Source organism: Candidatus Jettenia sp. AMX1 (genome assembly GCF_030263775.1).
GTDB classification, from domain to species: domain Bacteria; phylum Planctomycetota; class Brocadiia; order Brocadiales; family Brocadiaceae; genus Jettenia; species Jettenia caeni.
The window spans coordinates 57672-114506 of the sequence record NZ_SZPP01000014.1; the positions used below are offsets into that span (position 1 = coordinate 57672).

At 38.4% G+C, this 56835-nt stretch carries 45 protein-coding genes, 1 tRNA gene and 1 pseudogene (1 of these 47 cut by a window edge); 32 read left to right on the forward strand and 15 right to left on the reverse strand.

Annotated features, from left to right (window positions below):
* The 5 genes from FBQ94_RS05205 to FBQ94_RS05225 form a co-directional block, all read right to left on the reverse strand.
* Positions 1-4148 carry the 5' portion of an Eco57I restriction-modification methylase domain-containing protein gene (locus FBQ94_RS05205; protein ID WP_007220961.1) on the reverse strand. 439 nt of this gene lie to the left of the window's left edge, so the window shows 4148 of its 4587 coding nt (coding positions 1-4148); its start codon is at positions 4146-4148; its stop codon lies off the left edge, out of view.
* Positions 4149-4150: 2 nt separating this feature from the next.
* Complete coding sequence (locus tag FBQ94_RS05210; protein ID WP_007220960.1) at positions 4151-5281, reverse strand: PDDEXK nuclease domain-containing protein; 1131 nt, start codon at positions 5279-5281, stop codon at positions 4151-4153.
* Positions 5278-8673 (reverse strand): helicase-related protein, encoded by a 3396-nt coding sequence (locus tag FBQ94_RS05215; protein ID WP_007220959.1) that lies wholly within the window; start codon positions 8671-8673, stop codon positions 5278-5280. The genes FBQ94_RS05210 and FBQ94_RS05215 overlap by 4 nt, the downstream gene beginning before the upstream one ends.
* 363 nt (positions 8674-9036) lie before the next feature.
* A complete protein-coding gene (locus FBQ94_RS05220) occupies positions 9037-9429 on the reverse strand; it encodes a phospholipase D-like domain-containing protein (RefSeq protein WP_007220958.1) in 393 nt (130 codons plus the stop codon).
* 180 nt (positions 9430-9609) lie between these two features.
* On the reverse strand, positions 9610-12039 hold the full coding sequence (locus FBQ94_RS05225) for a hypothetical protein (RefSeq protein WP_007220957.1): 2430 nt from the start codon (positions 12037-12039) through the stop codon (positions 9610-9612).
* Between the two features lie 724 nt (positions 12040-12763).
* Between FBQ94_RS05225 and lexA the strand changes: the two genes are divergently transcribed.
* The 4 genes from lexA to FBQ94_RS05245 all read left to right on the forward strand — a co-directional run bounded on the left by lexA (position 12764) and on the right by FBQ94_RS05245 (position 16953).
* Complete coding sequence (gene lexA / locus FBQ94_RS05230; RefSeq protein ID WP_007220956.1) at positions 12764-13411, forward strand: transcriptional repressor LexA; 648 nt, start codon at positions 12764-12766, stop codon at positions 13409-13411.
* Positions 13412-13425: 14 nt separating this feature from the next.
* Positions 13426-13680, forward strand: a complete 255-nt coding sequence (locus FBQ94_RS05235) for a hypothetical protein (protein ID WP_007220955.1) — start codon at positions 13426-13428, stop codon at positions 13678-13680.
* 70 nt (positions 13681-13750) lie between these two features.
* On the forward strand, positions 13751-14812 hold the full coding sequence (locus FBQ94_RS05240) for a DNA polymerase Y family protein (RefSeq protein WP_285442033.1): 1062 nt from the start codon (positions 13751-13753) through the stop codon (positions 14810-14812).
* A gap of 1787 nt (positions 14813-16599) precedes the next feature.
* Positions 16600-16953, forward strand: a complete 354-nt coding sequence (locus FBQ94_RS05245; protein WP_007220953.1) for a DUF4277 domain-containing protein — start codon at positions 16600-16602, stop codon at positions 16951-16953.
* Here FBQ94_RS05245 and FBQ94_RS05250 read toward each other — a convergent pair.
* Both FBQ94_RS05250 and FBQ94_RS05255 read right to left on the reverse strand, forming a co-directional pair.
* The gene (locus FBQ94_RS05250; RefSeq protein ID WP_285442027.1) at positions 16943-17209 is read right to left on the reverse strand and encodes a PIN domain-containing protein; all 267 of its coding nucleotides are present in this window, start codon (positions 17207-17209) and stop codon (positions 16943-16945) included. The genes FBQ94_RS05245 and FBQ94_RS05250 overlap by 11 nt on opposite strands.
* Positions 17210-17243: 34 nt before the next feature.
* The gene (locus tag FBQ94_RS05255) at positions 17244-17687 is read right to left on the reverse strand and encodes a hypothetical protein (RefSeq protein WP_007220951.1); all 444 of its coding nucleotides are present in this window, start codon (positions 17685-17687) and stop codon (positions 17244-17246) included.
* Positions 17688-17854: 167 nt separating this feature from the next.
* Between FBQ94_RS05255 and FBQ94_RS05260 the strand changes: the two genes are divergently transcribed.
* On the forward strand, positions 17855-18094 hold the full coding sequence (locus tag FBQ94_RS05260; RefSeq protein WP_007220950.1) for a hypothetical protein: 240 nt from the start codon (positions 17855-17857) through the stop codon (positions 18092-18094).
* A gap of 165 nt (positions 18095-18259) precedes the next feature.
* On the opposite strand, the gene FBQ94_RS05265 is transcribed toward FBQ94_RS05260, so the two are convergent.
* Complete coding sequence (locus FBQ94_RS05265; RefSeq protein WP_007220949.1) at positions 18260-18589, reverse strand: hypothetical protein; 330 nt, start codon at positions 18587-18589, stop codon at positions 18260-18262.
* A 47-nt stretch (positions 18590-18636) separates the two neighbouring features.
* On the opposite strand from FBQ94_RS05265, the gene FBQ94_RS05270 reads away from it, so the two are divergent.
* The 12 genes from FBQ94_RS05270 (at position 18637) to FBQ94_RS05325 (ending at position 25110) form a co-directional block, all read left to right on the forward strand.
* On the forward strand, positions 18637-18966 hold the full coding sequence (locus tag FBQ94_RS05270) for a hypothetical protein (protein ID WP_285442028.1): 330 nt from the start codon (positions 18637-18639) through the stop codon (positions 18964-18966).
* 5 nt (positions 18967-18971) lie between these two features.
* Positions 18972-19232, forward strand: a complete 261-nt coding sequence (locus FBQ94_RS05275; protein WP_007220947.1) for a hypothetical protein — start codon at positions 18972-18974, stop codon at positions 19230-19232.
* 129 nt (positions 19233-19361) lie between these two features.
* Complete coding sequence (locus tag FBQ94_RS05280; RefSeq protein WP_007220946.1) at positions 19362-20678, forward strand: beta clamp domain-containing protein; 1317 nt, start codon at positions 19362-19364, stop codon at positions 20676-20678.
* Between the two features lie 123 nt (positions 20679-20801).
* Positions 20802-21041: a hypothetical protein gene (locus tag FBQ94_RS05285; RefSeq protein ID WP_007220945.1), complete on the forward strand. Its 240-nt coding sequence runs from the start codon at positions 20802-20804 to the stop codon at positions 21039-21041.
* 14 nt (positions 21042-21055) lie between these two features.
* Positions 21056-21202, forward strand: coding sequence for a hypothetical protein (locus FBQ94_RS05290; protein WP_285442029.1), 147 nt, complete (start codon positions 21056-21058; stop codon positions 21200-21202).
* A gap of 68 nt (positions 21203-21270) precedes the next feature.
* Positions 21271-22335: a DUF932 domain-containing protein gene (locus FBQ94_RS05295; RefSeq protein ID WP_007220944.1), complete on the forward strand. Its 1065-nt coding sequence runs from the start codon at positions 21271-21273 to the stop codon at positions 22333-22335.
* A complete protein-coding gene (locus tag FBQ94_RS05300; protein WP_285442030.1) occupies positions 22322-22549 on the forward strand; it encodes a hypothetical protein in 228 nt (75 codons plus the stop codon). Before FBQ94_RS05295 ends, FBQ94_RS05300 begins: the two co-directional genes overlap by 14 nt.
* A gap of 4 nt (positions 22550-22553) precedes the next feature.
* Positions 22554-23594 (forward strand): ATP-binding protein, encoded by a 1041-nt coding sequence (locus FBQ94_RS05305; RefSeq protein WP_007220942.1) that lies wholly within the window; start codon positions 22554-22556, stop codon positions 23592-23594.
* A gap of 110 nt (positions 23595-23704) precedes the next feature.
* Positions 23705-23989 (forward strand): DUF669 domain-containing protein, encoded by a 285-nt coding sequence (locus tag FBQ94_RS05310; protein ID WP_007220941.1) that lies wholly within the window; start codon positions 23705-23707, stop codon positions 23987-23989.
* Between the two features lie 8 nt (positions 23990-23997).
* A complete protein-coding gene (locus tag FBQ94_RS05315; RefSeq protein ID WP_285442031.1) occupies positions 23998-24195 on the forward strand; it encodes a hypothetical protein in 198 nt (65 codons plus the stop codon).
* 172 nt (positions 24196-24367) lie between these two features.
* Positions 24368-24616, forward strand: a complete 249-nt coding sequence (locus FBQ94_RS05320) for a hypothetical protein (RefSeq protein WP_007220939.1) — start codon at positions 24368-24370, stop codon at positions 24614-24616.
* Complete coding sequence (locus FBQ94_RS05325; RefSeq protein ID WP_007220938.1) at positions 24598-25110, forward strand: PIN domain-containing protein; 513 nt, start codon at positions 24598-24600, stop codon at positions 25108-25110. The genes FBQ94_RS05320 and FBQ94_RS05325 overlap by 19 nt, the downstream gene beginning before the upstream one ends.
* Before the next feature lie 533 nt (positions 25111-25643).
* On the opposite strand, the gene FBQ94_RS05330 is transcribed toward FBQ94_RS05325, so the two are convergent.
* Positions 25644-27323: a hypothetical protein gene (locus FBQ94_RS05330; protein WP_007220937.1), complete on the reverse strand. Its 1680-nt coding sequence runs from the start codon at positions 27321-27323 to the stop codon at positions 25644-25646.
* Complete coding sequence (locus tag FBQ94_RS05335; protein WP_007220936.1) at positions 27323-29098, reverse strand: hypothetical protein; 1776 nt, start codon at positions 29096-29098, stop codon at positions 27323-27325. Before FBQ94_RS05335 ends, FBQ94_RS05330 begins: the two co-directional genes overlap by 1 nt.
* A 503-nt stretch (positions 29099-29601) precedes the next feature.
* On the opposite strand from FBQ94_RS05335, the gene FBQ94_RS05340 reads away from it, so the two are divergent.
* From FBQ94_RS05340 to FBQ94_RS05370, 7 genes are all read left to right on the forward strand, one after another.
* Complete coding sequence (locus FBQ94_RS05340; RefSeq protein WP_007220935.1) at positions 29602-32229, forward strand: DUF499 family protein; 2628 nt, start codon at positions 29602-29604, stop codon at positions 32227-32229.
* The gene (locus tag FBQ94_RS05345) at positions 32230-33204 is read left to right on the forward strand and encodes a hypothetical protein (protein ID WP_007220934.1); all 975 of its coding nucleotides are present in this window, start codon (positions 32230-32232) and stop codon (positions 33202-33204) included.
* Between the two features lie 4 nt (positions 33205-33208).
* The gene (locus FBQ94_RS05350) at positions 33209-36163 is read left to right on the forward strand and encodes a DUF1156 domain-containing protein (protein WP_007220933.1); all 2955 of its coding nucleotides are present in this window, start codon (positions 33209-33211) and stop codon (positions 36161-36163) included.
* Positions 36164-36166: 3 nt separating this feature from the next.
* A complete protein-coding gene (locus tag FBQ94_RS05355) occupies positions 36167-36595 on the forward strand; it encodes a DUF8076 family protein (RefSeq protein ID WP_007220932.1) in 429 nt (142 codons plus the stop codon).
* A 7-nt stretch (positions 36596-36602) separates the two neighbouring features.
* Positions 36603-39404, forward strand: coding sequence for a DEAD/DEAH box helicase (locus tag FBQ94_RS05360; RefSeq protein WP_007220931.1), 2802 nt, complete (start codon positions 36603-36605; stop codon positions 39402-39404).
* 115 nt (positions 39405-39519) lie between these two features.
* Positions 39520-40455 carry a transposase gene (locus tag FBQ94_RS05365; RefSeq protein ID WP_007220930.1) on the forward strand — a complete coding sequence of 312 codons (936 nt, stop codon included), beginning with the start codon at positions 39520-39522 and terminating at the stop codon, positions 40453-40455.
* 105 nt (positions 40456-40560) lie between these two features.
* Positions 40561-40734 (forward strand): hypothetical protein, encoded by a 174-nt coding sequence (locus FBQ94_RS05370; protein WP_007220929.1) that lies wholly within the window; start codon positions 40561-40563, stop codon positions 40732-40734.
* Positions 40735-40819: 85 nt separating this feature from the next.
* Here the strand turns inward: FBQ94_RS05370 and FBQ94_RS05375 are convergent, their stop codons facing one another.
* The gene (locus FBQ94_RS05375; protein WP_007220928.1) at positions 40820-45958 is read right to left on the reverse strand and encodes a DUF4011 domain-containing protein; all 5139 of its coding nucleotides are present in this window, start codon (positions 45956-45958) and stop codon (positions 40820-40822) included.
* Between the two features lie 58 nt (positions 45959-46016).
* On the opposite strand from FBQ94_RS05375, the gene FBQ94_RS05380 reads away from it, so the two are divergent.
* Positions 46017-46337 carry a hypothetical protein gene (locus FBQ94_RS05380; protein WP_040543565.1) on the forward strand — a complete coding sequence of 107 codons (321 nt, stop codon included), beginning with the start codon at positions 46017-46019 and terminating at the stop codon, positions 46335-46337.
* A gap of 145 nt (positions 46338-46482) precedes the next feature.
* On the opposite strand, the pseudogene FBQ94_RS05385 reads toward FBQ94_RS05380, so the two are convergent.
* Positions 46483-46864 (reverse strand): annotated as a pseudogene (locus FBQ94_RS05385) (transposase); the annotation flags it as partial.
* A 220-nt stretch (positions 46865-47084) separates the two neighbouring features.
* Between FBQ94_RS05385 and FBQ94_RS05390 the strand changes: the two are divergent.
* From FBQ94_RS05390 to FBQ94_RS05415, 6 genes are all read left to right on the forward strand, one after another.
* Positions 47085-47948 (forward strand): hypothetical protein, encoded by an 864-nt coding sequence (locus tag FBQ94_RS05390; protein WP_007220926.1) that lies wholly within the window; start codon positions 47085-47087, stop codon positions 47946-47948.
* Between the two features lie 482 nt (positions 47949-48430).
* Positions 48431-49177 carry a phage replication protein O gene (locus FBQ94_RS05395; protein WP_007220924.1) on the forward strand — a complete coding sequence of 249 codons (747 nt, stop codon included), beginning with the start codon at positions 48431-48433 and terminating at the stop codon, positions 49175-49177.
* A gap of 22 nt (positions 49178-49199) precedes the next feature.
* Positions 49200-50978, forward strand: a complete 1779-nt coding sequence (locus FBQ94_RS05400) for a bifunctional DNA primase/helicase (protein WP_007220923.1) — start codon at positions 49200-49202, stop codon at positions 50976-50978.
* Complete coding sequence (locus tag FBQ94_RS05405; RefSeq protein ID WP_007220922.1) at positions 50975-51322, forward strand: hypothetical protein; 348 nt, start codon at positions 50975-50977, stop codon at positions 51320-51322. Before FBQ94_RS05400 ends, FBQ94_RS05405 begins: the two co-directional genes overlap by 4 nt.
* A gap of 146 nt (positions 51323-51468) precedes the next feature.
* Positions 51469-51810, forward strand: coding sequence for a helix-turn-helix domain-containing protein (locus FBQ94_RS05410; protein WP_007220921.1), 342 nt, complete (start codon positions 51469-51471; stop codon positions 51808-51810).
* Entirely contained in the window at positions 51797-52876 is a 1080-nt protein-coding gene (locus tag FBQ94_RS05415) for a tyrosine-type recombinase/integrase (RefSeq protein WP_007220920.1), read from the forward strand. Before FBQ94_RS05410 ends, FBQ94_RS05415 begins: the two co-directional genes overlap by 14 nt.
* Before the next feature lie 6 nt (positions 52877-52882).
* Here the strand turns inward: FBQ94_RS05415 and FBQ94_RS05420 are convergent.
* A tRNA-Met gene (locus FBQ94_RS05420) sits at positions 52883-52959 on the reverse strand.
* A gap of 209 nt (positions 52960-53168) precedes the next feature.
* On the opposite strand from FBQ94_RS05420, the gene purD reads away from it, so the two are divergent.
* Positions 53169-54446, forward strand: coding sequence for a phosphoribosylamine--glycine ligase (purD, locus tag FBQ94_RS05425; RefSeq protein ID WP_007220919.1), 1278 nt, complete (start codon positions 53169-53171; stop codon positions 54444-54446).
* 136 nt (positions 54447-54582) lie between these two features.
* On the opposite strand, the gene nadC is transcribed toward purD, so the two are convergent.
* Together nadC and FBQ94_RS05435 are read right to left on the reverse strand one after the other, a co-directional pair.
* Positions 54583-55488, reverse strand: a complete 906-nt coding sequence (gene nadC, locus FBQ94_RS05430) for a carboxylating nicotinate-nucleotide diphosphorylase (protein ID WP_007220918.1) — start codon at positions 55486-55488, stop codon at positions 54583-54585.
* Between the two features lie 133 nt (positions 55489-55621).
* The gene (locus tag FBQ94_RS05435; RefSeq protein WP_007220917.1) at positions 55622-56470 is read right to left on the reverse strand and encodes a 3-hydroxyacyl-CoA dehydrogenase family protein; all 849 of its coding nucleotides are present in this window, start codon (positions 56468-56470) and stop codon (positions 55622-55624) included.
* Between the last annotated feature and the right edge of the window lie 365 nt (positions 56471-56835).

Below are 56835 nucleotides of genomic sequence, written 5' to 3' on the forward strand. Positions count from 1 at the left end.
AGCTTTGAGTTGAGCAATGCTGTTAAATACTTTAGCCGTTCGCCAGTGACAATGAAGGTCGTTGCTTCTGGGTAGAATAAATTTGTATCGTAGTGAAAGGCAGAATCAAAAACGATTTCGGCGTAAAATATCTTTTCTTTTTCAATTTCATTCAAATATGCACAGTTGCGCAAATTTGACCAGTGGTCTCCGTGATCATAGCGTTTTTCAACTTGCCCTTCCATAATCTTATTGATTCTACTCAAATACTCCCAAAGAGCCGGATAATCTTTCTTCACATCAACCCGCGGTATACGATGCCCATTCTTATCGGTATAACCATTATGCGTATTTATCAACCACAAATCCGCGAACTCTGCCTTATATCTCTTAATGTCCCTACCCCGCAATATCGGCTTAATAATTTCCGCGCTCTTCGGGTCTTTAGCAATCAACTCATCTTTCTTCTTCCCATCAATAATGAACGCTTCATTTAATCCAGTCAATATTCCTCGATAAATCGAGATATTCCAATCCTTCAATGGCACGCCGATTTCTTCAATCCGCTTCTTGATTGCAGTTTGCTCACCCTTGACAACAACAAACGAATTCTCATTGAACAAAGGCTCGCATTCCCCTTGTTGCACAAGCAAATCATCAAGAGACACATTGCTTGCATACGCCTTACTTAAATCCCACGCTCTGGTTTTTACTTCCTGTTTGTCCTTCTTCCAAACCAGAATATTTGTATAGGTAGTTGCATTCTCAAAAATCGGAGAATCACCAAAGTCAATTAACTGTGAAATAGTACCATTACCCGTGAAGAACTTCCTCATCACCCTCCCATAATTAGCCCGCATCCATTTATTGCTCGTAATAAACGTCAACACGCCACCATCCTTCAGCAACCTGTATCCCCGTTCATAAAACAAACAATACACATCTCCAGTCTTTGTATATGTCTCATACTTTTGTTTTTCCCAATCTTTCTGCTGTTGCTGCATTCCGGAAAAGTTCTGTATCTGCACATACGGCGGATTCCCAATCACTACATTAAATCCTTCTTTTAATCCAAACATCCACTCAGGATCAAAAAAATCTGCTGATGCGTTCTGGTCATAGAGGTCAAATGCGACGACTTGCCGGGCAGTGGTGTTGTTCCAGCCGTCATTTACCAAAAGTCCTGCAATGTCCTGACGCAGTTTTTTGTCCTGCTTCTGGCATTGAAGTTTTTCTTTTCTGGTTTTAGCGTTAAAGTACCCATGGCGCATTTCCTTTAATTCTCTTTCGAGTCGCTCTATCTCAGGATTTCTAAAGGATAATTGCCCTTGTGGTTTATCCAGTGCAATCAGCGTATTGGCTGCCACAAATTTTGTTTCGAGATTCGGCAGGGAGCGGATGCCGAGGTTTTCCTTGCCGGGCTGTTTTTTCTCATCAATAATGAGTGAGATAAAAAACCGAAGCTTGGCTATCTGCACGGCTATGGGTTGTATATCCACACCGTAAATACAGTTTTCAATCAGGTAGAGTTTGCGACCGTAGTCAAGCTCATTGTTCTCAAAGGCTTCTTCAATATCCTGAATTGCATGCTCCCTTATGTTCGGGTCGTCAATCTGTAAAGCCTTGCCTACCTGTCTTTGTTTCCACAGTTCGTTTCGCGGGTCAAGCTTATGCAGAATATGCACCAGCTTATGAAGTATGCCCATGGGGAAAGCGCCCGATCCGCAGGCAGGGTCGAGTATTTTACAGTTATCAATTGCCGAGATTATTAGTTTTGTTTCTCCTTCTGTAAAATCGAGGCGTTCGTCTGAATAAGAAAGCAATTTTCTTAACCGTGCCTTTAACGTATCAGGAGCATCCTTGCTCCTGACTATTCTGACAAGAGAGCAACTGTCAGCAAGGATACCTCCACCAACAGGAATGTTGGCGGTACTTTCGGTCCAGCTTTTAGCACAATCAGGTAAAGTGATCCCTGCTTTTGCAGGGTTTTGACGTATGTAATTGCGTATGGCTTCAAATGCCTCTCTGTTTCTGACAATGTGTTCATATGATTCATGCATCCATAGTTGTCCTTTTCCCCCTGCATATTTATTTATCTGATTTGCTGTATAAGACTTCCAGGAGTGCAAAATATCAGTCAAATTGTAGTTTTTTAGTGGTTTAACTAAAACATGAACATGATTTGGCATGACTACCCATTTATCGAGTATATATCTCTGGTTATTAAAACAGAGTAATGCATCGGCAATGATCCGTGCATATTTTTCTTCTCTTAATATGCAACCGCCCGCCCCCTTATCTAACCATTCTTCTACTCGCTTTGAAAAAAGTCTGTAATATTCCTTTAATTCTTCTGTCGAATATTTACCTTCTTTGTTTTTTGGATGATTTTTTAACCATGTTTCCCGATCCTGTCTTAATTGCTCCACCTTTTCTTTTGGTATGGAGTCGGCCAGTCTGAAAGTAACAAAATAAAATACATCTTCTTGCTGCCAATGGGGTAGATTCCCCTGATGGATTTTGATTTCGTCATAGGGATTGAAGAAAGGGTAGTTATAGTCATTTCCGCCAGCAGGGATGCTGGCAGTACTATCAGGAGGAATGCTGGCGGTACTTAGATACGCAATGAGCGATTCGTCCACCATGTAGTTTACGATCTCACGGGGAGTATAGAACGAACCTGTTTGCTTTCGTGCCGTAGTTTGTGTTTCGGGGTTATAGCTTGCCAGAAGATTTTCGAATACCTTGCCAAGAAGTTCGGGATCAAGGGCGATTTCTTCTTCTATAGGCGTATTTTCAGCAACCGTGAACTTATAGCTGTTTAAAAGATTGATAAGCCCTTTTACTTTATACTTTTTGTTTTTGGTGCCATAAATTTCATTCAAATCAACCTCTAGCTCATCATTGAAAAACAGGAAGTCAGGGACTTTTGCCTGCTTTTTAGAATTTCTTGAGAATCCATCTGCATATACAATTTTTCCTTCGTCATTTGGCTTGTCGAGGCAATCAAAAAGACCACCATTTAAAAAAGGGGTATCACTGAATACCTTAATAGCCTCTTTTTCTTTTATCGAAAACTTATCCGCATAACGAAACAGATTTTTTACACCATACTCATTTTTATTTTCTGGAAAAGAGCCTTCTTTAGCAAAAGCACGTTCGCCCATATTTTGATTGAGTGTGCCGAAAAAAAGGTTTTGTAAAATAGCTTTATAGTAGGTATCAGACCTCTCGTTTTTATTGAAGTTGTTTAAAATAGTGCTTAGCTGATTTTTATTGAAAAGTATCTCCGGAACAAGGTCTTTTTCTTTAATAAACCAGATGAATACCACCCGTGTGATTAAACGTATCAGATTAGTAGCGTTTCGGATATCTTTTTTCTTCTCAACATCATCCGGGAATTCCACATAGTCCATTGCCCAGAAATACCAATTGGCAAGTTCCCTGAAGAAGCGTTTGTTGAGTTCGGAGGTGTCTAATGTCTTCTGCCAGGCTTCGTGCAGTTCCACGAAATTGGTGAAGCCGTGTTTGTTTTTGAGTTCATCAAATGACAGGTCGAAAAGGATTTCGATGTGGGCACGGTGGGTACCCGACACATTTTCCACCCCCGTCCTGTGGACACCCCCGCCAGCGGGGGATATGCGGACGTCTTTGATAAGGGTGACTTTTTCCAGCACGTCTTTGTTATCATCCCGTTTGTGCAGCCTACGGTTGATGACAGAAAGTGTGAGTAAAAAACCGTGTTTGAATAAAATCATTACTGGCATTGGGAACAGGCGGTTTACTTCACGGGTGATGTGCGATAGCTCAGTTCTGCTGTAGTGCTCTTTTGCCAATTCAATGGTAAAAAACAAATACGTTTCAATAACGGTTCGATCAACCTGCCTAGTATCAAACAGAGACAATTGCCTTGACATTTCTTCCTTAGAAAGCTGGAAAAGCAGGTCAACATATTTCCACTCTTTTACTAATGCCTTGTTTTCATCGAACCTGGATTGATCATCTATGAAAGAATCTTTGAATGTAGCATAGGTAGGCTTTCCCAAAGGTGCCTGGCGTTCAGTAATATAACCAAGGACTTGAAACAGATTTAATGCATTTTCAGAAAGGTTACCGTTGTCAAATTGCTGGATGGCTTCCTTTATTTTTTGTCTGAGGTCTTTACTCATTTTCAATATTGCTTTAATTCATTCCTTACGAAATTTTCTAATTGCTCTTTCGATGGTAATTCCACTAAATATTTTGATACAAATACCGTATTGTCCATTCCTGCAGTAGCATATTGCACCAATGCATCGTTTTTGTTTGTTACCAACAGGATACCCACCGGAAGGTTATCATCATTTCGCATTACCTCGGCTTTATAGTAATTGAGATAGGTTACCAATTGGCTTATGTTGGCGTGCTTAAACTCTTCAATTTTCAGTTCTACCAACACGTGGCACTTTAAAATGCGATGATAAAAAACAAGGTCTATAAAAAAGTATTCATCGCCTATGAGTATTCTTTTTTGCCTGCCTTCCAAACAAAAGCCATTGCCCATTTCCAAAATAAATTCCTGTAAATGGTCCAACAGTCCCTGTTCCAAATCGGTTTCTTCAACTAATGCCTTCTGCGGCAAACCCAAAAACTCAAAGGTATACATATTTTTGATAAAATCGGTTGGCTGCATCGGCGATTCAACCGTTTCTTTCACCAAACGCGACAGCTTATCTTTATCCTGAGAAAGCCCCATTCTCTCAAAGTACAGGGAGTTGATCTGTCGTTTTAGCTCTCGTACACTCCAGTTACCTTTCATAGCTTCCACTTCGTAAAAGGTGCGTTTGAGGGGATCGTCAATTGAAAGCAATTGAACCAGATGAGTGTAGGAAAGTTTGTTGATAAGTTTATCAGGTGGTACCATCAAATCTGATGGTAAAGATTGTGCAATCAATAATTGCCCTTTTCTAGCTATTTGAAAATAAGACGTTTTTAATTGGGCAATCGGTGATTGCCCAATTTGACCTGACTTAAAAATGGTGGTCACCGACTGCCATATTTGAGGATAGGTAAGATAAAACTGTCTGTAAAGTTTAAGGTTTCTGAATGATAAGCTGGGCTGATTCAAATCTTCTGCTAATCGTTCTAATAACATTTCCCCATATTGAGCCCTGTCTTCACCATTTTGTTCATATTCAACAATGTAATAGCCAATCAACCAATTACGGATGGTAAGCAGTTTGTTTACCGCTTTAGCAGCGCTGTCCTGCAACTGCTGGTGAATGGATTTAATGCTGTTAAGTAAGAGATGAAAGTTTGTCATTTTATCACCAGCCAGGTAATCAATTCAAAGTCTGTTGTTTCTGATACCTGTGATTGTTTGTCGGGCAGGATGGCATTTCTACCGGAGAGCAAATGATGTAACGTTTTTTTCTTGAAGGTGCTTACTATAGCATCAACGGACTTTTTCAGCAATTCATTGTAGTGACTCATATTACTACCATTATTGGTCTGCTCATCAAATAAACGGCATAATGCCTCGTAGGGAACTGTTTTTCCGGAACAAAGCAACCGGAACATTTCCAGTATCTGCTTTGCCTGGGTGAACGTATACCTTACAATGCTATCGTCTCTTACATAGACCAGAAAGTACGGTTGTAATGGGTTCACCTTTTCATTACCGGAGCTATCACCCCTTTGCCTTAAACAGAAAATTACCCCGCTACTGATAAGGTCTTTTGCTGTTTTATCTAATCTGGAATAGTCTGTCAGATGTGCATTTTCACCAGACGGCGAAGGCGCTACGGCATAGAGACCCAGCGGGGCATCTTCCAATACCTTTCTATTTGCCTCTATGTATTTACTCAACTCGATTCTGAAATCATCTAAAGTGAATTCGTTCAGGGTAACGCTTTCGCCCAGGTCTTCGAGGTCGGGTACCTCGTCCTTTAATCTCAGCAATTGCTTATCCCTGTATTTTAAATCGTCCTTTATCAGTTCCCTGATTGCCTCTGTGTTCAGGATATTATCCTCAGTTGTAGCGGCAACGTCCACCAGCGCCATGCGCGCCTCCACACGGTTCTTGAGGTTAATATATTTGTTTAAATCATCGGTAGGCCAGAAATTAACCAATTGGACTGCTTCATTGATGGAGCCGATGCGGTCAATCCTGCCGAAACGCTGGATTATTTTTACAGGATTCCAGTGTATGTCGTAATTGATTAAATAGTCGCAATCCTGCAGGTTTTGACCTTCTGAAATACAATCGGTAGCGATTAAAATATCAATTTCTTCATCTTGCGGCATCGAAGGGATCTTGTTGCGTTTTTTGGAAACCGGTGAGAAGTTCGTTAGTATATGGTTAAACTCAGATTGTCCTTTGTACCCTTTAAGCATGAAGGTGGTTTTGCAATTACTGGCGCCTCCTGTTACTAAGGCGATATGCACCTTCAACACATCGAAAACCCAATCTTTTAAGGCATCATAGAGATATTCGGCAGTATCGGCAAAGGCAGTAAATATAAGCGCTTTTTTATTTGGTTTGCCATCTTTGGTAAAGGTGGGGTTTTTCACCTTCGCTTCTATAAGCCCTTTTAATTCTTTGAGCTTGGCGTCTCTCTCTGCATGTATACCATCTGCGGTAGAATGTAAAATACTCAACTGTGCCTTGTCTTTTTGTAAGTCTCTAAGCCATGCGTCTACCTTTAAATGCGCCAGTTTATAGGTAAATTTTTTACCAACCTCCATTGCCTCTTTTAGTTCTTCATCTTCTCTATCAATATCTGCCAAATCATCAAAATCCAAATCGGGATTTTCGCTTTGAAATTGTTTAAACCGCCAAATCCTGTCCTCCAAATCCTCAATTTTGCTGATAGTCCTGTTCATCGTTATTGCAAAAGACCTGATGGAGCTTTCGAGCCGCTTCATGAAATTTACCTTCATCATGCCAATTAAGTAGTGTTCACGTTCAAATTGGGTAAAAGGGAACAACTCAAGCCGCTTCACTTTTTTTGCTCCAGCCCTTTCTTCGTAGATATCCTTATATTTATCTTTTACATATTTGGAAGGGTTGAACAAGGAAAGCTGATAATTGGATATTTCGTCGTTCAGCTTATCATAGGACATAAAACGGCCCTTTATGTCTATCTGAGGAAAGATTGAAACAGGCTTTAATCTCTCCGGGAATGCCCCAATCTTGTTCATTTCCTCCTTGTAGTATGACTGTATATGTTTCCGGGAACGGGCAATGGTCAGTTCATCAAGGAGTTTGAAAAATGAGGAAGGTAATTTTTCAAGCAAATCTTTAACGTTTCGCTCCGGATTTTTCCTATGGTCTGCCCAGTGCGTAAACTCACGCTGAGCTACTGCAATTGTCTCTTTCAGGCTATGAATACCCATAGATTGCTTAAAGGCATCGTCTTTATCTTCCGTTATAAAGTAGATTTGATTCCTTAAGTCACGCAGATGTATATTAACGGGCGTTGCAGAGATTAATAAAACCTTTGTTTTTATTCCCTTCTTGATAATATCGTCCATTAGCCGCTCATAACGGCTTTTGCGGATGATATTGTTATCTTCGTCCCTTCTTCCCTTCGTGTTATTGCGGAAGTTGTGGGATTCATCTATCACCACGAGGTCATAGTTGCCCCAGTTTATAGTAGCAAGGTCTATGTCGCCGGATTTCCCTCTATCCCTGCTCAAATCCGTATGGCATAGAACGGTGTAATTAAATCTATCGTTTATAAAGGGATTTAGTTCACTGTTGATGTGAGCCTGATAAACAGTCCAGTTTTCCCTTAATTTTTTAGGACAAAGCACCAAAACCCTATAATTAAGCAATTCAAAATATTTGATAATTGCCAATGCCTCAAAGGTTTTCCCCAAGCCAACGCTATCGGCAATAATACAACCGTTATGGGTAAGTATTTTATTAATCGCGCCTTTAACACCGTCTTTCTGAAATTCAAATAGTGTTTTCCAGATTTCTGTCTCGGTCAATTGGGTTCTTTCAGTAAGCAATCCTTCTCTGGATTGATCTTCAAGGAATTTCCCGAATATATGATAAAGTGTCTTGTAATAAATAAATTCAGGGCAGTGATTTGCATAGAGCTGATCTAAATATGCCAGTACTTCATCTTTTACATCTTCTACAATTTCATCGTTATTCCAAATCTCATAAAACCATTCTTTTAAATCGTTTCTATCCCGCCTGCTATCTACTTCAAGGTTTAGCTCAATATTATTGTTCGTAGACAACCCCAACCCTTTTACGGTAAAATTTGAGCTTCCCAGAACAGCTTCTTCTACACCATGATTATCAACGTGGTATAATTTACCGTGAAGTAAATTAGCATGTTTTATTGATTTTATCTTAACCTTTTGCTTAATCCATTCAGCGCATTCTTTAGCGATTCTGTTCTGCTCAAGCCTGTTACTGAGTTCTATTTCCTCATCTTCGATCTTGAAGGATTTTTTATCAACTTTATTGGGGTCAAGGGATTTGATAAATCTTGGCTCGCCAAAGAGAAAATCTAATTGTTCTATTTGGGTCAAATGATTTTTTAACGCCTCGTATGCATAAATGGTAAAATATGCGGAAACTGCTAGTAACTTTGAGCCTGGCAGGATTTTTTCTTTTAAAAACTCACCGACAGAACCTCTATCCCTGTTGTCTTTAATTCCAGACTTTAAGGCTTTGATGAATTCCTTATTCATAAAAGTTCAATTGGCATTTTAACTAATCAGTTAAAAAGTTTTCGGTGGTATGATTTACTGAATTGTCAATTTAGACCACATAAATATAAGCCATTTTTTCAATATATCAAGCCAAATTTTGTATTTGGCTTGATATTTCATTTTACTTTGAAAAATACCATTTATATATGGCAAAGATTATAGGTTATCGACGAAAGGGAGTTTATCCGGCGGAACTTGCATATCGATATTATGCAATTCGTCAGTCACTGGCTGACAAATTTGTGGCAGCATTAATCGGGCAGTCAGTGACTGCCTGATTTGTGGATAGGTTTGATAAAACTGCCGAATAGCTTTAAGTTGCGGTAGAACAATCCCTTATTATCAAGGTGTTCCATTTAAATAAAGCTTGCCGTGCAGAAAGTTTGGTTTAACCATTGACTTGATATCAACCTTTTCTTTAATCCAATCCGAACATTCTTTGGAAATAGATTTTTGTCTCAAACGGCTTTCAATGGGAATAACCAGTTTATCGTCCTCGATCCTGAAGTCACGTTTATTGGTTTTTGTAGGGTCCAGGGACTTAATGAAGGTTGGTTCACCAAAGAGAAATCTCAGGTGATCTATCTGGTCAAGTTGGTTTTTCAGTTGCTTGTAGGCGTAAATAGTGAAATATGCTGAGACTATCGATAGGCCGGCACCTTGTTTTACATTATCAATAAGGAATTGACCAACTGATCCATTTTTATGATTATCACGAATTGAGGTATTATTCATCTACGCTCTATCTTTGCTTTGCATAGTGTAAAAATAGACTATGGCTAGTCACAAACCCACGAATACTCGTTGATCACTTATTTAACGGGGGCATAATATCAAGATAGGACTTTTCCCGAATAAGGATGAAGCAGCAATGGCAGCGATTATGAAATATGCATCAGATTTATTCTTCCTTAGCTAACGCTTTCGGGCATACTTGAGGTCTCTATGAGTATCATCATAATAGCTGATGTGTACCTTATCAGAACTATCCACCGCCAGGGAGGTATACCTGCCAATATCTCCACCACGGTCCACCGCCTTCCTTACCCATGATCCAGAGGCATTCGTCGCATACTTAAGGTTGCCCCTAATATCATCATAATAGCTGATGTGCGCCTTGCCGGAACTATCCACCGCCAGGGAGGTATACCTGCCAACATCTCCACCACTGTCCACTATCTTCCTTACCCATGATCCAGAGGCATTCGTTGTATACTTGAGGTCTTTATTGGTAGCATCATAATAGCTGATGTGCACCTTGTCGAAACCATCCACCACCAGGGAGATATACGTACCTACATCGCCACTACTATCTACCGTCTTCTTTATCCATGATCCTGAGGCATTCATTGCGTGCTTGAGGTTTTTATTGGTAGCATCATAATAGCAGATGTGTATCTTGCCTGAACTATCCAACGCCAGAGAGGTACACAGACCTACATATCCATTCCTGTCTACCGTCTCTTTTACCCATGAGTCAGAAACATCTGTCGCATACTTGAGGTTACCCTTACTCCAATCGTAATAGCTGATGTGTACCTTGCCGAAACCATCCACCGCCAGGGAGGTATACCATCCTACACTTCCACGACGGTCCACCGTTTTCTTTACCCATGAGCCGGAGGCATTCGTCGCGTACTTGAGGTCTCTGTGAGTAGCATCATAGTAACTGATGTGCGCCTTGCCTGAACTATCCAATGCAAGGGAAGTAAACGCTCCTACCGATCCTTCGCTGTCCACCGTCTCTGTTACCCATGATCCAGAGATATTCGTCGCATACTTGAGGTCTTTCGTAGCATCATCATAGTAGCTGATGTGTACCTTGCCTGAATCATCCAATGCAAGGGAAGTATTCAAACCTACATCTCCACTACTATCCACCATTCTCTTTACCCACGAGCCGGAGGCATTCGTCACATACTTGAGGTTACCCCTACTCCGGTCATAATAGCTAATGTGCACTTTGTCCAATCTATCCAATGCCAGGGCGGTATACCATCCTACACTTCCACGACGGTCCACCGTTTTCTTTACCCATGAGCCGGAGGCATTCGTCGCATACCTGAGGTCATCGTTACTCCAATCATAATAGCAGATGTGCGCCTTGCCTAAACTACTTACCGCCAGGGAGGTATACCAACCTACGGACCCTTCACTGTCCATCGTCTCTGTTGCCCATGATCCAGAGGCATTGGCATTCGTCGCATACTTGAGGTTATCGTTGCTATAATCATAATAGCTGATGTGTACCTTGCCTAAACTATCCAACGCAAGGGAAGTAAACGCGCCTACCGATCCTTCGCTGTCCACCGTCTCTGTTACCCATAATCTGGAGACATTCGTCACATACCTGAGGTTACCCTTACTTCGATCATAATAGCTGATGTGTACCTTATCAGAACTATCCACCGCCAGGGAGGTATACTGACCCACATCTCCATCACTGTCCACGGTCTTCTTTACCCATGAGCCAGAGGCATTTGTCGCATACTTGAGGTTGCCCCCGGTATAATCATAATAGCTGATGTGCACCTTGCCTGAGCTACTTACCGCCAGGGAGGTATACTCACCTACCCATCCTTCACTGTCTACCGTCTCTATTGCCCATGATCCGGAGGCATTCGTCGCATACCTGAGGTCATCGTTACTATAATCAAAATAACTGATGTGTACCTTGCCCCAGGTATCAATAGCAATGGATGCATAGAAACCAACTCCAGGCGAAAAATCCACGATCTGATAATTCCATGCATTTCCATCATGGCAGGCATAATAAAGACGGTCGCCACCATAAGCAATGTGGGGATGGTTACTGGTATCTACTGCAATGGCCCTTGAGGATAAATAATTAAAATATTTTGGAGCATCCACTGTCTTTATCTGCCATCCAACTGACAAGGTATTTGTTGCATTGCGTTTCGTATATAGTCTTTTTTTACGAAGGGTTTGATATGCCGGATATAGTTCCATTCCTGACATCCCCTCCCTCTCTTGATCAGGATGGCGAGGCTCTTTATACTCATGATAAGGGACTCCCGTTCTTTTATCTGTCATGTGGGGAAAAGGATCAACTTCAGCATGGTAAGACCGACCCTCAGCAGGAATTACCTGTTGCAAGGAATTTCTCTCCTGCCCATTCTCTAAGGGAAGACCGCTTACAGTATCAGCCGCAACATTATAATAGCCTGCTGGAGATACTCGAAAAATAAAAAAAGATGGCGGATCGCTTATAGTATCAGCCATAACATTATAGCGTTCCCCTCCCCGTTCAATGGAAACAATATTGGGTAGTAATACAAATAACAAAAGAAGTACCAGTATTCCAAAAACCCTACCCCTTTTCATTTATATACCCCTCCATGTATAAGGTAAAGCCTGCGTGGCTTGGAGAGTCTTGCACAGAGCGAAACTCTTTTTAGAGCTTTATTTGTAAGAGCATATATTTAACTTGTTATTAGCTTTACTTTCAATCAATTTGTATACCATTTTTACTGGATGCTTATGGTTATTATTTTAAATCATTTGCTCAATACAGGATACAAGAAGTTGGCATAGCATCAAAGAGATATTACAAATTAATTGTATGGAATTTCGGCGTTGGGCAACCCTTTCACTTTGCCTTCTGCAAGGCTAAAGCCTTGCCCTACAGTAGGAATATATCAATTTGAATAAAAAGTGTGTGACATGAGACATCCTGCCCAATGTCACTTACTTTTCATGGTTTTTAACACACCGCAGCCCTTCTTTTGAGAGGAGAGACCGAAAGTTCTCTCTATCAAAAGAAGATTTAGGGGTGTGTTTGACACCACTCTATGGCTTAACTTTAAAAAGCGAGTAACATTGGGCAAGATGCCTGTGCGTACAGACAAGATATCTGCACTCCTTTATGAGAAAATTACTAATAGAATACCACTACACCATTCTCCCCTTATAAACAATTGTTTTTATTTAACTTATGATTTGACGCCAATGATATACTTAACGTTTCCGAATATTTACGTCAAGCATATCTCAATACCTATCACTTAAAACTTGACAGGAAAGTAATAAAAAATATAATGGTGAACATATGAACACCAATAAGTCAAAAAGCGTAAATGCTTCACTAACCAAAAAACAATCAGAATTCTTCTCTTTCCTGAAAGAATATCTTCAGGAAAAGGGTTATCCTCCTACTGTACGGGAAATGATGCAGGGGCTTGAACTCTCCAGTGCCAATATCGTGAGAAAGTATCTCAATATCTTAGAACGGAAAGGTTATATCAGGAGACAATTCAACAGTCCACGGGCTATTGAAATTGTTGAGATGGCTTCCAGAAATAGGGAATTCAGATCAGTGCCAATTGGGGGGAGAATCAGGGCTGGTACTCCTCATCCCATCATAGAAGATATTGAAGGGTATCTCTCCATAGATACATCGATATGCCGCAGTAATAATACATTTCTTTTAAAAGTAGTAGGAGATAGTATGATCGATGCCCATATTCAGGAAGGCGACTTCGTTTTGGTTAAACCACAGCCTGTTGCTAACAATGGAGATATTGTAGTTGCCATTGTTAATGGCGAGGCTACCGTAAAGAGATTTTACAAAAAGGGGGATACGGTACAACTAAAACCAGAACACCCAACGATGAAGCCAATTACTCTCAAAGAAGGTCAGGCAGATGTGCATATTGTTGGCAAGGTTACTACCGTAATAAGACAACTTGAGAAATAATCCGGGAGAGAACGATGATTACAGAAATTAATGAACCTATTAAGGTAGGAGCTATCTTTGGTGATAATAAGAGAAAACTCAAGCCTGTTTGGTTTCTCTGGAGTAACCGGGAATATCGTATCAAAGAAATTACCTATACCTGGATAGAAAGAGCGGGAAGGACAATCTTACACCATTTTACGGTCACCGACAGCATCCATCTCTTTACCATCTCTTACAATACCGAAACCCTGGTATGGACTCTTCATTCCATAGAGATGATAGGTTAGTACTCAATCTTGTCACCCTGAGGCTTAACGCAGAATAACAAAATCAGATACGAGATATTCCATCAACCCCATCAGGAGGAATTACCATGAGCGAAAAGATTATTATGCACATCGATATGAATGCCTTCTTTTTGAAGTCTATTCGATAGATGAGGCATTTTTAGATATTACCGGTTCCCTACCGCTCTTTGGTAATGTCGAGACGATAGCGAAAAAAATCAAGATGGATATTCGGGAAAACCTTGGCAGGCTTACCTGTTCTATCGGTATAGCTCCGAATAAACTTTTGGCAAAACTGGGCAGTGATATGAAAAAACCGGATGGGCTTGTAATCATACGGCAAGAGGATGTTCATACATTAATGGAGCATCTGCCGGTAAAAGAACTGTGTGGTATTGGTCAACAAGTTGAAAGCCATTTAGCTGCTCTGGGAATTAAAACCTGTGGTGAGCTGGGAAGAGCTTCAATACAGGTATTGAAGAATCAATTTGGTGTAATGGGAGAACGGTTAAAGCGTATGGCTCAGGGTATCGATGAAAGTCCTGTCATACCGACGGAACAGGAGCCTGATGCAAAATCGGTTGGCCATAGTATGACCCTTGATAGGAACGAAAGTGATAGAGAAGTATTGGAGCGCCATATCCTTCAATTATCCGAGATGGTAGGCGGACGCTTACGCCGTGCTGGTTATCTGGGGAGAACGGTTACCCTCACTTTACGGTATGCAGATTTCAGTACCTTTACCAGACGCCGTACTGCAAGACTCTATACCAATAACAGTCTCGATATTCATATGATTGCTCAGGAGATATTCCATGCGATACGTCTCCAGCAACCGGTCAGATTGGTAGGTGTAAGTGCTCATAATCTTATCAGGAACATAGCACAAATACCGCTTTTTCGTACAGACAAAATGAAACAGGCTGCCACCCGTGCAATGGATGAGATCAATGACCGGTATGGTGATTTCTGTATTACCTGGGGTACGTTAATTGAACGGTACCATCATAAAGGGGTTATCTCTCCATCCTGGAGGCCGAATGGGGTTACCTGTGTTCATTTTTCTCAACAAAAGAGTAATCAACAGAAAATACTTAGGGATGATAACAACCTCTCGTCTAGCACAAAATAAGTTATATCAGGAAAGTTAATCAAATGAATATTTAAGTAAAAAGATATGTGATAGAATAACAAGTTAGAAAAGATATTTTGAAATACTGTACTGGCCTCGTAACCAAAGATACGTGCAGTGCGAGCCCGCGATGCAAGGCTCGAATAGTGAATTACTTTCGTGAAAGGCCTCGGGAATGCGCATCGCTTTAGATGTTGGGCGACGGCATTGCCGACAGCAACGATTCCTGATCCTGACGTGGCGATGAAGTCCAACTCTTCCACGAGCAGCCCATACCACCTGTCATACCGTTGAGTCCTCACGACGCTTGCACGTTCGACCAACATGGCCACCTTCGACAGGTCGGTAATGTGGTACCGTTGCATAGGCCCACAGAGGTACTGCTGAATGCAGAAGTGGAGGATGAAATCCTCGATCGAAGAGAGGAAGTTTCGGAATCCGGTTTCAACCTTCGACCTCGCCTCTTCTGCGAAGCGAGCCCACCTACCGAGAGAAGGTCTTAACTGTTTTAGCGGTCAGTTGTCTACAACAGTCGGCTTCATCTGACACCTACGAGCAAAGCTCACGGGCATCAGGTGTAAGCCGAAGTTGGGCGCCATATAGCCGGTAGTATTCAGTTTCATAGTTATTGCTGTAATCAATCGGTCCTCACACCGAGAGCCACTGGTGGTGAATCCTTCTTTCATTCAGACCCGGATCGGTGGTCCGTGGTAGGACTACCTTAAAATCGCACTCTTGCCATCCCTGTCCGCTCTCCCATTGGTACAAGTCATCCCTCCAAATCGATTCCCCTCATAACGTCGGGGTAATCAGTACAAACAGGCGGCAATAATTTACCGGTGGGCTAATATGAGGTCTCTCAAAGTACGAGCCTTCACCAGCGTCGGTATGATAAATTCCTATCAGACTCAACCCGATGCCTTTTGCGAATTCCTTAACAAGCTCATACCCCTGTTCAAGGGCATAGGTCAGCTAGTTCATACCACTGGCTGGTCTTGCCGGCAGGCAGGGCGGCATAAATGAATGCTGGAGCTGGTGTTCCGATGAGGAAGCCATATGTTTCCAGCGGGGTATACATACAATCCATACTTGGTGACTTTGCTGGTTGCTTTCCGAGAGACCGTCACAGTCATAACATCTCCTGTTAAGTACCTGAAGTATTTATATAAATAGAGGAGATTCAGTACTATAAACTTACGGAGTTAATTTTTGAAGAATTTTCATATGCAGAGAGTTTACGAAGCGGTGTGGAGATATGAGACAGAATGCCAAATGGAGTTAGCACAATTTTAGCACAGCCTCATAAAAAAAGGGTTACGGCTACAACCGCAACCCCTTGATATTATTGGTAGCGGGGGTGGGATTTGAACCCACGGCCTCCGGGTTATGAGCCCTTTTAATACATTTTTCAAAAACCTGATATTTGGCTTGGTTTCCCATAATTATTTGTCACAACACAAGTTATTGCATTCTACCTATTCCAGTCTTTTCTATTAATTCTATCTGTTTTGATAATTTTTAGCACAAATTTAGCACAGTTATATAAAACATATACCCTTTGAGCTATTCAAATTTCTGGACTGGAATAGTTGGCCTATCCTTTCACGAGTCAGAAGAAAAAAACAAGAGTAAGAATTCAATTCGTACCTCTTTGAGGAAATCAGGAAAGGCAATCTTATACCTGACATTCAAGAGGTTTTCATGAGTAAAAGGTAAGTTTTGATTGATTTTTTGGGAAGATAGAGTAATCTACCCGGTAAAAACCTTCAGAAAAGAAGGGAAAAGGTATGCCGGGGAGTGATTCTTTTGAAATTCTTACTACCAAGAGACTCGATCATCTTCCTTTGGTATCTGCCTGTATGCGATACCTGGAAATTGACCAGATTATTGATGAACTGGTTCCCTCTCATAAACTCAATTGTGTAAGTGCGGGAGAATGTCTCCAGGCAATGGTCTTGTCAATCCTTACGGGTCAACATGCTCTGTATAAAGTCTCTGAAGTATTGGGAGACTATGATACCGAGATTATCTTCCAGAAACCGATCAAGCCTGAATCATTCCATGATAACCGCTTAAGGGCAGCACTGGATCAGATGGGGGAAGCTGGCTTGGGGATGTTGTATTCAAAGCTTATGCTTTAACATTTAACCAACCATTAATAGCATCTTTGATATCCAACTCTCCTGTTATCATTTCTTCACCCGCTATCAATTCCCCTTCAACCTCGTTCGCTATAATTACGTCGCTGAAGAGGTCCTTTAACAAAAATAAATGACCAATTTTTGAAAAATCGATAAGCAAGTATAACTGCAACATGAGTTGTCTTTCATAATTATAATAGCAGTGTATCAATATAAAGCAATAGAAATGCAAATCGGTTCTCTCGTGATCTTGCATAACCTTTGGTTCCTTAAACAAGCACAATATTTGGTTATTCTGCGAGCATTGGGGCAGTTGCAGATAATCTCTTAAAATTTTTAAGCAACCGATACAATTGATTCGTTAATCGCAATTCATATTTCTGAATTCTCAATAAATATCCACTCTGTAACAAATCATCCCATCGAATACCTTCCAGGTCGGTAAACTCATTTATAAGTATCTGTTCAGCTAACCATCCGCGTATCAACCGCCATAAGACAAGAGAAATTTGCAGAGCGAATTCATCATCAAACTCATGGTGTGGATGAAACTTGCTTCTGATACTTTGGAAGAGAGCATCAAATTCTTCCCTATTTTCATGGGGCAACATAACGGGTTGCTTCGATGTCATGCCGTGTCTCATAGCATTAAACTTTGTTATCGATATATTAGACGGTCCCGTAGATTTCTTTGCATTTTCCCGATTTGCCAGAATCTGTCTTTCTGTTGCCATGTTTTTTCACTCCATTTTTCTCTTAAATATATCTGGTGAACCCTCTTCGGTCAAAACGAAGCCAATTTCCCTTATACCCTATCGTTACATCTATTCATTTCCTGTAATAATATTTGGTGATGGAAACTTATTTCTTACATTTTTTCATGAAGGAAGGAGAAAAACGTATGGATGAATTCACCGTTGAAGACACTGGTTTAACAGGATTACTCATCCTTGCCGGAGCTTCTGTAGGATGCCTTGCTATCGGCTGGTTTGGAAGGAAGTTTTTCGTTGATAACAAAAAGATAGAGGCATCAGTACAGCTTGGAGTACAGAAGATAGTGCAAGAACAGGGAAAACACGTACCAGGACCGCAACAGGCACAACCACAGGTAACCCTGGTTCAAAAAGCAGCACAAGCCTGATTCATTGATAGCTCAGTTCTTAAACCCTCATATCGTATGAAATAATGCGGTGTGAGGGTTTTTTATTGTATCAATCACTATTTTACTCACGTAACCGCTTTAATATGAGGACAATCCATGTACCGAGAAATACTCAATACCATCGATACCACTAAGCAAATTACCCTATCTGAGGATTATATCAATCAACACATGGGAAACCATGGGAAAATAGCCATCCATAAGGGTCATATCGTATTTGATTCTCACCACATCTCTGCTGAATTTGCTTATAGCAGCCATTATCACACGGACCATGATTTCTATATCCTGGCACATCTCCTCAAGATACAACCCTTTTACTATCGATTCACACTCCCTTTTGTAAACAAGCAATTCCCATTTCTTGAATACAGAGGAGACAACATAATCTCTTGCTGTATTACTCAAATTCCAGGAACTAAGAGCATCGTAAGCCTTCAGCACCTTAAGAAGATCAACACCGTCCAATGCCACAGCAAAGAACTTATCATACACCTTGTTTAAAGCGAGAGGAGATACCTGTGTTTAAGCTAAAGATCAAGACGACAAGGGGAAACTCAACCATGCAGGATCCACGGTTTCCGGATCACGAATATACAGGACCATATGAGCATACCTTTGATTCATCTGAAGATGAATTGTATCAAGACCCACACCGTGCTCAACTATTCCAAGAAATCGATACCTGTATCTTCTGCGGTAGTCCCATCATGGGTTGTTATATCTCCTTAGAAGCAAAAAATGTATATCCGATACATGTATCATGCCTGTTATCAAGTGCAACCTTGCTGGTAAACGGTATCGGTTTGCTCGTAAACTGGCTAGGTAAGAGAAAGAAAAAAGAGGAATAATCTCCATGAACTACCAGACAAAACCAGGAATTGAAACAGAAAAGGATCTTATAGAGAAATGGCTTATCGTTCATAAGCATGTGGGATTCTTTGGAGGCTATCCCCTGGGAGGGTCTTCTCTAGATTCCCGATGCCTGTTGGGTGCAGATATGCTCCTGGTCAAACTCTATACGGAGATTGACCATGATGTTGCGAAGAAACTTCCCCACTTGAAAGGATTCACACGAGAACACGTAGAAGCATACTACGAAAAGAAGTTTAAGTAGCACCGGGAAAATTAACCAGGCACAGGGGATGAAGAACCACGGTTCTCATGATGCCCTCCTTTCATTGTGAAAAAGCTATCGTTATATCAGGATATGAAGTAATCAGTTGAGAATTATGGAGGATTAAAAATGGGTTTATTTACAAAGAAAGTTACTCTGGTTAGTAACAAGCGTAACCTGGGGAAGATTCCTATCCCTGTTGCCAGGGAACTTGTCACTACCAAACATGCACAGATAGTAAAGAGATTTCCTATAGTCATTGGGTTAAAACACGCTGGGAAAGGGAGTGGTATCGCTAAGCCAAAAATTAACTCAACACAGCCACTGAAGAGCATCATTGCCATTGCATCGAAGTGTGTATCGAAAGGTAATCGGAGGACTATTCTCGAAACAATCCGATTCAAAGTTATTGGCAATAAACTTCGCATTGATGCTACCGATCTGGAAGTACATTGTATTGGTTATTTAGAGCTTGGAAAGAACTACACCATTACTACTGAGGGTACTGATGGGATATGTGTCTATGCTAACGACTTGGCAAGGATTATACAATCAAAAGAAGAAACCACAAACATAAGGATTGCAGGAGGAGATGTACCTCAAGTCCATATAGGATCGTTCGTTGTAACAGGAGAGAAGATCGAACACTTCCCCGAAATACCACCACCTGGAAATACCCAGCAGAATTACATCATAAGCGATATCGGGAATAAGCTTGCTTTCGTACAAAAGGCAACATCCAATAACAAGACTAGATCCTCCCTTTGCGGTATCTATTTCGATTTCAAGCAAGGGAATATTATTGGTGCAGATGGGAATCGTCTCCACATGGTACCGGTCAGCAATACCAATCCTGATCCCAATGGCAAAGATATTATAATCCCTTCCAAAATTGCTCAGGTTGCAAAATATCTGACGGGTAAGGTGATCCTTGCAAACAGCACACAAACAGAGGAGGTAAACAAGGGAGATACGGAACGAGAGAAACCAACGAATGCCATATTCGAACTGAACGTGCCGGGGTGTATGAGTTGTACGGTACGATATCAAGCTGTAGATGCCCTGTTCCCGCACTATCAGGATGTAATCCCGAAGGTCTTTGCAAGTGAGTTTCTCGTTGATACAAAAGATTTCCTGGTAAACCTGCACAAGGCAAAACTCTCTGTTTCTGATAGTTACCCTTGTGTAACGGGTACGTTCGATACCGGTCAACTGACTCTTTCTGCCAGAGCCACTGATCGGTCTGCATACGAGGGGATTGTAAAAGGCAAGTATCAGGGACCTGCTTACACAGGGGCTGTAAATCCATGGTATCTTATCGATATGTTAGAGAATATCCCTGATGAGTCAGTTACAATACAATTGCCAGATAAGCCAGGTGATGCATGGGTTATCAAGGGCACATCGGGATACTCGGCTGTGATTATGCCCGTTGAATTACGATAAAACAGAGAGGGAAAGTAGTCTGGTAGATAATCTTACGTAGGAATCAATTTCCTATAGTTAATAGAAGGCGACCCTTTTCAGGTCGCCTTTTTTGTTTCTGAACACGAATGAAAGGAACGATATATGACTCATCAGAAAGAGCACATAACCCCGGAGGTCTTTCAACAGGGTATACATGAGCTTTTCGTATGTTGTAAAGATCCAAGATCAAACCGGAATGATATTGACCGGGCAATCTTTGAAGGTGCATCCTTGATGTGTGCTACCTTACGGCAACTTGGCTATCAGGAAGGGATTGATACCTTTGAAATGATGTGTATGACCATTCCACCACCATCCAATTTTGTTACGACCTTCAATTAACCAGGAGAATTACTGTGAATGACGAGGAATTCAACTACGTGCAACATCAGATTACTACCTTACGCACGAAATTACACCAGTTGGAACAGGAATTTAAGAATATCCAGCAGAGACTATATCCTATTTATGAAATAGAGGATATTAAACCAGAAAAAGTGTAATACTTTTATGATTGTCGTATGAGTAATACAAACTATTCGAAAATTAATGAAGAGAGGAAAGGAGAACTATGGTCACGAATTTACTCACCGCTTCTCATCAGTGGAGAAATAGACCTGCCGATGAACGATTTACTACCGTAGAAGATTTGAAGAATGCAGTTATGAATCGAAGAAGCATTTCTTATGAGGGTGTAGTAGAGGTACAGAAACTGAGCATATCACCAGGCAAGGATGCTATAACCCTCGCCTATGATCATCAGCATCTTGATGTAACCCACTGGTCATTTAACCAACTCTGTCAACTTGCCGGTGCCCCTGCCTCATATCTAAGAACCCTGCCAGGGGATCTCGTTGCTCAAAACCTGAATTATGCATTACCAGGGACACGGCAAAGAGCCAAACTCTTACTTACCGTAAATGGAAGTACAGAGGTCAGGGCATTTACCTCTGAATCCTATGGGAGAATTTGGGATATTGATGTCGTCAGAGCCGTTGAAGGCCTCTGTGAAAGGAATCCCAGTTGGCATAATCCACCCGCTTATAAAAGAAAGGACTCAGACGGTAGGGAAATGGAAAATGCTGGGTTGTATGCTTCAGACCGGGATATATTTCTGTTTCTTATCGATGAAGACCATCACATCGAAGTAGGAAAGGAAGTACTCTCACGGGGATTTTTCATTTGGAATAGTGAAGTTGGCAAGTCAAGTTTTGGACTTACCACGTTTCTCTATCGGTATGTGTGTGGAAACCATATTGTGTGGGGTGCTCATGAAGTGAAAGAGATCAGAATAAAACATTCCCTCAATGCACCAGCAAGGGCTTTCTCTGAAATTATTCCTGCACTCAGTAGATACATTGAGTCTTCAGCAAACGTTGAAACTCAAACCATGAAGAAGGCCATGGAGTATCGTCCTGCAAGGGATAAGGAAGGTACGATTGATTGGTTACAGAAAAACGGCTTTACAAAGGCAGTATCAGAAAAGGCATTTGACTATGCCGTAAAGGAAGAAGGTAACGGAACAAGCCTTTGGAATATCGTACAGGGTTTATCGGCAATGGCACGTGATAAGACACATATTGACCAGAGGGTTGATCTGGAACGACAGGCAGGAAGGTTACTTGATAGTGTATGAATTCATGATTCCCACCCGTGTCTTTATGATGCGGGTAGGAGAAAGGATGAGTATGGGATACCCTAAATACGCATGGGTTGGAAATAGAATCTCAAGGGAAAACATGGAAGTGCTTTACAAATTAAAGGTAGAGATACGGAAACCCATTACCAAAATGGTTGCCGAAGCAGTTGAGTTATATATCTCTACACTAAATAAACGGGAAAAGGAGTAAAGGAATGGATGGCTGGATAAAAAAAGCTAAAGAGAATAGGAAGAAAGGAGATGAAAGCATGTTTAAAAGAGCACAAAAATCACTCAGTAAGGCACGGATATGTCTTTGTGGACCAGCCGGTAGTGGCAAGACCTATTCGGCATTACGTGTTGCATCAGGATTAGGTAACAGGATAGCCATGATAGATACAGAACATGGCTCTGGCGCATTGTATTCAGATATGCTTGACTATGATATTCTTGAGTTACAACCGCCGTTTGATTGTACAAAATACATCAACGCAATCAAAGAAGCAGAGAATCAGGGCTATAACACCATTATTATTGATTCTTTGAGCCATGCATGGGCTGGAGAGGGTGGGTTGTTGGATTTCCATGCAAAAGTAGCTAGCGGAGGTAAGGACAACTCTTACACAGCATGGCGACAGGTTACCCCACTGCATACTGCCCTTATTGAGGCAATGCTGCAATCGAAATGTCATATCATAGCAACAGCACGGTCAAAGATGGAGTATGCAATTGATAAGGATACTTCGGGGAAAACGATTATTAGAAAGATAGGCATGCAGCCCGTTTTCCGTGACGGGCTTGAATACGAGTTTATGATCTTTTTTGATTTGAGTCAGGAACATACCGCAACAGCGACGAAGGACCGGACATCACTCTTTGACGGTAAGTATTTCAAGATAACCCGTGAGACCGGGGAGATGATATATACCTGGCTTACTTCAAACAACGATAAGCCTGTCCTTAATTTAAATCAAACACAGACGCCTATAAATGAGCAGAAAGAGGCGCATAAACTTAGAGATTTGTATTTGCCAAGGAATAAGGAAAAGCTGGACGAGAAAAAGCTCAAACAAAAGGCTTTTGGCGATAATACAGAGTTTTTGAAATGTATAGAGAAGATGAAAGGGCGGGTGGATCCAGACACGTTCAACGAAATATGTAAGCAATATGAACCTCTCGATAAGCTGTATGATAGAGCAAAGCAGATAGAACTCTATAACAGATTAAAAGAGAAAGAACTCTTTGCTATGATGTAATATGTATGAATTTTATTAAAAAGAACCTTTAATGGGTGGCATGGACAAACTTTAGCTGATTACCATGTCAGGCTTGTTTGTCCATGCCAAACTTAGAGGGAGGAAAAAATATGTATAATTACAATTTCCCAAGGAAAGAACCATCAACCTATAATCTTATTGAACCAGGCTATTATGAAATACAGACAGAAAACATCGATGAAAGAAAGACACAAAGAGGCGCAAGAATGATTACCTCTACCTATAGAATCCTGAGCAAAATAGAAAAAGGGAAATTCCCAAAACATCCCAATAACCTGATATTCCACAACATCGTTTTCCCATTAGATCATGATGAACCTGATAAAGCAGCATTTATGCTAGACCGCATCGCCAATTTCCTGAAAATTGGTTGAAAAAAGAATTGACAAACAAAGTAAGATACCAGGAATGGAATGGTGACACACAGCATGCCGTACACTACGTTCTAACAGTAGTAGAAAAAGCCCTGAAAATAACCTCACAGCAATCAAGTAAAGATATGGTATTCCATGTCCCTACAAGCCTTAGCACAGAACGTGAATTTGAAGACGATATCAATAGTGAAGACATACCCTTTTGAGGAAGGCAAAATAAACCAATAAGCCATGTTCAACAGCTTTCGTTGGAGTGTTCAGAATCTGTGTTTTGATAAGATAAAATAGACAAACGATTCAGAGGCACTTATAATAAAGCAGAGTAGCAAGTTAGATGAAGTAAGCAACCGAACAATCTTAAAGCGGGAGTTTAGAATTATGGAAAATATTATGACAAATTTAGAAACACTGGTACGTGAAACACATAAGTCAGAAACAGAAGTAATGGCGCTGGCATTACAGGCTGGACTACGCCAATTAACGCGTGAACTTATTCTTGGTCGTTATTTACGGGGAGAAATTTCTCGTGGTGAAGCTATAGAAGCGGTAGGGATTGACTGGGTAGAATTGGCTGAAAAACAGCGTGATGCCGTGATGGAGGACTTAGCGTGGGCGATGAAGAAATAAAGGCTGCTGTGGCTGATGCAGGTCCGCTTATCCACCTGAGCGAAATCGGCGGTATTGCAATCCTACACATATTTGATGCCGTACACGTTCCGCATGTCGTATGGCTGGAAATTGGTGAACACAGTAAAAACATATCAAAAGAGATACACATTACCAACCACAATTTACCAGAATTGCAAATTTCCGAATTTACACATAAAGAAAAATTAGAGAAATTACATTCCGGAGAGATAGAATGTCTGTATCTCTGTAGACAAATAAATCTGCCAATTTTATTGACTGACGATCTTGCTGTTCGCGAGGCAGCCAAATCTCTTCAAATAACGCCGATAGGTTCGCTTGGCATTGTAATCAAAGCATACAAAAACGGTAAAATCTCATTAGCGAAAGCTGAACGGTATATAAGCGACCTCTATGATATAAGCAGTCTTTTTGTTACTCGGGCAATTGTGGAACTTGTCATTGAACAATTACACAAAAAGATAGAGAGTTGACTTTCTGCAATTAACGAATCTTCGTTAATCGTTACTCTGTAAAAACAATGGTTTGGACATTTTTTCAATAAAAAAATGTCCAAACCATTGTATCTATTTAAATAATAATTTCCGAATATTAAAAGAGCTTCCTGATATTAAACAAAACCTATCTCATAACATAAGAGTTATACTCTTTCTGATGGATGAGATTTCAAAGATTAGCGAGACTGTTTCTAAAACATGTGATATTGGAGTGATCTTTAAAAGTGGCGAAATACTTATAGCAAAAAATGTAAGTATCGAAATGCCAAATTTCAAACTTGAAAGCGTATAGTTCTTAATAGTTTGCTGTAGCAGAAATCGCACAAAAATTGGCTTTTCCAAACAGAGCATTAGATTGTTTTGAATTTCTTAAATTTAGGAAAGTGCCAGACTTCACAATTGCCTTTGATATATACTGTATTTTGTTCAAATTGTAATAGTTGATCAACATACAGTATAGCTTCTGATCCCCAAAACAATTCTCGGACAGCCTAGGAGATTTACCCCTACTATTCTGGCAATCTTTGCCAATAAAAGGGCATTACAGGTGTTCTAAAATGTCGGCTAGCAATTAGATCCAATGCTGGAATACCAGATCTCAGAGATGATATTTTATTGGGCTCAATAGTGTTAACTTGAACTTTCTGAAATTTGTTCTTTAATTCTTCTAACGAATCAGGCAATTCAATACGTACTTCAGTTGATCCACTCTGATAAGCAGCATTAGTTTTATATAGATAGTTATCTGTCTCTTCATCTGGATACCAAAGCTGTAAATTAACGAATAAAAAGGCATCTTTAATAGTTCTTTTAATATAATTGTAAGCTTCTTTTAAATCTAAACAAACACACCATTGTGCTAATATAGGCAAAAGAGTCGATAAGCCCATTAATTTTTCTTTATTAATCTTATTGCTAATATTTAATGAAACTAAATCATCAAATGAATCTGTTGAAACAGGAAAATACTTCCCCACGTAATGATAGCTAGAAGCGATATGAGAGATAATATCTTTTATCCAATTTTCTATAAATTGCTTATGACCTGCTAAAGATAACAAGTAAATAGCAAGACAGATATCTATTGAATGAGAATCATAGCAGGGACTATTTGATGCTTGATTATTTTTGATTAAAGCTATTAACGAACTAACAATTGTATTAATATAACTTTTCAAGCTTTCATCTTGTTCATGGATTGAAATCTGTAAAGATACAATTCCAATGATGCTAAGAATTCCAATTTGTTCAAAAATTAATAAGCTTTCTTCAATGAAATGAGTTCCATACCCTGATAACCCATCAAGAGTATGGCAGTTGGCTTGAATCTTTAAAAAGTATTCATTAGCAATTTTTAAAAACGTTTTATAAATTTTGAAATAATAATCTAAATACTTTTCATCTTGTGTTAAATTAAATTTTCGAAGATGTTCCCAACAAAGTAAAATTGTCCTTTCTGAGACAAAAAGTGCAGGTTTTAAATTATCGGAATCTTTTGCCCAATAAAAAAGAACATGTAAACATAAATTAATTAATCGGAATGCCTTGTTTCTCTTTTTCTGAATTGAGTGTGTTTTCTCTTCAGAAAAATCTGAATTAAATAATATACGATCTAATAAATTATAGAAATATTTTGGGTTATAGTCCTCTTCACCAAGAAGAGCTATTGATTTACGAATATTTACTCGTATCTCGTTAGGAAACAAAAATTCATCAAAAAAGTACTTTTCTATAAGTATAGATAGTTTATCCCCGTTCCAAAAATCATACTCTAATTTATTGGGAATACTGCTCCGTTCTTTATATCCTTTCCAGTTTAATTCAACTTCCTGTTTTAAATTACCATTAGTGCAAAGTATAATTTTTTTAGTTAAATCCTCATATTCTTTTTCAATATGACTTACTAGGTAGATATCTTTTATCTCATTCAAAGTAGGTCTAATAGATTGTTCATTGTTATCCCAATCTGATCGTCCTATGTTCCCTTGCTTTACTATTATTAAAAAAACCTTTTTTATTCCATCCTCGTCTTTTCCAACGGCTTTGATATCAACACCGTATTGCCGAACACCAATTTGTGCTTTACTAAGAGGTTGTATATCCATTGCTAAAAGCAAATCTGGTATTAAAGCATCAAGTCCTTTAGATTCTTTTAGCATTTCAAGATATTCGCGGATAATTAATTTCATTATACACCTCGCTTAGCTAACTGGCACTTGAATCTCTTTATGGCAGATGATACTGGTGAAATTAATTCAGTTCTCGGTACTTCTACTGAAGTTGAAATAGAGTTTAAGTAATTCCTTTCACTAAATTTATTATCACACCAATGAAACCACGAATGACCGTACTTAATGGTAATCCGTTCGGTAATTGAGAAAAAAATAGAATTCTCTTGAGCTTTTTCAAATGTAGACATTATGTTTTTTTGCTGTTCGAGTTCAATTTGATATCGTTGTGCATTTGTTGACTTAAACTCTTTTAGTCGTGGCAATTCATTTAACGCCGAAAGATACTTCTTAGTATAATCCAGGATAATTGTAATAGTATTCTTTATGAAACTGTCCTCAATTAAAGAAATTTCCTGTAATTCTAAAAAATCAATAACTCTTTTTGGATAATCACGACTTATGTGAGAGATGAATGCATTAACAACAATCTGTTTTAATCCTTCATCTTTATTTGATCGTTGAAGTACAGAAAAGGTTAAATGACATAGTAATGAAGAATCAAAGACATGGCCTAATATCTTACGAATTATAAATAATATATCTTCGTTATCAAATTGATCAATTAAGGTCTTACTTAATTTAATACAATTTATTTCACAGATTTTGAGGTATCGAACTATACTTGCCGAAACAAAATGGAATTTATAATCATCATCATTAAACCACATGGTTATATAATATTCTATTACATCCTTGTTTTTGACAATGACTCGCAAAGTAGAGTCAAAATAATCTGCAATATTATTATTTCTTAAAATTTCTATAGGTTGATTCTTAATCCAATTGTATAAGAATTGTTCAACTAACTTGGAGTCAATTTCTAATTTTAGAATATCTGCTAAAATTAAATCTAATTTATCAATGACTATTTTCTGCTGATAGCTAATTTGGGCTAATTTAAGAAGGCTTTCTTTAAACCAAACTTCACGAAACGAATCTTTCTTCCATCTAAATAAAGTAACTGAAATTTGATATTGAACTTCCTGTTCTTGAATATCCGCTAATTTGACAATAATATCTTTAATCTCTGTTTTTAGTGGAATTAAACGACCTAAGCTATGAACAACTGAAGCTTGAAGATTGATATCTTCTTTAGACAATAGTGATTTGAACTTCTCAAGTGTTTGATTAAGAAATTCTTTATGCTGTGGCAATTCATAAGAAAACAGGCCTAATGCATTAATAGCTGCATAAGAGATAAATTTTGAGGGATTCTCCGCTAAATCGAGAGCATATCGATGTGCTTTTTCAAAATCTTGAGTTGAAAGCGTTACAAGAATTACTGATATATAATCAGTATAAGCCTCCTCATTATGAAGAATCATTTTTTCCAATAATGATCTACCAATGTCAGGTTGTAATGATACTAATTTGCCAATCGGCTCATGTAAGATACCCGATGCAAGGTCTCCTTTCATTTCCTTATAGAGAATTATGAGAAGTTCGAGTAAAGAGTCTATATCTATAACAAGATCAGAAATCGTATCTTTTATAATAAGTACGATATCCCATGTATTGGTACCATTTTTTATTGTATCAATGGCAAGTTTTAAAAAATTTATATGATGCTTATTATTCAATATTTGAATACATTCAGAATAAGTCTCAATTTTTTCAATGTTTTCATATTCCCAAATACTAACGATTTCATTAATGATTTTACTTGGATTATTGATATTTGGCAAAAGAACTTCGTTTACAATTCTTATGGCTTCAATTTTAGTTGATGACAATCTATGAATCCTTTTATTAGAGAATTGGATAAATGTACAGGTTAATAGCGCTAATATAGGAGTATAGCTTTAAAATAGAGATTATCGGTTAAATTTATTTCATAATGTTTTACAAGGGTATTCTATGATGTTATCTGGCTATCATTATACACTTTTTGAACCTCTTTGTAAAATTTTACAAGAGTGGGTAATAATTTTGCCTTTTGAAATTCACTTTTAGTAAGATGATGTGCTTATAGGATTGTGCTTAAAGTTTAAAATTAAAGACATTTAGTTGAAAAAGTATCTACAGAAGATTATAGTATTGTCTTTCTTTACTCAGAAATAGTTTTGAATATAAGTTCTCTTTGAAATGAGAATGTTATTTCCAAGTTTTGTAGAACTGAAATATAAGAATGTGTTTTTGATCTTCAACCTATTGTAGCGCTACAAGTTATGCAAAATTAATTTTAATAAATAAGGTATAAATTTAATTCTTTAAGTAAACTTCAAATAAGGATAATATGAGCTATTCATCATATTTAAAGCCTAGATTAGAAACCATCTCTGAAGAAGGTGTTGAAGGAATTATAGATGTAGCTAATTTAAATTCTAGTAATACAAAAAAAATCGAGGCTGATCCTGAGTTATTTTTCAATCTTACTTATCCAACATCAGATATTCAGAAAGTTCTTGAGCAAATAAATATAAGGTTTTCCTCGCAAAAGAACTCGTCTGGTCTATTCCTTTTTGAAGGTTTAAAAGGTAGCGGCAAATCACATCTTCTTCTTTTGACTTACAATCTTTTTAAATATCCCGTAATTGCACAGAAGTGGATTAACCAAAATAATCTACAGTGCTCTATTCCTAATGACATTATTGTTTTTATAAATAAGTTTACGGATACACCATATAAGTATATTTGGAAATTGATATTTGATAAGTTTGATAGGAAAGCTCCGGAAGGAATAACACACCCTAGTCTTCAGGAATTTAAAGAAGCTCTTGGAGATAAGAGGATTATTCTTATATTTGATGAACTTGAACAAGGTATAAAGGTGATTGATGATACTGCGATTCGGGCACAAAATATTGCTTTTTTACAAATGCTCTCGGAGTTTAGCAATAGATCAAAACAAGTTACAATGTTTGCGAGCATTTATAGCGATAGAGAAGAACCAGGAAGTACGTTGAAGCGGGTCCCGAGATGTATTGTTAAGTTTGATAATGCAAAAGATCAGTGTAATATAATATTGCATCGTTTATTTGAAAATTGTTTAGCATTTAACACTAAATCTATCATACCTATTGTAGATAGTTATGTAAACATATGGCAAAAACATATTTCATCAGATATAGAAGAGTTGAAAAACAGATTTCAAGAAACCTATCCATTTTCACCTTCATTAATAGATATTGTTTTGAAAAAAATACCAGCAAGAGGTGGTTTCCAGAATGTGAGAGGTGCCCTTTCCTTCCTTGGAAACCTTGTTAAACTTACTCATACTAAGAATGATATTATCACACCAGCCGATGCCTCCTTAGAAGATAAAGCGAACACCATAATGCTAAGAGACTTAGATATTGGAGGAGATCTTATAAACAGAGCAGTAGAGAATATGGAGGAACTGAAGTCAAAAGTACCAATAGCAAGTAGGCTAGCTTCCTCCGTCCTTCTTTACTCACTTACAGGCTTTGGAGTTGATAAAGGCGGGTCTCGTAATCAGCTTGTATCAGATATTCTTTCTCCAACTATAGACATTAATGCTTATAATCTTGCAATAATGAGTTTCCAGAAATATGCCTCTTATTTTCATACGGATGGGGATAGGTTTTACTTTGATATTGAAGAACAACCTGAAGCAAAGGTTGAATATCGATCTCTTAATTATCAGGATGACCATGCTAGGAGTTTTATTATAGATATAGTAAAATCCGAAATATTCAGAGAAACATCAAGTACTATTGTACTTACCTCTGTAGAGCAAACAAAGCAATTATTAAACGATTTTGATAAAAATCGTCTGAGATATGTGCTTACTGGACGTCGTTTAATACAGGAGGAAAGGCATAATATCTATTATGGTATGGACATGAGAAACCTTATCCTTTTACTTGAGCCGAAAGATGATACATTTCAATTATTATCTGACAGGGATCTTTTAAAATGGGCAAAGAGGGCTATCGCTGCAAAGGAACTTGCTGAAAATGCGCGAAATACTTCACGAAAATCTGATTTTGAAAGAATTGCACGAACAGATCAATCATATATTATTGAACGGATTAAAAGAGCAGGATTGGTCTTTATTCATTGGATAACATACGGTTCAAATGTACGTGATGACCAAATAGAACTTGAGCCTCTCTCCAAAGATTTTAATAAAGATAAAGTTCTTGAATCCCTTAGTCATGACTATTTTCCCTTGCTGAGGATAAAGGAACATCTCGAATCGCGGCTTGACCATATAAAAGAGAAACTCGTTAAAGATATAGATGCAGAATATAAAGCAACACTCGGTTTTCCCATCGTTACTTATCAGTTGCTTACAAAGGCTGTAAGGGAATTATGCAGAGAGGGTTTAATTGGAATACAACATAGCAAGCGTTCTTATTGTAGAGAATATATCGATCTTTCAGAACCAGAATTCGTCAATGCCAAGGTTATTGATCCTATTCAGGAACAACCAACTTCTCCACTACCTCAACCTTCGCCTGCTTGCGCACAGTGTGGACAAAAAACATGTGTATGTGGAGAACCTTTACCACAATCCACATGTCCAAAATGTGGTCAAGAAACGTGTATGTGTCCCAAAAAAGAAATGGTTTCCTTGAAAATACTTCCCAAAACAAGCATCGAGAATCTCAGAGAGGAAACTGCCTCCAGGTTACAGCAATATCAGGACTTAGAGATAATAAAGGTTTGCTACAAGATATTCTATCAAAAAAATGATATCGGAGATTTGAGTACAATTCCTAATTTACTAAGGGGAAATCTTAATGGTCAAGGTGATGTTACTGCTGAAATAGCCATTACAAAAACTGGCCGATTCTCAAAGTCTCAGATAGAACAACAGATCGAATCCTTACCGTCAATATCTGGTGCAGATTATTCTATAGACATAACATTAGAAATAAATAAAAAGGGCGGCTGATTGGAATATTTCAATCTCTCATTACTTGAAAAACTGACCAATGCCGGGCCAAGACTAGCCTGGATTAAGAAATGGCTTATAGAAGAAGTATGGAGCCTTTCGCATTATCAAACAGTTAGTCCCATAGAATATCTCAAAAAAGGCGAAGTGTCTGTCAACAGATTCGAAACCTTAATATCCGCTTCGGCCGATAGAATTTATGGGGAATTGTTATCACCACCAGATCCCAGCAAAAACCTATTAACCATTCTTTCCGACAACCAAACTGCCATTGTGGTATTTGACGGCCTTTCCCTGCGGGAAATTCCCATTATTATAAAACTTTCTGAAAAATCAGGTTTCAAAATTGAGGAAATAAGTTGTTCACATGCCGCTATACCATGCGAAACGATTGACTTTATAGAGCGTGAATTGAAAGGTACACGAGTTGGGCCTTCGCAGCTTGTTGGTAGAAGGGAACTCACTGAGCGGGGAATTACGGCTATGTATTCCGGAAGCCCAACTCATAGTTTAGGCAATATAAAAGAAAATAATGCATTGCTTGTATGGTCTGCATTTCCTGACAATACATACAAAGACAGCGGAGCACGATTTGACCATCACTTTGAAAATATACAGATTCAATTTGAAACAGCCTGGATGAACACCGTACAACAGATAAAAGGGAAAAACAGGATAATAATTACCAGTGATCATGGTTATATATTCTTTGGCACGGGAATGGATTTTGTGAGAAGTAGTCAAGAGATACAAAAACTGAATGAATATTTTGGAAATGATCGATATGCCTGCCTTAGAGAAAAGTCCAATCCTCCACTATCAGATGATATTGTAAGAGATAACAACAAACGGCTTGCTATGATCAAAGGCCGTGTAAAGACCAGGTCTACAGGGGATGCAGCAACAAAATTATATAAGCACGGGGGACTCTCTTTAATGGAAATGCTGACGCCGTGGATCATTTTGGAGACATAAGGTTTTGACGAAACGTGCAATAGAGGAATCTTTCCCAATCGTTGAAATAAATAGGCTGGCAGTGCCGGAACGCAATGCATTTAAACCTATTTATCAGATGCATAAGTGGTTTGCCCGCAGGGCGTCGTGCGTATTCAGGGCGATACTCCTGGCATCTATGAAGCCTATCGGAACGGATATCATGGAGGAGTTTTACAAAGATCATACAAATGATCCTGATACAAATAACGTAAAAATTCTTGACCCGTTCATGGGAGGTGGTACAACCGTTGTCGAGGCGTTGCGTCTTGGCTGTCATGTGACGGGTATTGATTTAAATCCTGTTGCCTGGTTTATCGTAAAGACAGAGGTAGAACCGGTTGATATTGACAGGCTCATGGATGCATTTAAAAGACTTGAGGAGCGCAAAACCAATTCTGGAAAATCAGTAAAAGAGGAACTGCTCAGTCATTACAAAACAGAGTGTCCTTGCTGTGAAGCTGGCAGGGAAGGTGCCGACATTATTTACACCTTCTGGGTAAAATCCGCTATCTGCACAAACCCAAATTGTAAACAGGAAGTCCCTCTTTTTAGCAATTATACTATTGCTCAAAAAGCGCCAACAATAAGGTACTTACCCGACTATGAATGCAGGTATTGTGGAAAGAGGTTTGATATGGATATTGAACCTGCTTCCCTGATAGCAGAAAAAACACTCACAACGTATAATCTGAAGGATGCGTCCGGAGAACTACGCTCCCATAAACGGTGGGCATTACGTGATAATATGACACACAGGGCTATATGTCCCTGGTGCTCTGCAGAAAATGTACAAGCAAAAATCAAATCGCTGAAAAAGGAAAAGAAAAAAGTACCTCTTACCGTCCTGCTTTGCCCCCATTGTTATACTGTCTGGCAGTATCGTGGTACTTTACCCGAAGATGTTTCTTGCCCTATCTGTAAAAAAGATTACAATCCGAACAAAGGAAATGTTACAGAAAAAGGCTCCTTTGTTTGCCAATCATGCGGCACAAAGGACAAAATTATCAATTCCATACGAAAACTGCCACAGGAGCAACTGCTTCCAACCAGACCATATGCCCTGGAGGGTTACTGCCTGAAATGTGCTGGCTATGGAGACGAAAAAGACCTTTTCAACAATATGATAAAAACCAAAAAATTATCCCATTCTTGTAATATTAACAAAAACAATGGAAAGTTTTTTAAAAGGATAAATCCCTCAGACCTGAAACGCTATCAGGATGCAGAAAAGAGATGGGAAAAAGAAAGAGAAGCGCTTCCTTATCCAAGACAGGAAGTTCCTATCGGAGAAAAAACGAAATCGGGCTTAATTGCACATCATTATAGATACTGGCATCAGATGTTCAATCCGAGACAACTCCTCTGTTTGAGCACACTACTCAAGGCAATTGGTGAGGAAGAAGATCAGGTATTGAAGGAGATGTTGCTGAGTGGTTTTTTCAATACTCTAAACAATATGAGCGATTTTACAAGCTATATATGGCAGCGTGATTGCACACGTCAGGTATTTGCACGACATGATTTTGCTTCTAAAAACACGCCGTGTGAAAGCTCTATATGGGGAGCTGAAATGGGTATGGGCTCTTTTAGTACTTACTATAATTCTGTTATTGAAGCCAAACAATTTATTAATAAAACATGGGATTATTATAAGAATGATGGGGAAAATAAAAAAATTGAAAATGATGGCATTAAGGGTGATAAAGATTTGCATTGTTTTTCTTCCTCTAATTTAACAGAAGCAAAAAAATTCAACCATGTCATTACAGACCCGCCGTATGCCGGCAACGTTAATTATTCTGAACTTGCCGACTTCTTCTATGTCTGGCTTAGACTATTGCTTTCAAAAACATATTCTCATTTTTCACCTGATGTAACTCCAAAGGTAGAGGAAATAATTGTAAATCCCACGCGTGGCAAAACTGCGAAAGATTATAAAGAAGGACTTACTAAAGTATGGAGAAAATGCTATGAGTACCTCGAATATGAGGGCCTTATGGTTTTTACCTTTCATCATGCGGAAGGAAGTGCATGGGAATCGCTTCTTGAATCTGTTTGTAATGCGGGTTTTTTTATAGAAGCCGTCTACCCCATACACGGCGAGTCGGAAAGTTCTTTGCATCTTATGGATAAACAGTCAATTTCCTATGACCTCATCCATGTTTGTAAAAAAAGACAGGACAATGGCGATATAAAGAAACGTTCATGGGCTGGGGTAAGGCATGAGATACGTACAAGGGCACGAGAAGAGATTAACAGGATTGAGGCTGGCAGATATGGGAGTGAAAAACTCTTACCCGCAGATATAAACATTATCCTTATAGGCAAATGCCTTGAGTTATACAGTAAACACTATGGTTCCATTATTGATCATAATGGGGATGTTGTACCTCTTCAAGAAGCCCTTGTCTCTATACGGATGATGGTGGAGCAACTCATCAATACGCAGCATCCGTTACCCTCAGAACTTGAGCATATAGATCCCATAAGCTATGTGTATCTCACCTGTCTTTGTGATAGAAAAGAGATTCAAAGCGATGAGGTACATAAAGCAACTCGTGGTATTCTTGAGATTGATGCCATGATGAAGGCTGGCGTTATCCGAAAGGGCAGGGCAAAACGCGGCAGAACCTATGAGGTGAAACAACCCGAAGAACGATATAAAGAGCTCCAGGTGCTTTTTAAAAAAGATACAAAGAATTTTCATCAGTTAAAGCTCTTTCCGGAGATGGAAGAGGAAAGGTTTGATAATGTGGCGCTGGTGGATGTCATTCATTATCTTATGGGACTTGCCAATGCCTCAGAAAATCTAACGTTATGGTTGAATGAGTTTAGACAGGTAATTCCACAGGTCCGTGTTGCCTTGGAATATTTGAAGATACGGAATCGTACATTTCAAGAGCCAATAAACAAGATTTTAAGTCTGATTGAGGTATGATAGATGCCAGGTTACGAAATAGTAGAGCATAAATATCTTAAACCTTACAGAGAAGATGGTATCGGACCAAACGAAATCAAGATTGGATTTTTAGATTTCCTTAGAGAAATAAAAAATTATCCAGATGGGATATCCCCTCGCTCATCTTTTCTTGTTTATGGGATAGAAGAAGTGCTCTATATGACAAAATATGAAGACAGATTACCTATTGCGCGAGAAATTCACAAAATTTTGCAGTCAGCAGCATCTACGCTTACACGGAAATTGATACAAGTTCAGATAGTATGTAAAGGCAGGCTTGTAAGAGGTGAATCTCTCTGGCTTGAATACCGTGGCGAAAACCTTCCAATAGATCTTATCTTCGGATCAACTGCAATCAATAACGTCCGGGGAGCAAATATATATACAACAAGCTTCAATCTGTCTTCTTGATGATATCATGACTATAAAAGAAAACATAAAGGTAAAAGTTAAGTATCGTTCAGAATTGGGCTCAGGGGAAGTGATTCGTGTTTGCGAAGATCATGGCGAATACATGGTTGATATAGTTTTTGAGAAAGATGGAAAGAGAATTCTTGAGACATTTCCTGAAAAAGTAGTCGAGCCTGTTGACGATATTCTTCAAAAATTTGAAAAGGGCTTATCTGATAGACCTGTAGATTTTTTCCTTAAACAACTTGCATATCAGCTTCCTCTTGAGAACTCCGGTGGAGAGTTATCAAACAGCAAAGCAGACCTTCTTCCTCATCAAATATTGCTGACTCACAAAGTAGTTGAAGAAAGGAGAAGAAGATTCCTTATTGCTGATGAAGTTGGACTTGGAAAGACTATTGAAACTGGAATGATAATAAAAGAACTTCTTTCAAGAAAGGATGCAGACCGAATACTCATTATCTGCCCGGCAGGACTTACGGTAAACTGGCGGAATGAACTGAAGGATTGTTTTAGATTGTATTTTGACATATTTGGGAATGATTTCACCGATAAAAATCTCTATGCGTGGGAGAAGCATAACCATGTAATAGTCTCAATTGATACAATCAAGAAACCGTCTCGACTTGAAAGACTTATGAAAGCACCTGGATGGGATATTATTATCTTTGATGAGGCTCACCATCTTAGCAGGAAAAGGTATGGAGAAAAAATTGAAGTTACTCAAAACTACCGGCTAGCAGAGAAAATGAAAGGAATAACACGTGATATGCTTTTTCTTTCTGCTACACCACATCAAGGGGACAGTTATCAGTTCTGGTCATTGATACAACTTCTTGATGATCAGCTGTTTGAAAGTCCTGAAGCAATGATAGACCACAGGGGATTACTTGGACGCGTTATGATAAGAAGAATAAAAAAGGAAGCAACTGATATTGAAGGCAATGCAATATTTATGAGACGTAAGGTTCACTCGCAGAAGTTTGGTCTTTCAATTAAAGAGCAACGGTTTTACGAGAAACTTACAGAATATCTTAAAGAAGGATATAATGCTGCAGGACTAGGAAATGACAAGACCACAAAACAGCAAAGAGCTGTTGGTTTTGTTATGGCAACATTCCAGAAAATTATGTCGTCCAGCCCAAGAGCTATTAAGCAAGCATTAAGAAGAAGATTGTTAGCTATATATGCAAGAAGACAAATGGCTCTAGAGAATGGTATTTATGGTTCGATTACCAGAGAAGAAAGCTCCAAACAAATAATAAGATACCAGGAGGAGATGCGTAAGATTATTATTGAACTTTTAGCATACGAAAAGGAAATCATTGATTACACAGACGCCGATACGTATATATCTAAGTTAAAACAAAGGATTAAAAAGCGACCAAAATTTGATGAAGAAATAACTAAATGGGCACTTGATGCACAAGAAATGAGCGATGACATTATAGAAGTGCCTGCAAATATTCCTCATGAAGATCAAAAAGTAAAGGAGTTGATAGGGCTTATAGATGATGGTCCAGACAGAAAATTTAATACTTTGGTAAGGGCGATAGAACAGATAAGAAGTGAAAATAAAAAGGAGAAAATTATTATATTCACACAGTATCTTGAGACCCTTTACTTTTTAAAGAAAGAACTTGGCAAATATTATGATAGCAATAGAATTGCTGTAATTAAGGGTGGTCCTCTTGATGATAAAATAGCATCGTGTGAATCATTCTGGGAAGAGAATAGAGCCCAATTTCTCATAAGCACTTCTGCTGGAGGAGAAGGAATAAATCTTCAAATATGTAGAATCCTTTTCAATTATGACCTACCCTGGAATCCTATGGCAGTAGAGCAAAGAATAGGAAGAATACACAGGTATGGTCAAACAGATACAGCGCAGGTATATAACCTTATTGCAGAAGGAACGATAGAAGAGAAGGTCTATTCGATACTTGAACAAAAACTCTTCGAAATAGCAAAAACCATAGGAAAAGTTGATAATGTTACTGGTGAAATAGCTGAAGATTTTAGATCAGAAATTTTAGGTTTCCTTAGTTCTTCTATAAATTACAATGATTTGTACAAGGAAGCCTTGATTAATAAAAATTATAGAAGAACAGAAGAAGAAATATCTGAAGCATTGAAACAGGCCAGGGAGTCAAGTAATGCTTTAAGACAATTAACACAGGATTTAAAAACATTTAATCTCGAAAGTTATATTGAACTCAAAGGTAATTATACGCTTGAAGATTTGAAAACTTTTTGTGAAAAAGCAATTATAAGCCTTGGTGGAAGCTTTATTCCCTCTGGGAACATCGACAGCATTACAGTTCCACCTGTGCTTAAAAAATATGCTGGGGTATCATCACAATATGAAAATGTAACATTCTCAAGAAAAGTAGCCACCAAGAAAAAAGGCATCGATCTTATGGGTATTGGTCATCCTTTAATAGATTCATTAATAGATTATTACAAAAGTGATGCTATCTCTGGGGATGTTTTGATATCACAAAATGATGGAGTACCTGAAATATTCTCAGCCCGGTACATATCTATAATAGATTTTGAAGATAGTACAAAAAAAGAATTATACAAGGAACTTATTTTATTGGGTACCCATGTAAAAAGCGATATTGAACTTCTTACGCAAAGAAGATGGAAAGATAATAATTATACTATTTCGAACTCAAACGAAATAAATAAACAACTTTCAATGCTTATTCGCAATTACGAAGCCAAGCTTAGATCTGAATATAAAGGTGTTTTGAGTATTAGATCAAAATGTGTTGGAATTATGCAGGTTAATAATAATTTTTAAGAAATGATTATATACAATGGTTCGGGCATTTTTTTATTGAAAAAATAAAAGAAAAAGTACCATATAACCTCACGAGAGAATTTTACGAGAACCACAATAAGAGGATATATGGCACATGCAACTTGCAGAGACGATTTTACACCAAATGAAAGACATACGTAAATCACGGGTAAAATTTATGGTTGTTTTGTTCAAAACAGCACTCTCACTCATGGGCAGAGTCAACTTTTCACAACTCAGCCGTTATAGTGCGTTGAATGAGAAGACCTGTTCACGGAATTTCAGGCGTTCTTTTGATTTCGTTCACTTCAATAGTTTATCAATCGAACGTGTATATAATCCCAAGAAAGACTATCTCCTGGCAATCGATGCTTCTTTCATTCCCAAAAGTGGTAAAGCAACCTATGGTTTAGGGAACTTCTGGAACGGCGTACAGAACCGTTCCACAAAAGGTCTCGAAATTTCCACGATTGCCTTAGTCGATGAAACATACAACACAGCCTATACCTTGAGTGTCAAACAAGTACCTCCGTCCAGAGAAGATTCAGAAGAAAACGCCATTGACTTCCCGATAAATCATATTAAGATGCTGAAACAAGAAAGCATCACCGTTGCCTTGCATCAGTACATCGCAAGTGGCGGATTTTATGCAAAAAGACGGTTTGTCAACGGCACTCTGGAAGCCGGGTTTCATGTGATCAGCAAACTTCGCAAAGACGCCAATCTCAGATATCTCTCTGAAGCGTCAACGTCTCAGCACAAGAAACGGGGACGTCCTAGACTTTATGAAAGCAAAATCAATCTGGATTCCCTTGACTTGTCAAAGCTCTCCTATCATACAATTGATGAAGAGATACGGCTCTCTAGCGGTATCGTGTACCGTGTTTCTCTGAAAAGGAAGATATATCTTGTCTCTGTCGTACATACTGATACCAAGGGCAAACAATCCTATGCGTTGCTTTTTTCAACTGATGTTACCCTGGATACCAGCCACCATATATCGCTCCTATACTGCATGTTTTCAAATGGAGTTTGTGTTTCGAGACGCTAAACAGTTTACGGGTCTTACCCATGTCAGGCACGAACAAAAGAGAGCCTTAATTTCCATTTTAATACGATTTTGAGACTTCTCAATCTTGCATGCATTGAGCATCGGATGAACTATCCGTTATCAGACAATGAAGGATTTTCTCTGGCCTCTCTCAAACGAACTTATACGAACGAATTCCTGCTCAACTTATTTTTATCAAAATTAGAACTTGACCCTAACAATGAAAAAATACAATCAGTTTATCAAGAACTGAGAAATTACGGCACTATTGCCGCTTAAATTTGTCTAAACTATTGTAAAAGAAAGGCTTATGGATTTCATGATGTTCGGTATTTTTCTCTGATCATTAAAAGTGCCTTTGCTTTTAGCAACTAATTGGGAAAAGACCCCTTTTTTTTAATTCTTCAAGCCTTTTTTGAACAGCTTCACGTAAGCGTTCGCTTTGTCGAATGGGATCATCAAACCAATCTGTAGACCAAATACGATGTAAATGCCAACCTAGCCCCACCAACACTTCTTGGCGTAAGCGATCTCTATCCCGAGCCGACTTTGAGGAATGATAAGATGCGCCGTCACATTCAACGCCCATTATGAACCCGTGCGACCAATTAGAATGTTTAACACCTATATCTATAAAATATCCTGCAACACCTACTTGGGACATCAATTCACAACCCATGGCTTTTAATTGATCAATTACATATTGTTCAAACATCGAGTCCGGTTCTCGAGAAATATTTAATTCATCTACTAAGAGATGTCCAGTAGCACCGTATTCCAACCACTTCTTAAGCATTAATACACCTTCATTAACTCTGTTATCTGCACGGACATCATTTGAAGTCATTGATGAAAAAGTAACGATTTGCTGTTTGGCACGGGTAAAGAGAACATTCAATCTTCTTTTCCCAGTGATACCATTAATAGGGCCAAACCGCTGCATCACAGGAGCATTTTCTTTTTCTGGACCGTATACCGTTCCTATGAATATTACATCTCTTTCATCGCCTTGGACATTCTCAAGGTTTTTTACAAAAAACGACTCCAGTCCATCCCGATTTTTCTCCCAATGCTCAACATATTTTTGTGCGATCGAATCATTAACTAAGGCGTGATCCATTTCTTGCATAATTAAATCCTTTTGCTTCTGATTCAGAACAACTACGCCAAGAGATTTCTCTTTATTCTGATGCATGAAATTAATGACTGCATCGACCATAACTTTGGCTTCTACTGGATTTGTTCCTTTGGAATAAAGCCCATTGATTTTTCGATAGGACACTCCCATATGTGGATGGTTTTCGACTGGGGAAGGGAAAACTACCAAATCGTTGTCGTATACGTACTTGTTTGAAAAAGCAATTAGGCCTGAATGTCTTGAACGGTAATGCCATTTAAGCCTTCTTGCTGGGCGGAAAACCGCATTTGCCATTTCAAGAATAGACTCTTCTGTAATTACTTCTTCGTTTTCGTCTTCCTCATCGTCATCGATGAATTTTTGAAAGAAACTTGTCGGAGGCAACTGATTGGTATCACCTACTATCATTGCTTGTTTTGCTCTAACTAAAGCACCTACAGAATCTTGAGGCGTCATTTGTGAAGCTTCGTCAATGATAACTAAATCAAAGTCGATTATGCCTTTAGGAATGTATTGTGCTACCGCCAAAGGAGAAACCATCCAGCAAGGTTTGATCTCTAAAAGTGCTCTGCCAGCCCTGCTCGTTAGATCTCGGACAGGAACAAATCTGGTTTTCTTTGATACTTCATGTTGGATGAGGTTCATATCCGTCCATTCGCTTCGTTTTCCTGATCTACTACCTTCGGGCGGATTTGCTTCTTTTATCAATTTTACCCGAAGGCGTTTACGGGAGAGTTCGAGAATAGATTTATCAAGGGCTGCAACTTCTTTACGAAGTTTATCTAATTTAATCCCATTAAAACTGGACAAAACCTTGCCGTGACTTTTATAAACTTCTCTAGCCATTGCCTGAGCTATCAATGCAACAATATTTTTAGATAAGTCCTGATAATAATTTTTTGTTTTCGAAAAAGCTTTTATGACAGCTTCATATCCTTCATTGGCTGCATCTTTAATATTCTGAGCCACCACAGAATGAGCAATAAGTCCTTCTTTATCCAATGAAGCCTCAGCCATAAACTCTGAAAAGGCAATTCGGCTCATATCTTTGCGAAGGCATTGAGGATCAGACTCTATTAGTGATGTCAAATTTTTCAACTCCGCTTCTGCATCTGAATCAGCTTTTAGGATTTGTTCTATAACATCGCAATGCTTCTGAATCGAATCATTTTCTATGGAATTCAAATAAATTTTTCCAAAATTATCGCCTAAATCCACTGCGATCTCTGCCACTTTTAACGATGGCTCAACAAGAACAGCATTTGTTTCAACTCCTGAATGATATTCGGCCAAGAGATTTTTCATATTCTGATCATTTGATATTTCGAGACATAACGTATAAAGCTGCTCAACCTGGCAGGCTATTTTAATTAATTCAGATACATGAACATCCTTTGGATAGCAAAACAATCTTGATAAATCAATAAACTCGCTCAGTGATTTTTCGTATAAGTTTATTTCTTCTCTCATCTGTCTAGCATTATACAAAAGGCTGTCGATTGTTTCGTCTGGAAACTGATAGAGAGGATTGTCGGCATCCAACTTTGGAAGCGACATAACTGAGTCAAGAGGGGCGGAAAATAAAAACCCTCGAAGATTCTTATTACCAAGACCTCTAAGCTTGTTTTCTGCCAGCTCATAAAAGTCCAATAATTTTTCAAAGATTTCAAAATTAGTATTCATTCCGTTAAAGTGGGATTTTAATAATTCTTTTATTTGCTCATCACAAGCAAACGATTTCTCTCCTCTAATCCATAAAACTAATTGTTTCAATAAAATAACCGATTTGGCTCCATCCCATTTCCCAGTTTGTGCGATTGATTTATAAAATCTTTTTGCAGCATGATATTTAGGCGATAGAACAGAAAAGAAACCAGCCTTCGAAAGGACTTCGCAATGGCGCACTAAATCATCCACATAAGGCGATGTGGATAAATTAAATATTTTTGATAATTCCTTATATCTTTCCTGTAAAGATTTCGCTTCAGCTTTATATTTTAAGAGAAAATCTTTAACCTCAGGCTTTTCAAATCGCGCAGCTCTTAATATAAGAATTTTTCTTTCTGTGTCTTGAGCTACTTCACATAGAGCGATTAAGAATTTTATTGAAATACAATCGATATCTTTTACTTGCCTGCGCAGCTCATCATAAATGCCCAGCGCTGCTTTTATTTTCTTTTCATCCTCTCGCATTTTCGCAAGCTTTTTATTAGCTTCTTCCTCTGATAATTCAGACAAACTTAATTCTTTAGCCAACTGGCTCATTCTTAACAAATTGCTTGCTGTACTATGCTCCAAAGGATCGATCAAAATCGCACTTATAAGATTTTTGCTTTTTTTGAATTTATCAATTTTTGAAAAAAAACCTCTTGTCTGATCAATAGCACTACTAGACGACAACCGCTTTATTAATTGAATGTTTATCTCTGTTCGATTGGCTGGCAATTTATTCAATGCTTCCCAGATCTTTTTGAGTTTAGAGCATTCCATCTCTTCGCTAAGACCTATCTCTAATAGATGGCCCCGCTTATTCGCGGACTGTTTAAATTCCCTAGCAACCTTGGCTGCAGAATTTAATATTTCGTCAGCGCTAAAGAGATCCACATTTGCCACGCCAATTTCTCGCCAATACTTTTTATGTGAATTAGATTCATCCCAAGATTCTTCCAGACAGTCACATAGGGAAGAAATATTCTTTAAGGTTTGTTTATTAATTTGTCCCGGTTTGGGGATAGGGGCGGATCGCACTTCTTCCGGCAACTCATTAAAAAGCTTGCGTGTTGAAATGCTGTGCCCAATTATTTCATAAACAGTCATGTCAGTTTCGCCATATACAGACGAAATGACTTGAATATAATTCTGCAATTTAGTACGTGTATTCTTAAATTCTTCTAGTGTTTCCTCATAATTCCTTGGATTAATCTCATTCCCTAAAGAAATTCTATCTCGAATTGAGTCTACGACTTGTTCTTTAGCAGACCTGACTGCTTGCAAAGTAAGTAAAAATGGCCCCAACTTACAAGCTTCGAGACGTGATCTGACAACCTCTAAAGCGGCCATCTTCTCTGCCACGAATAAAATTTTTTTGCCTTGCGCTAATGCTGATGCAATCGTATTAACGATTGTTTGTGATTTGCCAGTTCCGGGAGGACCTTCAACTGCAATGTTTTTCCCATCTGCGACATCAACCATTACGCTAAATTGTGAAGAGTCAGAATCCATTACGGTGAGAGGAACTTTAATCTCAATTGAGGGATCATCAATGTCATACTCATCACCGAAAAGCGAAGTTCCTTGTGCCAAACTCGCATCACCAAATAAATTATTTATCACGGGTTGGTTTCCAAAATCCCATGATGAAGTATCCAGATCATGATACATAGCCATTCTGGCAGACGGAAAAACTCCAATAGCTACTTGTCTTCTAACCCGCCATTGCAGGCCTCTTGGCGATAATTTTGAAACCTCAAGAAAGTAATCTTCCGGAGTTATATTTTCTTTAAATTTTGGTAATTCTAGACCAAAATCGATTTTGAGCTTTTCCGCTAGAATCGTATTGAATTCTGGAGTATCACCCAGGCTTGTAATCGTGAACTGAAATCCTTTTTGTGTCTTATGTTTTTCAATTTGAACCGAAACCAACATCAAGGGGGCTAATGCCGGACGAGAGTCATTTGTATCGTTCCATTCTAAGAAGCCAAATGCAACGCGAAGCACGTCAATGCCCGTTTCTTGAATCCATGTTGTGCATTTCGACAAAATCGCATTTAATCTCCGTTCTAATAAATCGGGCAATAGTAGTGTTTGAACTTTATTGTCTTTGTGCCGTCCATCCTTATGTGCTTCGTTAGGCAAGGGCAAATCATAGCTTGGAGAAATGTTGTTGTTTCTGGCGTGCTGAACAAGTGATAGATTTTTCATTGTTTGCCGTGGAGCCATTCCTAGTTTAACCCGAACGCGATCTTTTAATTCCCGTTCAGCTTGAGCCAATTTATCAGGAGCATTTGAGTCATCTGGATCAATTGATTCCAAATTCTTTTTATAAATGTCATCTGTTATACAGGCATCAGCCAATGAATCCTTAAATTGTCGCGTGGTTTCATCCTTGGGATCACCATCTAATGGCGGCAAAGGTAAAAATTGCATCGTCCTTTCGCCAATTTCTTGAAACAAGACATTAGGCAATTCGTCTACAACTCTAATATGAGAATTGGATTTGTCAGAGAATCGAGTTGATAGAAGCGGATTTCGGCGACTCAGGTCCAGTAATTTTGGGCGAAGCTTCTCTATGCGAGAATTGATGAGTCCTATTAGCTCTTCTTGTTTCTTTTTATTTCCATTCTTAGTGATTTTATTTATAGGCATAAACAATTTTTCCATTTCCGGAGTTCAGCCTAAACTCTCGCTCAAGCTGGACAGAAATTTGGAAGAACTTGTTGTCGCTCCCACCGGCGGTGAATATATTTTCAATCCTCAAATCCAACAGTTCCCGCATATCCCTGAAAAAATGATAGGAAATTGCTTATTTAGCTTGGGGGAGATGGTAAAACAAAAACGAAGAGATTGCAAGCTTTTTTCGTTTTTTTGGAGAAAGAACGGGGGGAGAATCTTTCCAGGCTGTTCGAGAATAAGTGTTTTAACTAATTCTTATGTCATAATTTGTACTAATTTTGTGCTAAAATTAATCCAAAAGATAGAATTCATTGAAATGAATGGAATTGATATAACGCCAACAATACCTTAATCTTAAGGTAAAACAGGAAACCAGCCTAATATCAAGAACTTAAGAATTTTTAATATTTCGCTCTTTCAGTACTAATTAAGCCATCTACAATATAGTTGTTCATAGTTCCTAACGTTTCTAGCGTCAGTTTTAGATATACATTTGTCTTCGTTGAAGTAGTTCCGATTTGTCTCAGATTCCTACCTCTTGGATGAGGCTTTGCATCACGATTGCCATACTGCTAGATATTAGCATTATTCCGAGAGAGGAATGACAATTGTGGCAATCTCTCGGTCTTTGCAGCTATCATATACTCTCCGTTTATCATAAGAGCCATCACCAACAAAGGTATCAATACTTGATTCCTCTTGACTGAGAAGCTTACTTGCTGCTTCATCATCACTTATGCTATTTTTCGTTAACTCTATAGCTTTCAATTCCCCATAGGGAGTAATTCCAAGATGGATCTTTCTCCACGTTTTCCGCTTGGTATATCCCTGCTATCTGACCTTCCATTCACCCTCTCCGTATACCTTTAATCCGCCATTAAAAGTCCTTTGCTTTTTACAACTAACTGTGAAAAGAACCTAAACTATATAACTGTGATTAATCCGTATTTTATTCGATCCAATCTTGTGTTAGACTATTGAATGTAACAATTAAGGTATAGGATATCGACTTAGAAAAATCAATCTCTACTACCTCTCCCTTCAATTCTCATAGACAGAGGAGATGGTTTTATTACAAGAAAAGAAAGTGAGGTGATCAATGACACGCCTTTCGTGCAACCTAGCCGAATATTTGGGCTCTTCATGGTTGCCACTATCCGGTGAAATACCTTGCCGCTTTAAGCGTTCCAATTTAACAAAAAGAGCAATTCAGATAATTGAAGATTCACGAAAAATTTTGGAGCATTCGATCAAAGGAGACCAATCCCATAAAGCAGAATTAATCCAAAAAATATGGAAAGATATTATTATGTATAACTTGAAATATGAAATTCTTTCTTTTGGGTCTATGAATAACCTTTTTATATCAAACATAGAGATTACAATTCCCGACAAATGTAGAGAAGTAATATTCTTAGTAAAAAAGAATAAACAGTCTGTTTCAGAAGTCGTGCAGATTACTGACTACGGAATTGTGACACTGTATGCAATCAGCTGGGCCCATAAGGTGTTGAGAGACTATCAAAATATCGAATCGAACGGACTTGGTATGGATGCTAATCGTAGTTCATTAGAAGCCGATCTAGTTATTGCTGAAGAGGTGTTAGGATATGCTGAGGAGTTAAAAAAAGTACAGAGCAAACCTATTTTTGCTTATGATAAATCAAAGAACTGTTTAGTTTTTAACGGTAAAAAGATGTCATTAAAAGGAAAAAAAACGATCAGTATTTTAAAAGCATTAAATAAAGAACAAAGGCCTATTGCATGGCTACTTAAAAAATTTTACGATGTGGATTGTGAGGGGTATAAAAAAATCCGTGATGCTGAAAGAGGTGATTTTGATACGTTTGTATGTAAATTTAATACAAAATGGCGTAATAATTTTGGAATGAAACAAGATAATGTAATAATTGCAAGCAATGGGAAAGGAGTTTACTGTCTAACCGTGGAAATAAAGTGGTAGCGAACCTTACCCAGAATCTTATTATGATCTAACAAGAACAGTGATGTTCACCTTGAAAATACAGGAATTCCAGAATAAGGTAAGGTTGTGGTAAGGTAAAAATACATTTACATTAATTCATTAATTCCTAATAATCCCTTAAGACTGAGTCAAGTGTCTCGGTCTTAAGGGATTTTTTTTAGGATAAAGGAAATGAAGTCAAAAGAGGGATATAAGTTCATACAGGGATTAATACCAATTCGGATACATCTAGAGTTAGTTGAGGTAAGTAGAAAATTAGAGAAATCGAATTCGGAGACACTCAGAAACACAATTCACGCCTTTTTGAAAAATTTAAAAGAAACACAGGCCCTGTGAATGGCATAGGGCTAACAAAAGGGAAATACATAATATTTCAAATCAATTATACAAAGCGAACTTTAACACTATTGTGAATAGCATCGATTATATTCTCAAGTTACTAGGAATCAAGGAATAGGTACATGTCTAGAGCTAAATGCGTAAAAGGTTTCACCCGCCTGGAAAATGATATTTTGGAGGCATTGGCAAGAATAAGAATACCTGGAGAAGCAAGACAAGTGCTGGATGTTATTATCAGGAAAACATGGGGTTTCGGGAAAGAAGAAGATAAAATTGCCCTATCACAGTTTCATCTAGCAACAGGGCTTCTAAAACCATCTGTGGTGAGAGCAATAAGACTACTTGAATCTATGAGGATTATTTACAAAAAAGCTATTCCACCTATCAATAGTTACCGAATTAATAAGGATTACAGTTCCTGGAAGCCATTAACAAAAAAGCTAACGATTAACAAAAAAGCAAACAATCATTTACAAAAATGTAAATCAAACGTTAGCGAAAATGTAACCTACAATAGAAATAATACAAAAGAAACTATTACAAAAGAAACCTTTCCGTTGGATTCTAATGAAATCCGACTAGTGAATCTTTTATTAAAGCATATCCTAAACCGCTTACCTAACTTCAAGAAACCGGACATACAAGAATGGGCAAAAGACATAGCCTTGATGATTAGAAGGGATAATAGAACAAGTGAAGAAATTGAGAAGGTAATTGAATGGTGCCAGCAAGATCATTTCTGGTGCCATAACATACTGTCTACAGGGAGCCTTCAAAAGCATTACGATACGCTGGCTTCGAAAATGCATAGCAGTCCACCGGTGGGTCGAAATTGTGAGCTAAGCTCAACGGGAATGGAGTTAATTTAAATTTTTACGAAAGGAACTATGTATGAACATTGAAGAATTTGCTAATAAATACCTACAACCCTATAAAACTCATGGCGATGAGATCATACCGGAGTACTGCCCATTTTGCAAAGGTGGACCAAAAAACGAAAAATATAAATTCGCTCTTAACGTAACAAAAAGGACTTTCAATTGTAAACGGTTAAACAATTGCGACAAAAAAGGGACTTTCCGTCAATTATGCGAGAAATTTGGAGAAGAAGCAGACAGAAATGAGGTTAATTCTCAAAGAAATTATAAAAAACCCAAAGCGTATATAATGCCCAAAACAGCATTAACACCATTTGGACAAACAATAGGGGAATACTTTAAGAAACGTGGGATATCACAGCAAACTTTAGAGAGAAGAGAAGTATCAGAGTGTAACGGTGCCATTGCATTCTTATATCGCGAAGAGGGGAAATTGGTCTTAGTAAAGTATAGAACACCACAAAAGGAACCGAAACATTGGCGAGAAGAAGGAGGTAAGCCTGTATTCTGGGGGATGGACTTGTGCGATCCACAATATCCATTAGTCATTGTCGAAGGAGAGCCTGATGCACTTGCACTTGATGAATGTAACATAAAAAATGCTATCAGTGTACCAAGTGGTGCAGAGGATCTCTCTTGTATAGAGAATTGTTGGGAGTGGCTTAACCAATTTAAGAAAATAAAAATCTGGGGTGATAATGATGAAGCAGGAAAGAAAATGGTAGATAAACTTATCCTTCGACTAGGCCAATTTCGATGCTTTATTGTCAATAGCCCATACAAAGATGCCAATGAACATCTCATGAAAGAAGGTACAGAAAGTGTTCGAAAAGCCGTCGAAACAGCAAGAGAGGTTCCCGTTGCAGGCATAAAAAGATTGGCCGATGTTACTAAGCTTGATTACAGCCAAATTGAAAGGGTTCAGTCTAACATTAAGAAGCTTGATATGATTTTGGGTGGTTTCAGGATGGGTGAGTTAACGGTGTGGACTGGTTTTAATTCAAGCGGAAAATCGACGCTCTTAGGTCAGATGTTAGTAGAGTCAATAGATCAGGACTTTCCAGTTTTTGCATACAGCGGTGAACTAACCTTGCATTTATTCAAGGAATGGATCCACTTACAGATGGTAGGACCCGAAAACCTCGATTTCTTTTATGATTATGTAGAGAATCACGACATCGCAAAAGTTAAAGCTGAAGTAATATCAAAATTGGAGAATTGGTACAAGGATATGTTTTATGTTTATGATAGTTATACAACAAATGAGCCAATGAAGATATTGGATTTATGCGAGATTGCAGCCAGGCGCTACGATTGTAAGGTATTCTTAATTGATAATCTTATGACTACTGGTTGTGATGGAATTAAGAGTGATAATTATTACCAATCGCAAAGTATCTTTGTTGGGAAATTGGTTGAATTTACAAAACGATACAATGTGCATGTTCATCTGGTAGCACATCCAAGGAAGACAGTTGGCATGCTCAACAAAATGGATATTGCTGGTTCAGGAAATATAACAGATCGAGCTGATAACGTTATAGGCATACATCGTTTCAATATGGAAGAAAAAAATACTGATGGATATTTAGAGAAATATGCTGGTTTCGATACATTAGTACAAGTTTTCAAGAACAGATTTAGAGGGAAACAAGATGTTGAGTTCGGTCTAAAGTACGATTTTGATTCTAAGCGATTTTATCAGCCAGATGAGTCAGAAACAAGAAATAAAAAGTATTCATGGGAAACAGCAAATTTTGTGAATTTGGATGAGCTAGGAATAGAAGTATGAAATACAGAGTGATGATACCATTTTCCATCAAAACAAAAGAAGTTGGTATCATAAACCTTCATCAGGGACAAATAATTGAGCTTGCTGAAGAAAAAGCTAGCCGGTTTTTAACTGAATACAAAATTAAAGAGGTAAAATGTAAAAATCAGGAATACGCTCAAAATACAAAAAGCATAGTTGAGAAGGTTTTGGAAATGTTCGATGGAAGGGTTACTGGTTTTAATGGACACCTAAAAGAATTATTTGAGGAACGAGCAGGAATAATGGAATTTGATGGTGGATTGCCGAAGAAACAAGCAGAGGAGGCTTCGACAAATCTTATCTTAAAATTCATACCTAATTAGCAAATGAATAAAGAATTTAGAAATCTAAACAATTTTTTCAACTGACTTTACGAATTAAGAACTTTAGGGGTTTTTAATTAGTTGAAATCAAATGTATTAAAATATTAATGTCAGAATCTTCACATAAAAGTGCAGGGTTAAACACGATGAGGCTTTTAAAAATACAAGAAATAGCTGAATTTCTAAATGTAAAAGAATCAACTCTCTATTCCTGGGCAAAGAATGGCTTACTACCGTCTTACAAACTTAATGGTCTTTGGCGATTTGATATAGAAGAAATTGAAAAATGGATAATACAATCAAAAGCTTTACCAGATACTTCACGTAAGACCTTAAAAAAGGCAACAAAGGCACATAGTAATGACATAGATAGAATCGTTAAAAACGCTATTGATGATGCTACAGGCAAGGGTTATAATTCAGCCAACGGGAAACCAGGCCAAAGTCAAGGTCTCGGAAAGGAGAGAAAAGAAAATGGGACTTTATAGACGTGGCAATATCTGGTGGATGAGGTTTAGCTATAATGGTAAACAAATAAGAAGGCCTACAGTAACGGAAAAAAAGTTAGCTGAAAAGATCTATTGCAAGGTTATGACCAAAATAGCAGAGGGTAAATGGTTTGAGGTCAATCAACATGAAGATAATACCTTTGAGGAGATGATGGACAAATATCTTTTAGAATACTCTCCTAAAAAGGCTCCTAAGACTTATATGCGGGATAAAAGTTTGGTAGCCCATTTAAACAGATACTTTGGACATTATAAGCTTAATAAGATTGCTCCAAAGGATATATATGCTTATAAGATTGAGCGAATAAAAGAATGTGCCGCACCAAAAACGGTCAACAATGAGTTAATTCTCATGGGACATGCTTTTAATCTCGCAATAAAAGAGTGGGAATGGGTTAATGATAATCCCGTAAGTAAGGTATCCAAGGAAAAGGTAAGCAATCAAATTGAGAGATGGCTTACCTTTGAAGAAGAAAAAAGATTACTAGAAACATCTCCCTATTGGTTACAAGAGATAATACTTTTTTGCCTGAATACAGGATTAAGACGGGGTGAGCTCATAGATCTGGTGTGGGATAGAGTGGATTTAGAGAGAAAGACCTTTACTATCCTCGAACAAAAAAACAAATGCAAGGATACCCTGCCCCTCAATGAAAAGGCCATAGAAATTCTCATGGCAAGGAATAAAATAAGATCGATCAAGAATGATTTTGTCTTTTATAACAACAATGGCAATAAGATCGGTCCTGATAACTTAGATAGATCTTTCAGGCTAGCAGTAAAAAAAGCAGGTATTGAGAAATTCAGATTTCACGATTTACGGCACACCTTTGCAACAAGGCTCATTCAGAATGGAGTCGATGTTTACGCTGTTCAGAGACTTGGCAGATGGAAGTCTATATCAATGGTTATGCGATATGCGCATCATTATGCTGAGAGTTTAAGAAGTGGAGTTGAGATATTAGATAAGGTGCAGAATAATTTTAGCACAAATTTAGCACAATCTCATAAAAAAGGGATTACGGCGATAGCCGTAATCCCTTGATTTTACTGGTAGCGGGGGTGGGATTTGAACCCACGGCCTCCGGGTTATGAGCCCGACGAGCTACCAGACTGCTCTACCCCGCGTCCATCACTATGCAAAAATTAGTTTTTACGTATACTTTCTATAAATGTGCCTAATACGATAAGAACGTAATCATTGTAACTATAATATACTACAGAGTCAATACCAATCTATTAAAGAATAAAAAGTTTTTATTTTCATAAAACATTTTGTACAATTTAAAGATTAAAAATGTAGATTTGTTTAAGAAATAATTAAGGTGGTAAATCAGATGGAAATATTGATTATCGGAAGCGGGGGAAGAGAACATGCCCTTGCATGGAAGATTGCGCAATCACCCATGGTAAAAAAAATATTCTGCGCACCAGGAAATCCCGGAATTGCGGAAATTGCTGAATGTGTAGATATCGGAGTGGAAAATATAGAAGGTCTTTATAGTTTCGCACTCAAACAAAAAATAGATTTGACCGTTGTTGGCCCGGAAGACCCTCTGGTAGCGGGTATCGTAGATAGATTTAACGAGGGAAACCTCACAATATTTGGACCTAATAAGCGTGCATCGATTATTGAGGGAAGTAAGGTCTTCTCAAAAAATCTTATGAAAAAACACGGTATTCCAACAGCAGACTTTAAGGTATTCGAAGATTCAACACAAGCAAAAAAACATGTATCGATGTGCGAGTTTCCTTTGATTGTTAAAGTTGATGGGTTGGCCAAAGGAAAAGGTGTATTTGTATGCAAGACATTGGAAGAAGCAAATAAATGTACAGATGATATCCTGGAAAATAAGATTTTTGGGCCCGCAGGGGATAAAGTTATTATTGAGGAATTCCTTTCAGGAGAAGAAGTATCAATCCTTGCTCTTACCGATGGAATAACGATTCTTCCTCTCTCATCAGTACAAGACCATAAAGCGGTTAACGATGGAGATAAAGGACCCAATACCGGCGGGATGGGCGCATATTCACCTGTACCAATAATTACCCGTGAGCTACAGTTTTATATAGAGGAAAATATCCTCGTACCCATTGTGCATGCCATGAAGAGAGAGAATCGGCCATACAAAGGTGTTCTTTACGCAGGATTAATGATTACCAGCACCGGGCCAAAGGTCCTTGAGTTTAATGCCAGGTTTGGCGACCCTGAAACTCAGGTTCTTCTCATGCGGATGAAGACCGATTTAGTTCCGCTTCTCTTATCAACTGCAACAAATACCCTAGAGAATATAGAAATTGAATGGAATAAGGGTGTTTCTATTTGTGTTGTTATGACCTCTAAGGGTTACCCAGATAAATATGAAAAGGGATTTGAAATTTCGGGACTTGAAACAGTCAGGGAACTTGATAACGTCCAGGTTCTTCATGCAGGAACCGCTACAAAGGATGGAAAGATTGTAACCAACGGTGGACGTGTTCTTGGTGTAACAGCGATCGGAAAGGATATCCAGGAGGCGCAGAAGACTGTCTACCGTGCTATTCAAAATATAACCTTTGAGGGGGCACATTACAGAAGAGATATCGGGGCAAAGGCTATGTACCGAAAAAGCTGACTAAAATCAATACTGCAATTTACCTATTTATTGGTTTTATTTATTCTGAAGAACAAAAAATATCTTCAATAAGGCTCTTCGGTTTATCCAAAGTAAATAAACTCCGGAGTATCGTAAAATATCTCTTTTATTTTATTTAGTAGTTAGACATATCGAGTGAAATGTCCATTGCCTTTGCTGAATGCGTAATCGCGCCAGCAGAGATCCTGTCCACACCCGTTTGAGCCACAAGGTGTACAGTTTCCAAAGTAATATTTCCAGATGCCTCTGTAACGGGCAAATGTGTACCTCCGGCAGATTTCCAATCTTTCACTATCTTTACTGCCTCTTTCAATTGTTCAATATTCATATTATCAAACAAGATTATATCCGCTCGCGCCCCAAGGGCATCTCTCACCTCTTTTGGTGTTCTTGTCTCTACTTCAATCAAAATCCCTTGTTTTACTTTTCGCCGTACTAAAGATACAGACCTTTCAATAATGCTGTCTGTGGAAAGATCAAGGAATAATCTATTTTTCATAATATCAAGATGATTATCTTTAATAAGCACCTGATCATAGAGACCTATCCTATGATTCACTCCGCCACCCATTACAACTGCATACTTTTCCAAATATCTCCAGCCAGGGATGGTTTTCCTCGTGTCCATGATAGGAGTTTTTAGCGGCTTTATACGTTCAACAAATTGTGCCGTATGTGTTGCAATTCCCGAAAGCCTTTGGAGGAAATTCAAAGCTATGCGCTCACCAGAAAGCAATGTCTTCGCACTACCGCTTATCGTAGCAATGGTTTCACCTTTATTAACGGAAATACCATCCTTAACCCAATGTCTAAAAAGAACATTTTTATCAAGTTTCGAAAAAAAGTATTCAATAACCGGCAATCCAGCTATAGTTCCATTTTCTTTTGCAATAAATACTCCCTCTACAAAGAGATTGTCCGGAATAAGGTTCTCTGTTGTAATATCCCCTGTTCCGATATCCTCCTGAATAGCTAATTGAATAAGGGTATCTATCTTTTCTAATTTCAGGTTAAAATCCATATATTTTCGTACATGAAAAATTTTAGGTATCTTTGCCCGAAGTATATGTCAGAGAATAGCTGTTATTGTGATGGTGTGCAAGCCTAGGGCAATTTCTGAAACCCCATTTTCCCATAGCTTCTTTGATAATGTATTATCTGTATTCATAAAATCCTTCCCCGCTTTTCTTCCCAAGTTTTCCACCTGCCACCATTTTTTTGAGCATTGGACAAGGCCGATATCTTCCTCCTAAGTCTGTATAAAGCATCTCAAGTATAATCAGGCAAGTATCTAAGCCAATGAAATCCGCAAGTTCAAGTGGCCCCATAGGATGGTTTGCCCCGAGTCTCATGATGGTATCGATATTTTCCCTGGAAGTAACTCCTTCCTGCAGGCAGTAAATTGCATCGTTTATCATGGACATGAGTACACGGTTTGAGACAAAACCCGGAAAATCCTGAACAACAACAGGTGTCTTTCCTATTATCTCAGAAACAGCTATAAGTATACCGATGGTTTCCTCAGAGGTATGCAATCCCCGAACTACTTCTATAAGTTTCATACCATAAGCGGGGTTCATAAAACGCATACCAGCAAAGCGTTCAGGTCTTCCAGTAGTACTGGCAAGTCTTGTTATGGAAATAGACGAGGTGTTTGTAGTAAAAATTGCTTCTTCATCGCACAGGATATCCAATTCCCTAAAAATTTGTTTTTTGACATCTTCTTTTTCTGTCACAGTCTCAATGATAAGATCCACATCTTTACAATCTTCCAATTTTTGAACGGTTTTTATATTTGAAAGTGCTCTATCTCTCTCCTTGCTTTCAAGCTTTCCTGCGCCTACCTTTTTTTCCAATCTGTCTTTTATTTTTGCAAATCCCGCTCTCACATATTCCTCTTTTATATCTTCAAGTACTACCTCATAACCGCTTTGTGCTATTACTTGGGCTATACTACCTCCCATCGTTCCAGCGCCTATTATTCCTATTTTTTGTATATTCATAATTTTTTACTCGGATTTCTTTTCGTGATAAAGAGGCTATTAAAAGCCTGAATATATCAATTGCTCGATTTATAAGCTTTATCTTAGTAAGCATGTATTAATTCTATAAGACTAGGATAAAATAGCGACGAACACAAGATTAGATATCAAAAGGCTGTAACTCAATAAACTTCATAGAGGTAACCTGTGTTTAAGGAAGAACATTAAGAATGGATGATACAGGTAAGATAAGTTCTACGTATTTTCCCATAAAAAGGGTGCAATAAGTAAAAAAGCAAAGCCCATCCAGGTGATGAGGTTAAGGGGATGGGCTTTGAGTGAGTAATTCCGGCAGTGACCTACTCTCCCGGCTTTCGCCAGTACCA

What these genes read in the sequence shown, in the direction of transcription:
- FBQ94_RS05285 (WP_007220945.1), top strand. Translation starts at nt 20,802, where the DNA reads ATGACTCATCAGAAAGAGCACATAACCCCGGAGGTCTTTCAACAGGGT.
- FBQ94_RS05320 (WP_007220939.1), top strand. Translation starts at nt 24,368, where the DNA reads ATGGAAAATATTATGACAAATTTAGAAACACTGGTACGTGAAACACAT.
- FBQ94_RS05395 (WP_007220924.1), top strand. Translation starts at nt 48,431, where the DNA reads ATGTCTAGAGCTAAATGCGTAAAAGGTTTCACCCGCCTGGAAAATGAT.
- lexA (WP_007220956.1), top strand. Translation starts at nt 12,764, where the DNA reads ATGAACACCAATAAGTCAAAAAGCGTAAATGCTTCACTAACCAAAAAA.
- FBQ94_RS05210 (WP_007220960.1), bottom strand. Translation starts at nt 5,281, where the DNA reads ATGACAAACTTTCATCTCTTACTTAACAGCATTAAATCCATTCACCAG.
- FBQ94_RS05275 (WP_007220947.1), top strand. Translation starts at nt 18,972, where the DNA reads ATGAACTACCAGACAAAACCAGGAATTGAAACAGAAAAGGATCTTATA.
- FBQ94_RS05255 (WP_007220951.1), bottom strand. Translation starts at nt 17,687, where the DNA reads ATGGCAACAGAAAGACAGATTCTGGCAAATCGGGAAAATGCAAAGAAA.
- FBQ94_RS05260 (WP_007220950.1), top strand. Translation starts at nt 17,855, where the DNA reads ATGGATGAATTCACCGTTGAAGACACTGGTTTAACAGGATTACTCATC.
- FBQ94_RS05410 (WP_007220921.1), top strand. Translation starts at nt 51,469, where the DNA reads ATGAGGCTTTTAAAAATACAAGAAATAGCTGAATTTCTAAATGTAAAA.
- FBQ94_RS05375 (WP_007220928.1), bottom strand. Translation starts at nt 45,958, where the DNA reads ATGCCTATAAATAAAATCACTAAGAATGGAAATAAAAAGAAACAAGAA.
- FBQ94_RS05245 (WP_007220953.1), top strand. Translation starts at nt 16,600, where the DNA reads ATGCCGGGGAGTGATTCTTTTGAAATTCTTACTACCAAGAGACTCGAT.
- FBQ94_RS05435 (WP_007220917.1), bottom strand. Translation starts at nt 56,470, where the DNA reads ATGAATATACAAAAAATAGGAATAATAGGCGCTGGAACGATGGGAGGT.
- FBQ94_RS05365 (WP_007220930.1), top strand. Translation starts at nt 39,520, where the DNA reads ATGCAACTTGCAGAGACGATTTTACACCAAATGAAAGACATACGTAAA.
- FBQ94_RS05220 (WP_007220958.1), bottom strand. Translation starts at nt 9,429, where the DNA reads ATGAATAATACCTCAATTCGTGATAATCATAAAAATGGATCAGTTGGT.
- FBQ94_RS05415 (WP_007220920.1), top strand. Translation starts at nt 51,797, where the DNA reads ATGGGACTTTATAGACGTGGCAATATCTGGTGGATGAGGTTTAGCTAT.
- FBQ94_RS05295 (WP_007220944.1), top strand. Translation starts at nt 21,271, where the DNA reads ATGGTCACGAATTTACTCACCGCTTCTCATCAGTGGAGAAATAGACCT.
- FBQ94_RS05310 (WP_007220941.1), top strand. Translation starts at nt 23,705, where the DNA reads ATGTATAATTACAATTTCCCAAGGAAAGAACCATCAACCTATAATCTT.
- FBQ94_RS05250 (WP_285442027.1), bottom strand. Translation starts at nt 17,209, where the DNA reads ATGCAAGATCACGAGAGAACCGATTTGCATTTCTATTGCTTTATATTG.
- FBQ94_RS05305 (WP_007220942.1), top strand. Translation starts at nt 22,554, where the DNA reads ATGGATGGCTGGATAAAAAAAGCTAAAGAGAATAGGAAGAAAGGAGAT.
- FBQ94_RS05340 (WP_007220935.1), top strand. Translation starts at nt 29,602, where the DNA reads ATGAGCTATTCATCATATTTAAAGCCTAGATTAGAAACCATCTCTGAA.
- FBQ94_RS05360 (WP_007220931.1), top strand. Translation starts at nt 36,603, where the DNA reads ATGACTATAAAAGAAAACATAAAGGTAAAAGTTAAGTATCGTTCAGAA.
- FBQ94_RS05225 (WP_007220957.1), bottom strand. Translation starts at nt 12,039, where the DNA reads ATGAAAAGGGGTAGGGTTTTTGGAATACTGGTACTTCTTTTGTTATTT.
- FBQ94_RS05215 (WP_007220959.1), bottom strand. Translation starts at nt 8,673, where the DNA reads ATGAATAAGGAATTCATCAAAGCCTTAAAGTCTGGAATTAAAGACAAC.
- FBQ94_RS05280 (WP_007220946.1), top strand. Translation starts at nt 19,362, where the DNA reads ATGGGTTTATTTACAAAGAAAGTTACTCTGGTTAGTAACAAGCGTAAC.
- purD (WP_007220919.1), top strand. Translation starts at nt 53,169, where the DNA reads ATGGAAATATTGATTATCGGAAGCGGGGGAAGAGAACATGCCCTTGCA.
- FBQ94_RS05355 (WP_007220932.1), top strand. Translation starts at nt 36,167, where the DNA reads ATGCCAGGTTACGAAATAGTAGAGCATAAATATCTTAAACCTTACAGA.
- FBQ94_RS05330 (WP_007220937.1), bottom strand. Translation starts at nt 27,323, where the DNA reads ATGAAATTAATTATCCGCGAATATCTTGAAATGCTAAAAGAATCTAAA.
- FBQ94_RS05235 (WP_007220955.1), top strand. Translation starts at nt 13,426, where the DNA reads ATGATTACAGAAATTAATGAACCTATTAAGGTAGGAGCTATCTTTGGT.
- nadC (WP_007220918.1), bottom strand. Translation starts at nt 55,488, where the DNA reads ATGGATTTTAACCTGAAATTAGAAAAGATAGATACCCTTATTCAATTA.
- FBQ94_RS05370 (WP_007220929.1), top strand. Translation starts at nt 40,561, where the DNA reads ATGAACTATCCGTTATCAGACAATGAAGGATTTTCTCTGGCCTCTCTC.
- FBQ94_RS05405 (WP_007220922.1), top strand. Translation starts at nt 50,975, where the DNA reads ATGAAATACAGAGTGATGATACCATTTTCCATCAAAACAAAAGAAGTT.
- FBQ94_RS05400 (WP_007220923.1), top strand. Translation starts at nt 49,200, where the DNA reads ATGAACATTGAAGAATTTGCTAATAAATACCTACAACCCTATAAAACT.
- FBQ94_RS05390 (WP_007220926.1), top strand. Translation starts at nt 47,085, where the DNA reads ATGACACGCCTTTCGTGCAACCTAGCCGAATATTTGGGCTCTTCATGG.